This is a genomic window from Citrobacter sp. Cb041 (assembly GCF_030336655.1).
GTDB classification, from domain to species: Bacteria; Pseudomonadota; Gammaproteobacteria; order Enterobacterales; family Enterobacteriaceae; genus Citrobacter; species Citrobacter braakii.
This window is the reverse complement of record NZ_JAOWDD010000038.1, coordinates 230686-288356: the sequence shown is the minus strand read 5'-3', so window position 1 is coordinate 288356 and position 57671 is coordinate 230686. Positions and strand designations below refer to the sequence as shown.

Annotated in this window: 56 protein-coding genes, 3 tRNA genes and 1 other annotated feature (2 of these 60 only partly in view); of the genes, 35 read left to right on the top strand and 24 right to left on the bottom strand. The window is 52.8% G+C overall.

Annotated elements, in window-relative coordinates; translation table 11 throughout:
- A protein-coding gene (gene tsr, locus OGV52_RS12730) for a methyl-accepting chemotaxis protein (RefSeq protein WP_200108369.1) crosses the window boundary here: on the top strand, window positions 1–1216 show its 3' portion. Its footprint begins 446 nt before the window's first position; the window shows 1216 of its 1662 coding nt (coding positions 447–1662); the start codon falls outside the window, past its left edge; its stop codon occupies window positions 1214–1216.
- 64 nt (window positions 1217–1280) lie between these two features.
- Here tsr and OGV52_RS12725 read toward each other — a convergent pair whose 3' ends face one another.
- The 3 genes from OGV52_RS12725 to OGV52_RS12715 form a co-directional block, all read right to left on the bottom strand.
- Complete coding sequence (locus tag OGV52_RS12725; protein ID WP_200108370.1) at window positions 1281–2666, bottom strand: MFS transporter; 1386 nt, start codon at window positions 2664–2666, stop codon at window positions 1281–1283.
- A gap of 128 nt (window positions 2667–2794) precedes the next feature.
- Window positions 2795–4102: an enolase C-terminal domain-like protein gene (locus tag OGV52_RS12720; RefSeq protein WP_200108371.1), complete on the bottom strand. Its 1308-nt coding sequence runs from the start codon at window positions 4100–4102 to the stop codon at window positions 2795–2797.
- A 147-nt stretch (window positions 4103–4249) separates the two neighbouring features.
- Window positions 4250–5161, bottom strand: coding sequence for a GntR family transcriptional regulator (locus OGV52_RS12715; RefSeq protein WP_046275488.1), 912 nt, complete (start codon window positions 5159–5161; stop codon window positions 4250–4252).
- A 137-nt stretch (window positions 5162–5298) separates the two neighbouring features.
- On the opposite strand from OGV52_RS12715, the gene OGV52_RS12710 reads away from it, so the two are divergent.
- Window positions 5299–6321, top strand: coding sequence for a zinc-binding alcohol dehydrogenase family protein (locus OGV52_RS12710; RefSeq protein ID WP_279265299.1), 1023 nt, complete (start codon window positions 5299–5301; stop codon window positions 6319–6321).
- A 13-nt stretch (window positions 6322–6334) separates the two neighbouring features.
- Entirely contained in the window at window positions 6335–7780 is a 1446-nt protein-coding gene (locus tag OGV52_RS12705) for a tagaturonate reductase (RefSeq protein ID WP_287108590.1), read from the top strand.
- Window positions 7781–7885: 105 nt separating this feature from the next.
- On the opposite strand, the gene opgB is transcribed toward OGV52_RS12705, so the two are convergent.
- The 6 genes from opgB to OGV52_RS12675 all read right to left on the bottom strand — a co-directional run bounded on the left by opgB (window position 7886) and on the right by OGV52_RS12675 (window position 13613).
- Window positions 7886–10177, bottom strand: a complete 2292-nt coding sequence (gene opgB / locus OGV52_RS12700) for a phosphatidylglycerol--membrane-oligosaccharide glycerophosphotransferase (protein WP_016155622.1) — start codon at window positions 10175–10177, stop codon at window positions 7886–7888.
- A 230-nt stretch (window positions 10178–10407) separates the two neighbouring features.
- Window positions 10408–10899, bottom strand: a complete 492-nt coding sequence (locus OGV52_RS12695) for a YjjA family protein (RefSeq protein ID WP_287108588.1) — start codon at window positions 10897–10899, stop codon at window positions 10408–10410.
- Between the two features lie 70 nt (window positions 10900–10969).
- On the bottom strand, window positions 10970–11707 hold the full coding sequence (gene dnaC, locus OGV52_RS12690; protein WP_016155623.1) for a replicative helicase loader DnaC: 738 nt from the start codon (window positions 11705–11707) through the stop codon (window positions 10970–10972).
- A gap of 2 nt (window positions 11708–11709) precedes the next feature.
- Window positions 11710–12249 carry a primosomal protein DnaT gene (dnaT, locus tag OGV52_RS12685; RefSeq protein ID WP_016151588.1) on the bottom strand — a complete coding sequence of 180 codons (540 nt, stop codon included), beginning with the start codon at window positions 12247–12249 and terminating at the stop codon, window positions 11710–11712.
- A gap of 123 nt (window positions 12250–12372) precedes the next feature.
- The gene (locus OGV52_RS12680) at window positions 12373–12846 is read right to left on the bottom strand and encodes a threonine/serine exporter (RefSeq protein ID WP_016151589.1); all 474 of its coding nucleotides are present in this window, start codon (window positions 12844–12846) and stop codon (window positions 12373–12375) included.
- Window positions 12837–13613 (bottom strand): threonine/serine exporter family protein, encoded by a 777-nt coding sequence (locus tag OGV52_RS12675; protein WP_016155624.1) that lies wholly within the window; start codon window positions 13611–13613, stop codon window positions 12837–12839. The genes OGV52_RS12680 and OGV52_RS12675 overlap by 10 nt, the downstream gene beginning before the upstream one ends.
- Window positions 13614–14071: 458 nt before the next feature.
- On the opposite strand from OGV52_RS12675, the gene OGV52_RS12670 reads away from it, so the two are divergent.
- Window positions 14072–14797 carry a helix-turn-helix transcriptional regulator gene (locus OGV52_RS12670; protein WP_016151591.1) on the top strand — a complete coding sequence of 242 codons (726 nt, stop codon included), beginning with the start codon at window positions 14072–14074 and terminating at the stop codon, window positions 14795–14797.
- Window positions 14758–15435, top strand: a complete 678-nt coding sequence (gene bglJ, locus OGV52_RS12665; protein WP_029139757.1) for a DNA-binding transcriptional activator BglJ — start codon at window positions 14758–14760, stop codon at window positions 15433–15435. The genes OGV52_RS12670 and bglJ overlap by 40 nt, the downstream gene beginning before the upstream one ends.
- 57 nt (window positions 15436–15492) lie before the next feature.
- Here bglJ and OGV52_RS12660 read toward each other — a convergent pair whose 3' ends face one another.
- Entirely contained in the window at window positions 15493–15951 is a 459-nt protein-coding gene (locus tag OGV52_RS12660; protein WP_101700350.1) for a YbaK/EbsC family protein, read from the bottom strand.
- A gap of 235 nt (window positions 15952–16186) precedes the next feature.
- On the opposite strand from OGV52_RS12660, the gene OGV52_RS12655 reads away from it, so the two are divergent.
- Window positions 16187–16327 carry a hypothetical protein gene (locus OGV52_RS12655; protein WP_016151594.1) on the top strand — a complete coding sequence of 47 codons (141 nt, stop codon included), beginning with the start codon at window positions 16187–16189 and terminating at the stop codon, window positions 16325–16327.
- Window positions 16317–17660 carry a PTS sugar transporter subunit IIC gene (locus OGV52_RS12650; RefSeq protein WP_016151595.1) on the top strand — a complete coding sequence of 448 codons (1344 nt, stop codon included), beginning with the start codon at window positions 16317–16319 and terminating at the stop codon, window positions 17658–17660. The genes OGV52_RS12655 and OGV52_RS12650 overlap by 11 nt, the downstream gene beginning before the upstream one ends.
- A gap of 29 nt (window positions 17661–17689) precedes the next feature.
- Here the strand turns inward: OGV52_RS12650 and fhuF are convergent, their stop codons facing one another.
- Both fhuF and OGV52_RS12640 read right to left on the bottom strand, forming a co-directional pair.
- On the bottom strand, window positions 17690–18478 hold the full coding sequence (gene fhuF, locus OGV52_RS12645) for a siderophore-iron reductase FhuF (RefSeq protein ID WP_287108587.1): 789 nt from the start codon (window positions 18476–18478) through the stop codon (window positions 17690–17692).
- A 108-nt stretch (window positions 18479–18586) separates the two neighbouring features.
- Window positions 18587–19663, bottom strand: coding sequence for a GGDEF domain-containing protein (locus tag OGV52_RS12640; RefSeq protein ID WP_016151597.1), 1077 nt, complete (start codon window positions 19661–19663; stop codon window positions 18587–18589).
- Between the two features lie 216 nt (window positions 19664–19879).
- On the opposite strand from OGV52_RS12640, the gene OGV52_RS12635 reads away from it, so the two are divergent.
- Window positions 19880–20155 carry a DUF1435 domain-containing protein gene (locus OGV52_RS12635; RefSeq protein WP_019078313.1) on the top strand — a complete coding sequence of 92 codons (276 nt, stop codon included), beginning with the start codon at window positions 19880–19882 and terminating at the stop codon, window positions 20153–20155.
- Between the two features lie 39 nt (window positions 20156–20194).
- Here OGV52_RS12635 and OGV52_RS12630 read toward each other — a convergent pair.
- The 4 genes from OGV52_RS12630 to rsmC all read right to left on the bottom strand — a co-directional run bounded on the left by OGV52_RS12630 (window position 20195) and on the right by rsmC (window position 21750).
- A tRNA-Leu gene (locus OGV52_RS12630) sits at window positions 20195–20280 on the bottom strand.
- Between the two features lie 31 nt (window positions 20281–20311).
- A tRNA-Leu gene (locus tag OGV52_RS12625) sits at window positions 20312–20397 on the bottom strand.
- A 28-nt stretch (window positions 20398–20425) separates the two neighbouring features.
- Window positions 20426–20512 (bottom strand) — tRNA-Leu (locus OGV52_RS12620).
- Between the two features lie 209 nt (window positions 20513–20721).
- Window positions 20722–21750, bottom strand: coding sequence for a 16S rRNA (guanine(1207)-N(2))-methyltransferase RsmC (rsmC, locus tag OGV52_RS12615; protein ID WP_200049717.1), 1029 nt, complete (start codon window positions 21748–21750; stop codon window positions 20722–20724).
- 103 nt (window positions 21751–21853) lie between these two features.
- Here rsmC and holD point away from each other — a divergent pair, with 103 nt between their 5' ends.
- The 8 genes from holD to OGV52_RS12575 all read left to right on the top strand — a co-directional run bounded on the left by holD (window position 21854) and on the right by OGV52_RS12575 (window position 28364).
- Window positions 21854–22267: a DNA polymerase III subunit psi gene (gene holD, locus OGV52_RS12610; protein ID WP_003837254.1), complete on the top strand. Its 414-nt coding sequence runs from the start codon at window positions 21854–21856 to the stop codon at window positions 22265–22267.
- A complete protein-coding gene (rimI, locus tag OGV52_RS12605; protein WP_005123887.1) occupies window positions 22236–22682 on the top strand; it encodes a ribosomal protein S18-alanine N-acetyltransferase in 447 nt (148 codons plus the stop codon). The genes holD and rimI overlap by 32 nt, the downstream gene beginning before the upstream one ends.
- A 14-nt stretch (window positions 22683–22696) precedes the next feature.
- On the top strand, window positions 22697–23377 hold the full coding sequence (gene yjjG, locus OGV52_RS12600; RefSeq protein ID WP_016151600.1) for a pyrimidine 5'-nucleotidase: 681 nt from the start codon (window positions 22697–22699) through the stop codon (window positions 23375–23377).
- 92 nt (window positions 23378–23469) lie between these two features.
- On the top strand, window positions 23470–25059 hold the full coding sequence (gene prfC / locus OGV52_RS12595) for a peptide chain release factor 3 (protein WP_016151601.1): 1590 nt from the start codon (window positions 23470–23472) through the stop codon (window positions 25057–25059).
- 306 nt (window positions 25060–25365) lie between these two features.
- Window positions 25366–25983 carry a molecular chaperone OsmY gene (gene osmY, locus OGV52_RS12590; RefSeq protein WP_016151602.1) on the top strand — a complete coding sequence of 206 codons (618 nt, stop codon included), beginning with the start codon at window positions 25366–25368 and terminating at the stop codon, window positions 25981–25983.
- A gap of 127 nt (window positions 25984–26110) precedes the next feature.
- Window positions 26111–26272, top strand: a complete 162-nt coding sequence (locus tag OGV52_RS12585; protein WP_003019081.1) for a DUF1328 domain-containing protein — start codon at window positions 26111–26113, stop codon at window positions 26270–26272.
- Between the two features lie 245 nt (window positions 26273–26517).
- Window positions 26518–27591 carry a patatin-like phospholipase family protein gene (locus OGV52_RS12580; protein ID WP_016151604.1) on the top strand — a complete coding sequence of 358 codons (1074 nt, stop codon included), beginning with the start codon at window positions 26518–26520 and terminating at the stop codon, window positions 27589–27591.
- Window positions 27588–28364 carry a metal-dependent hydrolase gene (locus OGV52_RS12575; protein WP_016155630.1) on the top strand — a complete coding sequence of 259 codons (777 nt, stop codon included), beginning with the start codon at window positions 27588–27590 and terminating at the stop codon, window positions 28362–28364. Before OGV52_RS12580 ends, OGV52_RS12575 begins: the two co-directional genes overlap by 4 nt.
- Before the next feature lie 32 nt (window positions 28365–28396).
- Here OGV52_RS12575 and OGV52_RS12570 read toward each other — a convergent pair whose 3' ends face one another.
- Window positions 28397–29260, bottom strand: a complete 864-nt coding sequence (locus OGV52_RS12570) for a YjjW family glycine radical enzyme activase (protein WP_287108585.1) — start codon at window positions 29258–29260, stop codon at window positions 28397–28399.
- Window positions 29232–30782 (bottom strand): YjjI family glycine radical enzyme, encoded by a 1551-nt coding sequence (locus tag OGV52_RS12565; RefSeq protein ID WP_019078317.1) that lies wholly within the window; start codon window positions 30780–30782, stop codon window positions 29232–29234. Before OGV52_RS12565 ends, OGV52_RS12570 begins: the two co-directional genes overlap by 29 nt.
- Before the next feature lie 261 nt (window positions 30783–31043).
- Between OGV52_RS12565 and deoC the strand changes: the two genes are divergently transcribed.
- From deoC to deoD, 4 genes are all read left to right on the top strand, one after another.
- Window positions 31044–31823 carry a deoxyribose-phosphate aldolase gene (deoC, locus tag OGV52_RS12560; protein ID WP_016155634.1) on the top strand — a complete coding sequence of 260 codons (780 nt, stop codon included), beginning with the start codon at window positions 31044–31046 and terminating at the stop codon, window positions 31821–31823.
- A gap of 179 nt (window positions 31824–32002) precedes the next feature.
- Window positions 32003–33325, top strand: a complete 1323-nt coding sequence (gene deoA, locus OGV52_RS12555) for a thymidine phosphorylase (protein ID WP_287108583.1) — start codon at window positions 32003–32005, stop codon at window positions 33323–33325.
- 50 nt (window positions 33326–33375) lie between these two features.
- Window positions 33376–34599: a phosphopentomutase gene (deoB, locus tag OGV52_RS12550; protein ID WP_016151610.1), complete on the top strand. Its 1224-nt coding sequence runs from the start codon at window positions 33376–33378 to the stop codon at window positions 34597–34599.
- 199 nt (window positions 34600–34798) lie between these two features.
- The gene (gene deoD, locus OGV52_RS12545) at window positions 34799–35518 is read left to right on the top strand and encodes a purine-nucleoside phosphorylase (protein ID WP_000224864.1); all 720 of its coding nucleotides are present in this window, start codon (window positions 34799–34801) and stop codon (window positions 35516–35518) included.
- Window positions 35519–35602: 84 nt separating this feature from the next.
- Here the strand turns inward: deoD and lplA are convergent, their stop codons facing one another.
- Complete coding sequence (gene lplA / locus OGV52_RS12540; protein WP_016151611.1) at window positions 35603–36619, bottom strand: lipoate--protein ligase; 1017 nt, start codon at window positions 36617–36619, stop codon at window positions 35603–35605.
- Between the two features lie 20 nt (window positions 36620–36639).
- Complete coding sequence (locus tag OGV52_RS12535) at window positions 36640–37281, bottom strand: YtjB family periplasmic protein (protein WP_016155636.1); 642 nt, start codon at window positions 37279–37281, stop codon at window positions 36640–36642.
- A gap of 115 nt (window positions 37282–37396) precedes the next feature.
- Between OGV52_RS12535 and serB the strand changes: the two genes are divergently transcribed.
- The 3 genes from serB to nadR all read left to right on the top strand — a co-directional run bounded on the left by serB (window position 37397) and on the right by nadR (window position 41126).
- Window positions 37397–38365, top strand: coding sequence for a phosphoserine phosphatase (gene serB, locus OGV52_RS12530; RefSeq protein WP_003829946.1), 969 nt, complete (start codon window positions 37397–37399; stop codon window positions 38363–38365).
- Between the two features lie 83 nt (window positions 38366–38448).
- Entirely contained in the window at window positions 38449–39831 is a 1383-nt protein-coding gene (gene radA / locus OGV52_RS12525) for a DNA repair protein RadA (protein ID WP_053389006.1), read from the top strand.
- A 65-nt stretch (window positions 39832–39896) separates the two neighbouring features.
- Complete coding sequence (nadR, locus tag OGV52_RS12520) at window positions 39897–41126, top strand: multifunctional transcriptional regulator/nicotinamide-nucleotide adenylyltransferase/ribosylnicotinamide kinase NadR (protein ID WP_016151614.1); 1230 nt, start codon at window positions 39897–39899, stop codon at window positions 41124–41126.
- A 99-nt stretch (window positions 41127–41225) separates the two neighbouring features.
- Here nadR and ettA read toward each other — a convergent pair whose 3' ends face one another.
- Window positions 41226–42893, bottom strand: a complete 1668-nt coding sequence (gene ettA, locus OGV52_RS12515) for an energy-dependent translational throttle protein EttA (RefSeq protein ID WP_003019019.1) — start codon at window positions 42891–42893, stop codon at window positions 41226–41228.
- A 408-nt stretch (window positions 42894–43301) separates the two neighbouring features.
- On the opposite strand from ettA, the gene sltY reads away from it, so the two are divergent.
- On the top strand, window positions 43302–45239 hold the full coding sequence (sltY, locus tag OGV52_RS12510) for a murein transglycosylase (RefSeq protein ID WP_287108581.1): 1938 nt from the start codon (window positions 43302–43304) through the stop codon (window positions 45237–45239).
- A gap of 89 nt (window positions 45240–45328) precedes the next feature.
- Entirely contained in the window at window positions 45329–45655 is a 327-nt protein-coding gene (gene trpR, locus OGV52_RS12505; RefSeq protein ID WP_153689741.1) for a trp operon repressor, read from the top strand.
- A 75-nt stretch (window positions 45656–45730) separates the two neighbouring features.
- Here trpR and yjjX read toward each other — a convergent pair whose 3' ends face one another.
- A complete protein-coding gene (gene yjjX / locus OGV52_RS12500; RefSeq protein ID WP_016151618.1) occupies window positions 45731–46246 on the bottom strand; it encodes an inosine/xanthosine triphosphatase in 516 nt (171 codons plus the stop codon).
- 52 nt (window positions 46247–46298) lie between these two features.
- On the opposite strand from yjjX, the gene gpmB reads away from it, so the two are divergent.
- Entirely contained in the window at window positions 46299–46946 is a 648-nt protein-coding gene (gpmB, locus tag OGV52_RS12495; RefSeq protein WP_016151619.1) for a 2,3-diphosphoglycerate-dependent phosphoglycerate mutase GpmB, read from the top strand.
- Here the strand turns inward: gpmB and robA are convergent.
- Window positions 46943–47812, bottom strand: coding sequence for an MDR efflux pump AcrAB transcriptional activator RobA (robA, locus tag OGV52_RS12490; RefSeq protein ID WP_003837295.1), 870 nt, complete (start codon window positions 47810–47812; stop codon window positions 46943–46945). The two genes, gpmB and robA, sit on opposite strands and share 4 nt — an antisense overlap.
- Before the next feature lie 211 nt (window positions 47813–48023).
- Here robA and creA point away from each other — a divergent pair, with 211 nt between their 5' ends.
- The 4 genes from creA to creD are packed head-to-tail and all read left to right on the top strand — an operon-like array spanning window position 48024 to window position 52048.
- Entirely contained in the window at window positions 48024–48497 is a 474-nt protein-coding gene (gene creA / locus OGV52_RS12485; protein WP_016151621.1) for a protein CreA, read from the top strand.
- Between the two features lie 12 nt (window positions 48498–48509).
- Window positions 48510–49199, top strand: a complete 690-nt coding sequence (gene creB / locus OGV52_RS12480; protein ID WP_049281597.1) for a two-component system response regulator CreB — start codon at window positions 48510–48512, stop codon at window positions 49197–49199.
- Window positions 49199–50623 (top strand): two-component system sensor histidine kinase CreC, encoded by a 1425-nt coding sequence (gene creC, locus OGV52_RS12475; protein WP_103766853.1) that lies wholly within the window; start codon window positions 49199–49201, stop codon window positions 50621–50623. The genes creB and creC overlap by 1 nt, the downstream gene beginning before the upstream one ends.
- A gap of 57 nt (window positions 50624–50680) precedes the next feature.
- On the top strand, window positions 50681–52048 hold the full coding sequence (gene creD, locus OGV52_RS12470) for a cell envelope integrity protein CreD (protein WP_103766852.1): 1368 nt from the start codon (window positions 50681–50683) through the stop codon (window positions 52046–52048).
- Window positions 52049–52109: 61 nt separating this feature from the next.
- Here the strand turns inward: creD and arcA are convergent, their stop codons facing one another.
- The gene (arcA, locus tag OGV52_RS12465) at window positions 52110–52826 is read right to left on the bottom strand and encodes a two-component system response regulator ArcA (RefSeq protein ID WP_001194359.1); all 717 of its coding nucleotides are present in this window, start codon (window positions 52824–52826) and stop codon (window positions 52110–52112) included.
- 95 nt (window positions 52827–52921) lie between these two features.
- Between arcA and yjjY the strand changes: the two genes are divergently transcribed.
- The 5 genes from yjjY to thrB form a co-directional block, all read left to right on the top strand.
- Complete coding sequence (gene yjjY / locus OGV52_RS12460; protein ID WP_042998021.1) at window positions 52922–53062, top strand: YjjY family protein; 141 nt, start codon at window positions 52922–52924, stop codon at window positions 53060–53062.
- 399 nt (window positions 53063–53461) lie between these two features.
- Window positions 53462–54148, top strand: coding sequence for a tRNA/rRNA methyltransferase (locus tag OGV52_RS12455; protein ID WP_049281594.1), 687 nt, complete (start codon window positions 53462–53464; stop codon window positions 54146–54148).
- Between the two features lie 206 nt (window positions 54149–54354).
- Window positions 54355–54481: a sequence feature (Thr leader region), on the top strand.
- On the top strand, window positions 54360–54425 hold the full coding sequence (gene thrL / locus OGV52_RS12450) for a thr operon leader peptide (RefSeq protein WP_032337689.1): 66 nt from the start codon (window positions 54360–54362) through the stop codon (window positions 54423–54425). It overlaps the preceding feature by 66 nt.
- Before the next feature lie 23 nt (window positions 54482–54504).
- A complete protein-coding gene (gene thrA / locus OGV52_RS12445) occupies window positions 54505–56967 on the top strand; it encodes a bifunctional aspartate kinase/homoserine dehydrogenase I (protein WP_047500133.1) in 2463 nt (820 codons plus the stop codon).
- Window position 56968: 1 nt separating this feature from the next.
- On the top strand, window positions 56969–57671 hold the 5' portion of the coding sequence (gene thrB, locus OGV52_RS12440) for a homoserine kinase (RefSeq protein WP_259687835.1). 227 nt of this gene lie beyond the right edge of the window; only the first 703 of its 930 coding nucleotides appear in the window; it begins with the start codon at window positions 56969–56971; the stop codon falls past the right edge of the window.

Below are 57671 nucleotides of genomic sequence, written 5' to 3'. Positions count from 1 at the left end.
TGCGTTCTTTGATCAACCCACGCAGAGCTATCAGGATGGTTTTGAGAAGGCATACATCAACTACATGCAGCAAAACGATCACCTGTATGACATCGCGGTAGCAGATAACAACAGCTCTTACAGCCAGGCGATGTGGGTATTGGTCTGTGTGCTGATTACCGTACTGGCGGCAATTATTGCGGTCTGGTTCGGCATTAAACTGACTCTTATTTCCCCAATGAACCGTCTGATCGACAGCATTCGTCATATCGCCAGCGGCGACCTGGTGAAGCGTATTGAGGTGGAAGGCTCCAACGAGATTGGCCAACTGGCGGAAAGCCTGCGTCATATGCAGGGTGAGCTGATGAACACCGTGGGTGATGTGCGTAACGGTGCCAACGCGATTTATAGCGGGGCCAGCGAGATTGCGATGGGCAACAACGATCTCTCCTCGCGTACCGAGCAGCAGGCTGCATCTCTGGAAGAAACCGCAGCCAGCATGGAACAGCTGACGGCGACCGTGAAGCAGAACGCCGAAAACGCGCGTCAGGCTAGCCATCTGGCCCTGAGCGCTTCTGAAACCGCGCAGAAAGGCGGGAAAGTGGTGGATAACGTGGTGCAAACCATGCGTGACATCGCTTCCAGTTCGCAGAAAATCGCCGACATTATCAGCGTCATCGACGGCATTGCCTTCCAGACCAACATTCTGGCGCTCAACGCCGCGGTAGAAGCTGCGCGTGCGGGCGAGCAGGGCCGTGGTTTTGCGGTGGTTGCGGGTGAAGTTCGTAACCTGGCCCAGCGTAGTGCGCAGGCCGCGCGCGAGATCAAGAGCCTGATTGAAGACTCGGTCAGTCGTGTGGATGTGGGTTCAACGCTGGTAGAAAGCGCTGGTGAAACCATGGATGAGATCGTCAATGCGGTAACCCGCGTGACCGATATCATGGGTGAAATTGCCTCTGCTTCTGATGAACAGAGCCGCGGTATCGACCAGGTTGGTTTGGCCGTTGCTGAGATGGATCGTGTGACGCAGCAGAACGCCTCGTTGGTGGAAGAATCCGCCGCCGCCGCTGCGGCGCTGGAAGAGCAGGCCAGCCGTCTGACCCAGGCCGTTGCCGTGTTCCGTATTCAGCATGACCAACAGCGCGCGCGTGACGTTGCTGCTGCTAAACCAGTTTCAACAGTCCAGCCGCGTAAAGCTGCGGTAACGGATGCCGGGGATAACTGGGAAACGTTCTAAACTATTGCGCCCTCAATTTGAGGGCGCTTTTATGAGATGAACAACAGTATGCACCGCTCGGGCATCATTCTACGGAAGCGGATGTTGCCGTCGTTGTAGAGTCCGGGGTGTCCGTAGCGTGGCTCTTTTCTGGCGCAGGGCCATCCAAATCACGCCGAATACCAATTCGGAATATCCCGGCAAGCATAATGGCGCCGATAATCGCAATTCCACCTAGCAGGTAAAGCCCGGCAATATTCGAATCAAACGCATTCTCAGCCCACACGCGAATGTTGGGGGCCACGAATCCGCCAAGATTACCTAGCGAGTTAATAAGTGCAATACCCGATGCTGCCGCGGCACCACCGAGATAGCTGGTTGGGAACGTCCAGTAAATAGGTTGGACTGCCAGCAAGCCTGCGCAGCCAATGCAAAGTGCGATGAAAGCCCAGATCGGCGAACCGGCAAGCATCCCAGATAATGCAACACCAAGTCCACCGAAGAGCAGTGTAATCGTACTTATCCAGCGACGTTCTTTCAGTTTTGTGGAAAGATGCGGGATATACCACGCAGCGAAAAGTGCGCATAACCACGGAATACCGGATAAAACCCCAACGATGAAACCAACGCCTTGGCCTGATAATGCCGCAACCTGAGAAGGCAGGAAGAATGCAATACCGTAAGAACCAACCTGAATGGTGAAGCAGATCAGACACAGATACAGCACTCTGGGGTCGCACAGTGCTTTCAGGATCCCTTGCGGGCCATGGCTTTTTTTTGTGTGCTCTTCCTTTTCCATAATGGTGCTAAGCGCGCTTTTTTCTTCCGCGGTCAGGAATGTGCAACGTTTATCTGATGGCTTATCATCAAGATAGAAAAATGCTACAACCCCAACAAGTGCAGCGAGTAATCCTTCAACCAAAAACATTAATTGCCAGTTATGTAATCCCCATAAATCATGGATAGTTAATAACCCACCGGATACAGGCCCTCCGAGAATAAACGCGATCGGTGGCCCAAACCAGAAATAACCAGCCACTTTTGCCCTGATATTAAGCGGAAACCAGAACGTCAGATATAACATTACGCCGGGCATAAATCCTGCTTCAGATGCACCGAGAAGAAAACGCAAAATAATAAATGTTTTCTCATCATGGGCAAACATCATCGCAGCAGAAATAAGTCCCCATGTTACCATGATGCGGGAAAGCCATAAGCGCGCACCCACTTTATATAAAAATATATTGCTGGGAACTTCAAATAGCGCATAACCAATAAAAAAGACCCCTGCGCCAAAAGCATATGCTGCATTACTCAATCCCGTATCAACCTGGAATGCCTCTTTTGCAAAACCAATGTTGGCGCGATCCAGATAAGCCATGACATACATGAGTGCCAAAAAGGGCAAAAGCCGTATAATTGACTTTTTAACCGCCGAATTGACAATCTTTTCGTTATCACTTTTACTCATAAATATGCTTCCAATCAAATGGTAGAGAGCTACTTTTATTTCTCATCAGGATAATGGGAAAGTGAGTAGGCAATATTATGGAAGAACTTTTAAACAGGTATTTGATGAAATACCTGTTTGTTTTTATATTAACTTAACCATTCTTGGCCATCGGGCCATGAATAACGTGTTAGCGTATCTGGTTTCATTTTTACACCATAACCTGGTTGCTGCAATGGGTAATATTGTCCACGTTTTATGACCAGCGGCTCTTCGAAATTCTCGTGTAAGTGATCAACATATTCTAAAACTCTATTTTCCAGTGATGCTGATACGGCGATATAGTCAAATAAAACAATATTCAATGAATACTGACACAGACCGACGCCACCACCATGTGGGCATACAGGGACACCAAATTTCGCCGCCATTAGTACGACAGCGAGAACTTCGTTTAAACCACCCAAACGGGCAGGGTCTAACTGGCAAAAATCCATTGCGCCTGACTGGAAGAATTGTTTAAACATTACCCGGTTATGAGCATGTTCACCGGTAGCAATGCCAATATCACCAATTCGCGCTTTTATTGCTGCGTGACCGAGTATATCGTCAGGGCTGGTAGGCTCTTCGATCCAGAGTGGATCAAACTTAGCTAGTTTGCGCATCGCCGTAATGGCCTCATCAACGCCCCATATTTGGTTTGCATCCATCATCAGTTTGCGTTCCCAACCCAGCTCTTCGCGCAGGATCGTCGCCCGGCGAATATCTTGCTCGATATCGGCACCGACTTTTTGCTTCAGATGCGTCCAGCCATCAGCCACGGCCTGACGGGCAAGCTGACGCATTTTTTCTTCTGAATACCCAAGCCAACCTGCGGCCGTTGTGTAACCAGGAAAGCCCGTTTCCAGCATTTCTCGTTCACGCTGCGCTTTACCAGTTTCAACTCTACGTAATAATGTTATGGCTTCTTCAGGCGTCAGAACATCCTTGATGTAGGTGAAATCAATGCAGCGAACAAGCTCTTCCGGCGACATGTCGACCAGCATTTTCCATACGGTTTTATTCTGCGAACGCGCCCAGAGATCCCACAATGCGTTAATAATTGCCGCGGTGGCTAGATGAATAACACCTTTTTCCGGGCCAACCCAGCGTAACTGACAATCACCAGAAACAAGTTCATGCCAGAATTGGCCAAAGTTAGCCGTAATGTCTTCCAGCGTACGGCCAATAACAAATAATTCGGCTAAAGATTTTACTGCGCTTACACATAAATCGTTGCCGCGACCAATAGTAAAAGTCAAACCATACCCTTTTAAATTTTCTGCGTGGTCGGTAATTAATGTGACATACGTCGCGGAGTAGTCGGATATTGCATTCATTGCATCAGAACCATCCAAGTTCTTGGATGTAGGGAAACGGATATCTTTAACACTTATATCCTTGATTGTAATCGCCATGTTGACTCCTGTTGTGATGTTCTTTTGCTAATAAAATAGATAAATTCGTTTAGCAGACACCATGAGTGTAAGAGGGAGTAAATTACTCAATGTGAGTTGATAATAAGATTGTGGGGTATTTTGCAATTTTGTGTTTTTAATCTGCTTTTAATTATATCGGTTGTTTTGCTGGATAGAGCGCAGCATTGATTGTTTTGCCGTTTCAAGGTGGTTGCGAAGAGCAAGGATAGCATCCAGGTCGCTGCGGCAAATCAGTGCGCTGAGGATGGTCATATGCTCATCAATGGCAATGATATTGCGCTGCTTGAGGTCGCTTTCATCCCACTGATAATGAAAGTGGAAAATCACGGAGATGATTTCAAGTGATTGATTAAAAAATATATTATCTGCTGCGGAGAGCAGTAAAGCATGAAACTCACGGTCTAACTGCGAGAACATACGAAAGCTGCTGCCGATGCTGTCGCGCAGGACCCGGTGACGCTCCAGCAGTGTTTTAGCCTGCAGCCAGCGCGGGTCATCGTCGGGCAGATTGAGAAAATGCTGCAGGGAATGGGTTTCCAGCATCTCTCTGAGTTCAAACAGCTGTTCCGCATAGGCCTGATCGAACTGCTTCATGCTCCAATGGCCGCGTTTTTCGTTTTTGATCAGATTGTAACGTTCGAATTTTAAAAGATATTCTCTCACCACCACCGGGCTGACCCCTGCAGCTCTGGCAAGCTGAAGTTCGGAGAAACTCTCCCCTGCGCGTAGCTGACGCTGGTTGATCATGGTGAAAAAAGCCTGCTCAAAAATCCGGTTTTGCTCAGTCATGGAGGCGGTGGTACAGGCAAAACCGTCGTCATGGTCGGGTTTACGTACGATGACATAGTGGCTGCCGACCTGGGTCAGCACGCCGCACTCGCCTAAGTGGCTCAGCATATGGCGCACGGTGGTGCGGCTGATGTTGTACATCTCCGCCAGCGCGCTTTGCGACGGGAGGGGGGAAGGGATATGACCACGCGCCATATCATCGATTATCTGGTTAATCACATTGTGGCGTAAGTTCTGTGAACGGCTCATGGCTTCTCCTTTTTGCGTATTAAAACCCGATTTAAAACATTTTTATGCGCTGGGATTCACAGATTGTGTTTCTGCTTTCTCCGGCTTTTTTATTTTCGTTGATATCTGAGGCAACAAAAAAACAGGAGAACAGAATCATGTCTACGATGAATACGTTGATTTGCCAGGAACCTAAAAAATTAGTCTGGAAAGAGCGTGAAATACCTATTCCGGGTGAGGGTGAAGCATTAATAAAAATTAAATCAGTCGGGATTTGTGGTACCGATATTCATGCCTGGGGCGGCAATCAACCATTTTTCAGCTATCCACGTGTGCTGGGTCATGAAATATGTGGGGAAATTGTCGGGCTGGGCAAAAATATACAGAATTTGAAAAATGGTCAGCAGGTGGCGGTTATTCCTTACGTGGCCTGCCAGCAGTGTCCGGCCTGTCTGAGCGGGCGCACTAACTGCTGCGAGAAGATTTCGGTGATTGGCGTGCATCAGGATGGCGGCTTCAGCGAATACCTGTCCGTACCGGTCACCAACCTGTTGGATGCGCAGGGAATTGATCCGCAGGCGGCGGCGCTGATTGAGCCTTATGCCATTAGTGCGCATGCGGTACGCCGGGCGGCGGTGGCTCCGGGTGAGCAGGTGCTGGTGGTCGGTGCCGGTCCGATTGGTCTGGGCGCGGCGGCGATTGCCAAAGCCGATGGCGCACAGGTGGTGGTCGCCGATACCAGTCCGGCTCGCCGGGAGCATGTGGTTTCCCGGTTGGGGCTCCCGGTTATCGATCCGTCTGCAGAAGATTTTGATGCGCAGTTGTGTGACCAGTTTGGCGGTTCGCTGGCGCAAAAGGTCATTGATGCCACGGGCAATCAGCATGCGATGAACAACACGGTGAATTTGATTCGCCATGGCGGCAGCATTGTTTTCGTTGGGCTATTCAAAGGCGATTTGCAGTTCTCCGATCCTGAGTTCCACAAGAAAGAGACCACCATGATGGGCAGTCGCAACGCCACACCGGAAGATTTCGCCAAAGTGGGCCGCCTGATGTCGGAAGGCAAACTGACCGCCGACATGATGCTCACGCACCGTTACGCGTTTGCCACACTGGCAGAAATCTACGAACGGGATGTGATTAACAACCGTGAGCTGATTAAAGGCGTGATCACGTTCTGAGAGGGTAAATACGATGAAGACATTGAATCGACGTGATTTTCCGGGGGCAAGCTACCCAACGCGCGTGATCCAGTTTGGTGAAGGGAATTTCCTGCGAGCGTTTGTCGACTGGCAACTGGATATCCTCAACGAGCAAACCTTTCTGAACGCTGGCGTGACCATCGTTCGCCCGATCAATACCGATTTTCCACCGTCGCTGAATACCCAGGACGGGTTGTACACCACGCTTATTCGCGGTCTAAACGCGCAGGGCGAAGCGGTGAGTGAGGCGCGGCTTATCCGTTCCGTGAATAACGAAATCAATCCGTATCAGGACTTCGCGGCGTATCTGGCGCTGGCCCACAATGCGGATATTCGCTTTGTGTTTTCGAATACCACCGAAGCTGGAATTAGCTATCACGCGGCAGACCGGGTCGATGATGCGCCGCCGGTAAGCTTTCCGGCTAAACTGACGCGTCTGCTGCTGGAGCGTTTTAATCATTTTGAGGGCGCAGTGGATAAGGGCTGGGTCATTATCCCGTGCGAGCTTATCGACTATAACGGTGAGGCGCTCAAAACGCTGGTACTGCAGTATGCGCAGGAGTGGCAGCTTCCCCCGGCGTTTGCCGACTGGGTGGCGACGGCAAACACCTTCTGTTCCACGCTGGTCGACCGCATTGTCACCGGCTACCCGCGAGAAGAAGCCGCCGTGCTGGAAGCTTCGCTTGGCTATCACGATGCGTTTCTCGATACCGCGGAGCATTTTTACCTGTTTGTGATTCAGGGGCCGCAGTGGCTGGCCGAGGAACTGAAGCTGGCGCAGTGCCCGCTGAACATTCGGGTAGTGAGCGATATTAAACCGTACAAAGAGCGTAAGGTCGCCATTCTCAATGGCGCGCATACGGCGTTGGTGCCGGTGGCCTGGCTGTGTGGTCTGGAGACCGTCGGCGAAGCGATGCAGGATGCCGATGTCCGTCACTTTGTCGAGCGGGCGATTAGCGAGGAAATTATACCGGTATTGGATCTCCCGGCGGATGAACTGCGTGAATTTGCCGACGCGGTGAGCGGGCGTTTTCAAAACCCCTACATTCGTCACCAGTTGCTTTCCATTGCGCTTAACGGGATGACCAAATTCCGTACCCGAATTTTGCCGCAACTGCTGGCGGGCCAGCAAAATGGGCGCTGGCCCGTGCGGTTAACGTTCGCCCTCGCGGCGCTGCTGGCGTTTTATCGCGCAGAGCGGGAGGGAGAACGCTATCCGATACAGGATGATGAGCAGTGGGTTAGCCTGTATGCCAGTCTGTGGCCGCGAGTTGGCAAAGATTTAACGCTGCGTGAACTGGTGGATACTGTGCTCGGCGATGCGGCGCACTGGGGTGAAGATTTGACGTTGCTGCCCGGGCTTGCCGGGCAGGTGACGGCAAACCTGGAAATGATTCTGGTGCAGGGTATGCGCCAGGCAGTGAAAAGTCTGGAATAAGGTTGCCATGCAGCGCCCGGTGTGGTGTTGGGTGCTGTTTTTTTTCAGACAATAAATGCGGCTGGCTGTAAGGCTGATAAGCGAAGCGCCATCAGCCATTTCATGTTACGAGCCCTGAGCGACCACTTTGATTTCAACCATCCCGATCCCCAGCTTACGCGGCGAGTGGCCGAGAATATTGCCCTCGTTGGTGGCGACCGGATCGGGCGGGACAATCACCAGCGTATCGGCATCCGCCGGGTTATCAAAATGCAAGGTAGTGGTAGTGACATCATGGCCTAACACCAGCGTCTGTTCCTCGTGGCCAACGCGCACGGGAATAGGACGATTGGCATTGTCGCCGAAGGCTTTCGCGGTGATGACCAGATCGAATTTCTTCGGCAGCGGGGCCTTGTACTCGATGGTCACCTCTTTGCTGAGCTGCGCATTGGACCAGCGACCCCAGGATTCGGGGCGTGATATGCCGCTAAACTGTTTAACCTCTTCCGGCGCGCCCGCCACGTTGAAGACGAAGCTGTCGGCTTTGTAGCGAATGTCGTTATCGACAATTTTCAGCGTATCAACGTTACCTTTGTAGCGCTCCATGTCGATCACCGTGTCTTTAAACACGGTTTTACTTTTCCATTTGGCTTTGTCGACGTGCTGCACGATTTGCTGTCCGCCTAACTGGCCTTGCGATACGCACCAGTCGGTGGAGAGCGCCAGCTCCGGGGCCCATAGCTGCGCCATTTTGTAGCAGCGATCAACCCAGACAAAGTTATCTCGCGGCGCGAAATCTGCCAGTTGGAAGCGCAGCGGGGCTGAGTATTCGCTTTCCGGCAGCGGCTCGACGCGTTTGTCCGATACGCGCAGCAACAACGGCAGGCGGAAATGGCTGCCGGAGAAAGAGATCATGTTTTTGTCCTGGTCGACGGTGAACTCTTTCATCTCTTTCGGGAAATTCCACAGGCGGATGATATCGGGCTTCCACGCCAGCATTTTTTCTTTGATGTTCAGGAACACTTCAGACACGGATTCGCTCGACAAACTGCTGCGGCCAAGACCGATAAAGTTATCGCCACCGAGAATATCCAGTACCGTTGCCCCGTTATCCATCGTGTTACGCTTCACCGCCAGCGTCTCCTGCTGTGGCTGGTCGCCGCGCAGCACGAAGAACAGGTTGTTGCGATCCTGCTTGTTCAGATACTTCCATGCGGTGTTGTTCATCGCCAGATGATCGGAAGAAACCACGATGACGGTATCTTTGAACCACGGTGAGGCTTTGATCTTATTGATAAATTCGGCAATGTTTTCCTGGCTGCAGCTGACCGCGCTGAAGGATTGGTTGGCCTTCCCGTCAATGTCATAACGTTTACGGTTGCAGCTACGTGAGATAAATCCATCTGGATGATGGGTATCCACAGTCAGCGTAAACAGTGAAAAGCGCTGGCCCGAACGTGAAAGCTCTTCGAATTTTTTCCATGCTTCATCCAGCACGGTATCGTCGTAGAAGCCCCAGTCGTTGCGATAGGCCGGGTCCGCAACCACGCTTTTTAACTCTTCCGCACCGTAGAGATGATCAAAACCGTGAGATTTCAGGAACACGTCTTTGCCGGCAAAGCGCAGGTTGGCTCCCTGCACAAAGTAGTTTTGATAGCCGGAGTTTTTCAGGATATCGCCCAGACAGATATTGTTGGGGAAGAAGCTGGAGACCGACGCCGAGGCGTTGCCTTCAAACGGCGCAAACAGCGGAATACCACACTGTGAGGCGACCATGCCAGCGATGGTGTAATCGGTACCCGGCAGTTGCATGGTATTGCTGAAATCCAGACCTTCGTTTTTCAACGCACCGAGTTCCGGGGTCAGATCCGGGAACGCGTCGTTGTTAAAATAGGTGCGCTCGAGGCTTTCGCCATAGATATAAACCAGATTCAGCTTCGGGTTGGGAATCGTTTTTGACGGCTCTTTATAATAGGTTGGGAAATCCGGATCGCCATCGCGCGACTGCGACTTTACCAGTTCGGTTATCTGGTGAAACGCCGGGCTGGCGTCTACGGAGGCCAACGCCAGCAGCAGGGCCAGCAGACTGTAACCCACATGATGCGGATGATGGCGACGGCGGCGCAGAATCCAGCCGAGAGCGACAAAAACGGTCGTCAGCACCAGCGCAATCCCGACGCCAGGTAAGATATATTTTCCAATTCCCGCGCCGGTCAGGCTGTTGGTCAGCGTGTACAGAACTGCGTCATTGATACCGTCGCCGGTGAAATAGTCACTGGCATACAGCGTGATATTCAAGACAATAAAAATCCCCAGCACCGTTAACGTTGCAGCAAACCACCAGGTGTTGCGACCCGCTTTCCAGGCGTAAATCAGCACTGAAGCGAGAAACAGAGTAATGGAGATGAGTTCTGACAACGATCGATCCTCAGTAAACCGGGCAAACGCCAGGCAGGCTAATGATTTTGGGAAAGCACAATGTAATAGCGATGTTGCATTGCTGCAATTGTAGTGACATTAAATTACGTTGTTATTCAGAATTGGTTTAGATATGCGTGTTTTTTGCGGGGGATTTACTGATTATTTGACGTGTGAATTTTATGGGGAGCAGGTTGATGCCGCGCAGGGTATACGCGGCATGTCGTGCGTCAGGAAATGAAGTTCATACCCTGTTTTAACACCAGATCGCAGGCCTTGGTTTTTACCTGCTTCGCCAGCGAGCTGTTGCCAATTGTGTTCAGGTCCAGTTGTTGACCATCTTTGGCGTTGAGCAGCCCCTGAATGCCATCCATATAGTTGGAGTCTTGTTTCTGCTCCGGAGCACTGAGGCCCAGTTTATCCAGCACCTGGTTTTTGACGTTTTGCGTGTCGGTGACCGAGGCCAGTTTCTGTTTCGCGCAATATTCCAGGATCCCGGCGGCGTTATTCATGCTGCTGGAGGTCAGCGACTGATTGCTGCCATTCAGTAGACTGGTCAGGGAAGAGAGCGACGAGCCGCCCTGCGAGCCGGAGCTTTGTTTGCTCAGTTCGCTGGCCGCGCTGGAGAGCGAATCCTGCCAGGAGGCGGCGAAAACGCTGGTCGAGATGAGCGTGCTGGCGGCAAGCGCACAGCACAGCAGACGTTTGGTTGTTTTCATCATTATATGCAACTCGTGTTATGCCTTTTCAGCGCAGTATAGCGTCGGCAGTCTTAGGAGTGGTCCTAATACGTTAATACTCTTTACCGGTTACCCGACTACGGTAGCTTTCCCAGTTAAAAATCACCCACAGGCTGTTGCCAAGGCGCATACGGTCCATTACCCGCTCACCCAGCAGTTTGTTCATTTCATCCATATTGCTGTTGGTTAACATACCGGTCGGGCGTTTTGAAGACGAGCGGCGATCGACGATCTGGTTGATGATCACTTTTTCATAGCGGGATTCGGTCTGCACGCCGATTTCGTCGATCACCAGCAAATCGACATTGCTGAGATCGTTGAGTAGCTGTTCTTCGCTGGTTTCACGGTTGCTGAAGGTATCTTTCATGGCTGACATAATGTCCGCAACGGTGATAATCAGCACCGACTTGCCGCGCAGCAGCAGTTCGTTGCAGATAGCGGCGGCCAGATGGTTTTTGCCGGTGCCGGGCTTGCCAGAGAAAATAAAGCTGGCGATGTTGCCGTCAAACTCTTCAACGTACTGGCGAGCTTTGCTCAGGGCGTTCATCTGACCTTCGCATTCCACCCGATAGTTATCGAACGAACAGTTCTGATGCAGTGGACGAATACCGGAACGGTTGAATGTGCGCTGCATTTTCATAGCCCGGTTTTCACGGGCCAGCGCTGCGGCGCGAATTTCACCTTGCTCTTTTTGCCATGCCAGCAGCTCCTCGCCCGTTTTAAAGGCTGGCTCGACATTAGCCGGCATCATTTTTTGCAGACGTTTCATCAGGTCGCCAACGTTTTTCATCGTTATCCTCTAAAACCCGGTGGAATATGGTTGTCAGGCTCGCTGACACTGTTCACATCGCGCTTCGGCATTCCGCCATTGCTGGCCCGGCCAATCTGGATGCTGCGTGCCAGTTTTTGCTGCCACTGAATATGGTGAAAGACTTTGCCTTCGGCCTGCCAGTAGGCGACAAATGAGGCCAGTTCCTCGGCGGTGACCGGTTCTCTTAACGCCACGCCCCACAGGGCGGCCTGGCGCTGAAAGTCGGCATCGGGCTGCCAGTCAGCGTACATCGCAAATTTCCCCATTGGCACGACAACAGGAGCGGTTTGCGGCTCTTCATAAAATTGTGCATCCAGCGTCACATCGCTTCCCGGGCGTGACAGCTTCTCTTCAAGCGCTAACAACTCGGCCAGTCGTGCAGGCGTCACCGCGTAAAATGCTGGCGCGTTATTGGCGAATACGGCTACGGCGCCGCCCGCAGACCTGGCCAGCACCGTGTGGTGATCGTGTAGTAAGGCGTCAATGCTAGTGACGTCCGGCGTCAAAATTTTGCTGGGCATAATGTTTCTCAATACTGAACAACAACCGAGAAGGGGACTGCTTTTATAGTAACACAGAGAAGAAGGAGAGCAGCAGATGAGGGGGCGATTCCCCTCTCTGCGAGGAGCTAACAAAGCGTGCCGCTAAACACGCGGGCGTTTGCGATACAGCCATAATCCCGGTACGGATAGCCCGATAGAGAGCGCTCCGACAATCGATGAGGCTTTCAGGAAATTGGTCAACAGCGTGATCATCAGCGCTTCGCTGTAACCAAAATGGCCGATTTTTACCGCCGAGATCATGGCGGTATAGGCCGAGATCCCAGGGAACATGGGGATTACTGCCGCAACGGTGAAGACTTTCGGATGCGCCAGATACCAGCGTGACCACTGGATCCCAATGCAGCCCACCAGTAGCGACGCCATAAAGGTTGACCATTCGATATTAAATCCTGCGCTCATCATCACCATTCGTGAACCGTGGCCGAGTGCGCCGAGTAACGCGCACCAGGGGAGCGCCCGATGTGGTACGTTAAATACCATGGCAAAACCAAGCGCAGGTATTGCCGACAGGATCATGTCCTGCATTAGCGCCAAAATGAAATCGATCACGCCCATCCGCGCAGCCCCCATAAGGTCATCGACATGACTACGCCAATGCAGGTCGCCAGCGTCAGCAGACTGGCAATAGCCCAGCGAGCGAGCCCAGTATTAATGTGTCCCTTAAACATATCCGCGACGGAGTTGATCAACGGAAAACCCGGAACCAACAGCAGCACGCTGGCGGCCATGGCGATGGTTGGAGTGTGGTTAAACGTCGGCAACGTCAGCAGCAGACCAGAAATCGAGGTTGCCACAAACGCAGTAATGCAGAAGTTGATTTGCGGGTGCAAATGCCGGGACGCCAGAATCTGGCGAATATACATTGCCACCATACTGGCGAAAAAGGTGATCACCGCGCCATCCCATCCGCCATTATTGAGTTTACAAAAGCAGGCGCAGGACAAGCCGACCATAAAGGCGACCAACCATCTTGGATAGCGCAGCGGCTTAATCTGGCTAAAGCGTTTCTCAACGCCTTTAACATCCAGCAGTTTGTGTTCCGCCAGAATAACGATGTGCTGCACCTCCGTCACGACGTGCATGTTAATTCCGCGATCCTGATTTTTTCGCGTTGAAGTCAGGCACTGCCCGTCTTTAATAGTGGTCAGGACGATGGCGTTAGAGGAGATAGCGCTTTCAACGCTATCCATGCCAAGCGCCAGCCCGAGGCGGGTGGATAGCTCGTCAACCAGCGCACTTTCTGCCCCATGCTGCAGTAAAAAAAGACCGCATTGAATACATAACCGTGTAACCGTTCGCTGTGACGACTGCTCTGTTTGCATGACTCGCTCTGACTGAAAAGGATCTCTTTGCGTGGCGGATGTCTTCTTTTTATCATGAAGCATGATCCTGTTGGCTCTGGCTAAGATCAATCTTTGCGTCGAAAAAAGATGCAGATTGTACGTCTGATGCGTTTGCATACCTCACTTGCTTATCAATAAAGACAGCGCTTATGAAAATGTAGTGCTATTTATCAGGATGGAAAATACGTAAGCAACGCTAACGATCTATTGTAGTTCTTTTAATTGTACAAAGAGTGTATTTATGAGTAATTATTGGCATGATGGTTCAATAGTTTGATGCTACTGGGATTGTAGCGGTGTAACTTTATTTATAAATAAAAGCCAAGGATAAACAATTCACCTCGTCTATTGTTTAGGGTTTCCTGTTAATTAATGTTTTTAATTTATCAGGGGATTTTTAATACGTGCGAATACGGACTGGTGAATGTGGAGGAGATATGTTGCCAGGACGCTGCAAAAACGCAATTATTATTAGTAAATTACCGATCGTACAAACCGGACTTAAAGGTGTAATGCAGGGGCAGTTCGCTGATTATGAACTTACCTACTGCCGCTCCGTCGAAGAACTGACGTTGCTGCAGCTGCGTTGTGCTGATTTGGTGATTGCTGATTTATCCGGAGACTGTAATCATCCACGTTCAGTCTGCGAACAGTATTATTCTTTATTATCTCAATACCGCGATATTCACTGGGTATTTCTCGTTTCTCGTGTTTTTTATCCGCTGGCCATTGAATTGCTGATGTGCCCTGTCAGTTCGCTGTTATCTGATGCCGAGACGATTGAAAGTTTGGTGAATGTTATTCACGCAGGAAATAGCCGAGCCGAGAGAATTAGCAAGTCGCTGCTCTCTCCGCCCGTGATGCCAGAATTAGCAGACCATAGCGCCCGCTCAATTGTACTTACCCTCTCGGAGAGGAAAGTGCTGAGACTCCTGGGAAAAGGTTGGGGAATTAATCAGATTGCGACATTGCTGAAGAAAAGCAATAAAACGATTAGCGCCCAAAAGAACAGTGCTATGCGCCGCTTGTCGATACATAGCAATGCAGAAATGTACGCCTGGATAAACAGTTCTCAAGGATCGCGAGAATTGAATTTACCTTCAGTTTATGGAGAAACCACGGAATGGAAAGCCGAAGCATCAAAAGAAACGTTGCGCTGGTAGAGAAGTGCGCGATGAGTAGCGTCGGTATTAAGAGCCTGTTTAATACCATGCCGGATAACCAATACGAACTTCATATCTTTTCGAGCCAGCCTGCATTTAGTCAGGTGATGTTAAAAACGTCGTTTTCGGCGGTTATTTTCTCCCTCTCTGCAATCAGAACCGATCGCAGGGCCGGGTTAGCTTATCTGACGGAATTGGCGGTAAATTTTCCGCGTATTCGCCGGGTGGTGATTGCTGATGATGACGCTGAAGCGCGATTAATCGGCTCTTTGTCACCATTGCCGTTAGATGGCGTTGTGAGCAAATCTTCTTCATTAACGGTACTGCAGGACGCGTTATTTACGGTATTGAACGGCCCCAACCGGGGAACCGAAGGTTCTAAAAACCATTGGTATATCAATCAAAGCCGTATGCTCAGTCCAACAGAACGAGAAATACTGCGCTTTATGTCGAATGGCTATTCAATGCCGCAGATCGCTGCTCAGTTAGAGCGGAATATTAAAACCATTCGGGCACATAAATTTAATGTGATGTCCAAGCTGGGCGTGAGCTCAGATGCCGGACTGCTGGATGCTGCAGATATCCTGCTGTACCTGCGTGCAGGTGAACCTGCACCTTTTCTACAGGCGGCTTCTTAGCGGGTAATGTTAGATCGTTTCGTGCCGGGTTTCGTTATCGGCACGGAACGTGAATCATCACTGACACACATCCACCCAGGTGGCGGAAGTCAGCTCAGCCATCCTTTCTGGCGTGATACGAACGGCGCTGTGGATGGCGCCTGCGGCGGGAAGCACTTCAGCGTAATGCTTCAACGAAACGTCGCAGTATACCGAAATCGGCGTTTCCAGTCCGAAAGGGCAAACACCGCCAACGGGATGGCCCGTCGCGTTAACCACTTCATCGCTACTCAACATCCGGGCTTTGGCACCGAAAGTGCTCTTTAGCTTTTTGTTATCCAGTCGGGCATCACCTTTGGCGACGACCAGAATAATGTCGTTCTTGACCTTCAGAGAAAGCGTTTTCGCGATCTGGCCTGGTTCGACGTTATGGGCTTTCGCTGCCAGATCGACGGTAGCTGTGCTCTGATCTAATTCGATAATCTCAATATCTGGTGCATATTGCGCTAAAAATTGGCGTACTGATTGCAAACTCATTCTTCTCTCCAAATCGCCTACAGGCAGCTCCATCCAGCAGAAAATCGCATGGCGTAATTTGTCATAGGGGCAAGCTCGCTGTAAATATTTTAATGTAACAACATGGCAACATTGGCAGTTTTTCGATCGTCTTCACAATCAAAGAAACCGGTTACAGTAACCGGTTGCAGAATGCTCAAATGGCGATTAATACTGAAGTTGTCACTTCCTCTGTATTACATAATAAGAGCCATCTATGAAACTGAACTCAAAATGCAGTAGCGCTGGCGTTCCTCCCGGCACGGTTGCGAAAAGCAGTAATGGGCTTTACGTGGTGGTGTTGATACCAGCACGGTTGCAGGGTTTTGCACAACGGGAGAACGGCTATGTCTACTAATCATGCTGTGTTTAATGTGATTTTCCGCTTCGTTGAAAATTACGTCAGCCCTGTTGCCGGGCGCATCTCTTCACAACGTCATGTGATGGCTATCCGTGATGGGTTTATTTCGGCGATGCCCTTTATGATCGTAGGCTCGTTTCTGCTGGTTTTCGCCTATCCGCCTTTTTCTCCGGATACCACCTGGGGGTTTGCACGTGCGTGGCTGGATATGGCGAAACAGTTTGAAGGCCAAATCCTCACACCGTTTGATATGACGATGGGGATCATGTCAGTCTACATATGTGCGGCTATCGCTTATAACCTGGGCAAGCACTATGTGAAGTCACATCAGCTAGATCCCTTCATGTGCGCGATGCTATCGATCATGGCTTTTTTGCTGATTGCTGCACCGAAAACCAAAGGCACTATGCCGGTTGATAGCCTGGGCGGTACGGGGATTTTCACTGCCATCCTGGTGGCTATTTACTGCGTTGAAATGATGCGCTTCCTGAAGGCGCACAACATCGGCATTCGTTTACCCGATCAGGTGCCGCCGATGATCAAAAACTCCTTCGATCTGCTGATCCCTGTGCTGGTGGTGGTGCTTACGCTGTACCCGCTGAGTCTGGTGATTCAGTCGCAGTTTGACATGCTGATCCCGCAGGCCATCATGGCCATCTTTAAACCACTGGTGTCTGCAGCGGATTCTCTGCCAGCGATACTGCTGGCGGTGCTGATCGGCCATCTGCTGTGGTTTGCCGGTATTCATGGCGCGGCAATTGTGTCGGGAATGCTGCAAATGTTCTGGCTCACCAATCTCGGGATGAACCAGTCGGCGCTGGCGCAGGGCGCGCCTTTACCGCATATCTTTATGGAAGCGTTCTGGACGTTCTTTATTGTGGTTGGAGGTTCCGGCGCGACGATGGGGCTGGTGATTTGCTATCTGCGTAGCCGTTCGGCCCATCTACGATCGATCGGGCGTTTGAGCGTTGTCCCGAGCATTTTTAATATTAACGAACCGGTGATTTTTGGTACGCCGATTGTCATGAACCCGGTGTTCTTCATTCCCTTCCTGCTGGCCCCGATGGTGAACGCGGTGCTGGCCTGGGCGGCGATGAAGCTAGATTTGATTGGGCGGGTGATTTCAGTGGTTCCCTGGACGGCCCCGGCACCGGTTGGCGCGGCGTGGGCGTTAGGCTGGGACTATCGTGCGGCCATTCTGGTTGTCCTGCTGGCACTGGTGTCTGCCGTCATCTACTTCCCATTCTTTAAGGTTTACGAAAAGCAGCTATTAGCGCAGGAAAAAGAAGAAGCACAGCGTATAGAAGAAGAAAATCAGCAGGTTGCATAACTGACGGGCGAGGGGCTACGGCTCCTCGCTTACTTCAGCGTGCAGTCACCGCATTGCTGGACATCGGGCAGGCGATAGCGCTGGCAGCAGGTTCTGCGCACTAACAGTCCCTCGCGCGGAACAACGGTACGCCACAGGGGATTATCCTGACCGCAGGAGAGTTGCTTCTCAAAAAAACAGGTCTGGCGCAGTGTGGTCAGCAGTTCTTCACCTAATAACGGCTTCATTTCCGTTAAATACCAGTGAATTAAATATCCGGTGTTGCTCCAGATAAGCTTCGCATTGATCTCGCCCGTCGCTTCCAGCGCCTGCACAACCGGCGTCAGCGCCGAGAGAATCAGTGTTTCCATGCGTTGCTGAGGAGACTGGGCCGTGACCTGGTGATCCTGATGCACGTCGATCCAGAAGCAGGCAGCACGGCCTGTTTCGTGGAATTCTACGTGCATGTGTTCAGGAGAGACGTCGATGGCCTCTTTTTGCGTCAGCAGGGCCACCATGAGCGGAGGCATCATCAGGCCGATATACCACTGCGCCCAGAGAGAAATCAGCGGCTTATTTTCGCGTGGCAGCGTGGGCTGATTGCGATAAATATGGTCCGAATAGACAGCCAGCAATGAACTTAGCGTCGTTGATTGCGTCCATTCATGTAGCGTCATCGCACCTGGCACGGGTGTTTCGTCAAGACGAATGAAGTCCAGCAGGTGCTCACGGGTGTTGGTTATCGTTGCGCGTACGGCAGCAGCCAGCGAGGGTATCTTTGCAGGCAGAGGGCTACGCCAGATGACATCTTCAACGATCGGTGCGGAACGATAAGCCATGTCGATATAAGGATGTTAATCTTAATGATAATGATTTCTAATCCTATAATTGACATTGAGCGATGGCAAGATCTTTGTCGCCATCCCGGGCGACACCGCACAGATAGCTCAGGCAGAAGGGCAGTTTACTCGCAGGTCATCGCTGACCAGCGTACTGTTGCGCCCAAGGCTCTTGGCCTCATAAAGGGCTTTATCCGCTCGGGCAACAGCGGCATCAATATCCTGCTCGACCAGAGGCGCAATACCAATACTCACGGTTACGTTGGTTGCCACGCTCTCGTTAAACATGTGAGGAATTTTAAGGTCGTACACCTTCTGGCGAATACGTTCGGCGGCAGCCTGGGCCTGCTGGGGATCGACCGCGGTCAGCAAAACCATAAACTCTTCCCCACCAAAGCGCGCCACCACGTCCCGCGAGCGCACGGAGTCACGAATCGCGGCAGAGACGCGGATCAGCGCCTGATCTCCCATCATATGACCGTAGTGATCGTTATAGGCTTTGAAATGGTCGATATCCAGCAGCAAGACGTAGTGCTTCGCGTTGCTCAAGGCCAACAGTGTATCGAGTCGGTGTTGCAGCCCCCGACGATTGTACAAACCGGTTAGCGGGTCGAGCATGCTGAGCCCGTTCAGGGTTTCCCGTTCTTCCAGCAGTTTATACATCAGCTGCTGGGCGAAGCCATCGTAGCGCTTTTGTATCACATGCTGGATGGCGATCCCGGCCATGGGCAGCGCCATAAAATAGATAATTCGCAAACCATGCTCGCTGCCATTCAGCCATAAACAGACGGCGACGGAAGGCAATGAGTGAAGCGTAAACGCGATGATATTATTGGCAAAAGCGATAGATCCAATAAACAGCACGCTGAGAAGCGCGATTAATAGAAAATAATAATCATTATGACCCAGTGCGTTATATTTCAGGAAAATATGTAATGCCCATAGCAAACCAAAAACGATTGAAATAAAAGGAAGATTAATTCTTTTATCCACATATTTCCTATGCCATGCCAGCAACAATGTACTCATCACGAGAATCAGCAACGCCGGTACTGACAACGCTTTGACGGCAAACAGGGGAAAAAAAAGCGTAAACAGTGCGGAGACTGCGTTGAGCAGCAGAAACAATCGTAAAGAGAGTTGGTATTTTTTGGTGCGCAGAGCTCGCCAGGATTGTACTGTCATAGGTAAATATTGTTAGTTATCTGCAATGTACAAAGGTGTGTTGGTAAATAAAACAAATAACGAACGGGGTATCATTCGCAGAGGTTTTTATTGTTTTTAGTTGAAAAGCTAACCGGCGAGCAATTTATCACCTTAAATTATTCATGTCATCAATCGTTAAGTAAAACTCATATAATTGATAGTGCCTCCCAGCTGACAAATGAGAAAATTTATCATATGATATTGGTTATCATTATCAATGTCATAGGTGGTACCATGTTGCAACGTACGCTGGGCAGTGGATGGGGTGTTCTGCTGCCGGGAATACTGATTGCCGGGATGGCATTTAGCGACCTGTCGGTCTACGTATGGAAGGCGATGATTGTATTAGGATTACTGTTGACTTCACTCATGCTGTACCACAAGCGTTTGCGGCATTTTGTCCTGTTGCCTTCATGTGCGGCGCTAATCGGCGGCATTGTTCTGGTGATGATGAACGGGAATCAGGGATGAACAAAACAGGGAAGAAAATCGAGAGGGAAATAAGATAATTGGTGCGAGGGGGGGGACTCGAACCCCCACATCCTAAGGACACTAACACCTGAAGCTAGCGCGTCTACCAATTCCGCCACCTTCGCACAGTCATCTTATTTTTTGATATCGCCTCGTTGGTGCGAGGGGGGGGACTCGAACCCCCACATCCTAAGGACACTAACACCTGAAGCTAGCGCGTCTACCAATTCCGCCACCTTCGCCCAGTGCGAGCAATATCAACGTGGATTATGGTGCGAGGGGGGGGACTTGAACCCCCACGTCCGAAAGGACACTAACACCTGAAGCTAGCGCGTCTACCAATTCCGCCACCTTCGCATACCATCGACACTCAAAAAAGTATCGTTACCACGGAGGCGCATTCTAGTGGTTTTCAACTTTTCGTCAATAGTTAATTGCCCAGGACGCGCTTAATTGATGTAAAAATGGGCGCTAAACGCAGGCCGTGTAAACGAAGTGCCACCCCGCATTTCGCAAACCCTGCCGGATGGCGGTGCAGGCACCTTATCCGGCATGGGATGGCCGTTCTACTTCTTCGCCTGACGCGTCATGATGGTGCGATAGACCTTGAAGCGACCGGTCTGCGCGATAACTTCGTGGAAGCCAAACACTTCATCCAGTACCTTCGGATAAGGCAGGAAGGCGTTCGCCACGATACGCAGTTCACCGCCGCTGTTGAGGTGGCGCACTGCGCCGCGAATCAGCGTTTGCGCGGCATCGAGGCTGGTCTGCATCCCGTCGTGGAACGGTGGGTTGGAGATGATCATATCAAAGCGACCCGTCACGTCAGAAAAGACGTTACTGGCGATTACGTCTCCTTCAATACCGTTGGCAGCAAGCGTTGCGCGGCTGGCTTCAACGGCGGCGGCACTAACATCGCACAGGGTTAAGCGCACTTTTGGCGAGTGGCTGGCTAAGGCGACGGAGAGTACACCTGCACCGCAGCCGACATCCAAAACTTTGCCTTTGGTGTGCGGCGTCAGCGTGGAGAGCAGCAGTTGGCTGCCAACATCCAGGCCGTCACGGCTGAATACGCCCGGCAGCGTTTTGATGGTCAGATTTTCGGTCTGGTATTCATCCCAGTATTTTTCTGCATCAAAGACAGGCTGTTTTTCCAGACGACCATGGTACAGGCCACAGCGACGCGCGCTGTCGACTTTGTTCAGCGGCGCGTATTCGGCCAGCATCTGCTCTGCGCTACGAACGCCGCTGCGGTTCTCACCAACAACAAAAATATCGGTGCCCACCGGTAACAGCGACAGAATGTTCATCAACTGGAACTGGGCTTCCGGCTTATTCTTCGGCCAGTAGTAGATCAGCGTATCGCTATCGGTAACGTCATCAGCCTGGGCGACGAGGCTAAAGCGAACGTTGTCGCCCATCTGGCGGTTAAGCACCTGCCAGTGGTGAAGCTGCTGAGTGTGCGCACGGCTGGCGGCGCATTCAAAATGGGCAGGCAGGTCATCCTGCAAATCACCGGCAAACAGAATACGGCTTTGTTCGAAATCATCACTGTGGCGCAGCAAGACTTCACTTGCCGGGGTAAAAGCAGACATGGAGTGCTCCTTAAATTGTACAGCGGGGGATTATAGTTGTTTGATGGCACGGATTCGACAAATTTGCTATATTTGCGCCCCTGATAGACAGGAGTGTTTCGCTATGACATCCCGACGAGACTGGCAGTTACAGCAACTGGGCATTACGCAGTGGTCATTGCGTCGTCCCGGCGCACTGCAGGGCGAGATCGCGATTTCAATTCCTGCGCACGTCCGTTTGGTGATGGTTGCTGCACAATTACCCGCACTAACCGAACCGTTGATGAGCGATATTTTACGCGCATTAACCGTCAGCCCGGATCAGGTTTTACAACTGACGCCTGACCGTGTCGCCATGCTGCCGCAGGGCAGTCGCTGTAATAGCTGGCGGCTGGGAACCGAAGAGCCGCTGCTGCTGGAGGGCGCTCAGGTCGAGAGTCCTGCGTTTAATGAATTACGGGAAAACCCCGCGGCCCGCGCCGCGTTATGGCAACAAATCTGCGCATATGAACACGATTTCTTCCCTCGAACCGACTGATTTACCTGCAGCATTTCAGATTGAAAAACGCGCCCACGCTTTTCCGTGGAGTGAAAAAACATTTGCCAGCAACCAGGGCGATCGCTACCTCAATTTTCAGTTGAGGGTTGACGACGTAATGGCCGCCTTTGCGATTACACAGGTCGTGCTGGATGAAGCTACGCTGTTCAATATTGCCGTCGATCCTGACTTTCAGCGCCGGGGCCTGGGGCGTGAGCTACTGGAATACCTGATCGATGAGCTGGAAAAGCGTGGCATTTTGACACTGTGGCTTGAAGTGCGCGCCTCAAATGCTGCCGCTATCGCGCTGTACGAAAGCCTGGGCTTTAACGAGGCGACGATCCGGCGCAATTACTATCCGACGGCCGATGGTCATGAAGACGCCATTATAATGGCATTGCCAATCAGCATGTAAGACAAGGTGTAATGATGAAGAAGTGGGACTGGATTTTCTTTGATGCCGACGAAACGCTGTTTACGTTTGACTCGTTTACCGGCTTACAGCGGATGTTTCTCGACTATAGCATTACCTTTACCGCTGAAGATTTTCAGGACTACCAGGCCGTAAATAAACCGCTGTGGGTGGATTATCAAAACGGTGCGATAACCTCATTACAACTCCAGCACGCTCGTTTTCAGAGCTGGGCTGAACGCCTGAAGGTTGAGCCAGGCCAGCTTAATGACGCCTTTATCAATGCGATGGCGGAGATTTGCTCGCCGTTGCCAGGGGCGGTTTCTCTGCTCAATGCGATTCGTGATAAAACAAAAATCGGTATTATTACTAACGGCTTTACGGCGTTGCAGCAAATCCGCCTTGAGCGGACGGGGCTGCGCGACTATTTCGACCTGCTGGTGATTTCTGAGCAGGTTGGCGTGGCAAAACCCGATCCCCGTATTTTTGACCATGCGCTGGAGCAGGCGGGCAATCCTGAGCGTTCTCGCGTACTGATGGTGGGCGACACCGCAGAGTCCGATATTCTTGGCGGCATTAACGCCGGGCTATCCACCTGCTGGCTAAATACGCACCACCGCGAGCAGCCAGCGGGCATTCAGCCGACCTGGACCGTGGCGTCATTAAGTGAACTGGAGCGGCTCCTGTGTAAACACTGATTGCCTCCCCCCCGTTGATGGGTAAAATAGCCGCAATTTTTCGTATTCAACTTGCACGGCCTGTTGCCGTGCTTACCTAAGAAGATTTGACTATGACGTTGTCTCCTTATTTGCAAGAGGTGGCCAAACGCCGCACTTTTGCCATTATTTCTCACCCGGATGCCGGTAAAACGACAATTACTGAAAAGGTACTGTTATTCGGACAGGCGATTCAGACCGCCGGTACGGTAAAAGGCCGTGGCTCCAGCCAGCATGCGAAATCTGACTGGATGGAAATGGAAAAACAGCGTGGTATCTCCATTACCACCTCTGTGATGCAGTTTCCATATCATGACTGCCTGGTAAACCTGCTGGACACCCCAGGGCACGAAGACTTCTCTGAAGATACATACCGTACTCTGACGGCGGTGGACTGCTGCCTGATGGTCATCGACGCCGCAAAAGGTGTTGAAGACCGGACCCGTAAGTTGATGGAAGTTACCCGTCTGCGTGATACCCCGATCCTGACCTTTATGAACAAACTCGACCGTGACATCCGCGATCCGATGGAGCTGCTGGATGAAGTCGAGAATGAACTGAAAATCGGCTGTGCGCCGATCACCTGGCCGATTGGCTGCGGTAAGTTGTTCAAAGGCGTCTATCACCTATATAAAGACGAAACTTACCTGTACCAGACGGGTAAAGGGCACACCATTCAGGAAGTGCGCATTGTTAAAGGTCTGAACAACCCGGAACTCGATGCCGCCGTGGGGGAAGACCTGGCGCAGCAGTTGCGCGACGAGCTGGAGCTGGTGCAGGGCGCGTCTAACGAGTTCGACCATGAGCTGTTCCTCGCGGGCGAAATCACCCCGGTATTCTTCGGTACCGCGCTCGGTAACTTCGGCGTTGATCATATGCTGGATGGCTTAGTGGAGTGGGCGCCTGCGCCGATGCCGCGTAAAACCGACACCCGTGTCGTTGAAGCCTCAGAAGAAAAGTTCACCGGCTTCGTGTTTAAAATTCAGGCCAACATGGACCCGAAACACCGTGACCGCGTGGCGTTTATGCGCGTGGTGTCCGGCAAGTACGAGAAAGGTATGAAAATGCGCCAGGTGCGCATTGGTAAAGATGTGGTTATCTCCGATGCGCTGACTTTTATGGCCGGTGACCGTTCTCACGTGGAAGAAGCGTATCCGGGCGATATTCTGGGTCTGCACAACCACGGCACTATCCAGATTGGCGATACCTTTACCCAAGGCGAAATGATGAAGTTCACCGGTATTCCGAACTTCGCGCCGGAGCTGTTCCGTCGCATTCGTCTGAAGGATCCGTTGAAGCAGAAACAGCTGCTGAAAGGGCTGGTTCAGCTGTCCGAAGAGGGCGCAGTGCAGGTTTTCCGTCCGATCGCTAATAACGATCTGATCGTGGGCGCTGTTGGTGTGCTGCAGTTCGACGTGGTGGTTTCACGCCTGAAGAGCGAATACAACGTTGAAGCGATTTATGAGTCGGTCAACGTAGCGACAGCACGCTGGGTAGAGTGTTCTGACGTGAAGAAATTCGAAGAATTCAAGCGTAAAAACGAAATTCAGCTGGCGCTGGATGGCGGCGATAACCTCACTTATATCGCGCCGACCATGGTTAACCTGAATCTCACCCAGGAACGTTACCCTGACGTTCAGTTCCGCAAAACGCGCGAACACTAATCGACCTTCAGGGCACGGTATCCGCCGTGCCCTACAACTTTTCCTGTCTTTTAAATCCCTTGCGGAATGTTCTTAAAACCTCTCGTTTTTCTTTTGTTTGCACGTTTTTTAGTCAATCTGGACTGCGATCACGAAATCCTGAACTATATTTAACAATGTGATGACATAAATGTCGGCGTTAAATGCTTTTTAGGCTGCCTGTTGCAGCTTCTATTGCTGATATTTATTCCACTTACAAGATTAGTTGCTGGCTCAAGCCGTTTTACGGCAGAGCGCAGCTTTTAGCAAACATACAGGAATACATCGATGACAATGACAGGACTTAAGATTTCTAAAACGCTGCTGGCCGTGATGCTGACCTCCGCTGTTGCAACGGGTTCTGCTTATGCAGAAAACTCCACGACGGATAAAACGCAATCCGGCGTCGAAAGTGCGGGGCAGAAAGTCGATAGCTCCATGAACAAAGTCGGTAATTTCATGGATGACAGCACCATCACTGCGAAAGTAAAAGCCGCGCTGGTGGATCACGATAGCATTAAGAGCACCGACATTTCCGTTAAAACCGACCAGAAGGTGGTGACGCTAAGCGGGTTTGTTGAAAGCCAGGCACAGGCCGAAGAGGCCGTTAAAGTCGCCAAAGGCGTTGAGGGTGTGACCTCCGTTAGCGACAAACTGCACGTACGTGATAGCAAAGACACTTCTGTAAAAGGCTATGCGGGCGATACGGCAATCACCAGTGAGGTAAAAGCCAAGCTGCTGGCCGATGATATTGTCCCTTCCCGCAAAGTGAAAGTTGAAACCACCGATGGCGTGGTACAGCTTTCAGGAACCGTTGAATCACAGGCTCAAAGCGATCGCGCTGAGAGCATCGCCAAAGCGATTGATGGCGTGAAAAGCGTCAAAAACGATCTTAAAACTCACTAATTAGACTTAATTCGTCCTCCCGACGTTTGTCGGGAGGCGTGTTGTGCACCACACTGAAAATATCGCCGATGGGCAGCCTGAGTGCTCATATCAAGCGGTGACATTAACTATGGTAAAGGAGAAGCGCATGTTTCGATGGGGCATCATATTTCTGGTTATCGCGTTAATTGCCGCTGCACTGGGTTTTGGTGGACTGGCGGGTACCGCTGCTGGCGCAGCGAAAATTGTTTTTGTGGTGGGGATCATTCTGTTTCTGGTCAGCCTGTTTACAGGTCGTAAACGGCCCTAGCGACATCCCCTTTATTCTTCAAGTTAAAGGTGCGTTGGCTACGCGTGCTCGCCCGTATCACTTACCAGGGTAAGCAGATCGGGATTCACGCCCTTGCCGCCTTCTTGTGACTCGAATTATTTTGGGGATTAACCGTAAAGATAACTTGCTACTAAGCCAGTCCACCGGACTGGCTTTTACGGTTTTAGCATCAGGCAATTTGCGTTACTTTGTTGTTCTATTACAAAAACAACAGGAAGGCAGAGGTGGGGCAGAGAATACCCGTCACGCTCGGCAATATTGCGCCGTTATCGTTACGTCCGTTTCAACCAGGCAGTATGGCGCTGGTGTGTGAGGGCGGCGGACAAAGAGGCATCTTCACCGCTGGCGTACTGGATGAATTCATGCGCGCGCAGTTCAATCCTTTTGATCTCTTCTACGGGACCTCCGCTGGTGCGCAAAACCTTTCAGCCTATCTTTGTAACCAGCCGGGTTACGGCCGTAAAGTTATCATGCGTTACACTACCCGACGTGAATTTTTTGACCCGGTGCGCTTTGTGCGCGGGGGAAATTTAATCGATCTCGATTGGCTGGTGGATTCGACTGCGTCTCAGATGCCGCTGGCGATGGATAACGCCGAGCGCCTGTTTGCCGCAGGGAAATCGTTTTATATGTGCGCCTGTCGGGGCGATGACTACACGCCTGGCTATTTTTCGCCGAACCGGCAAAACTGGCTCGATCTTATTCGTGCCTCCAGCGCTATTCCCGGGTTCTACCGCGCCGGGGTTGCGCTGGATGGTGTGAATTATCTCGATGGGGGAGTCAGCGACGCCATTCCCGTGCAGGAAGCGGCGAAGCAGGGGGCAAAAACGCTGGTGGTTATCCGCACCGTGCCTTCGCAAATGTATTACACCCCGCAGTGGTTCAAGCGTATGGAACGCTGGCTGGGCGAAAGCAGCCTGCAACCGCTGCTGAATCTGGTCCAGCACCATGAAGCCAGCTATCGCGCGATTCAGAGTTTTATTGAGAAACCGCCGGGCAAGCTGCGTATCTTTGAGATCTACCCGCCCAAACCGCTCCATAGCATGGCATTAGGAAGCCGTATTCCGGCGCTGCGGGAAGATTACAAGACCGGACGCCTGTGTGGTCGTTACTTCCTGGCAACCGTCGGCAAGCTGCTGGCGAAAAATGCGCCGCTGCCTCGTCAGACGCCGAAGATTGTGGTGCCGGGACCGGTCGTGGTTCCACCTGCGCCGGTGGCTAACGACGCTCACGCCCCCGTGGTGACCAATGCGCCTCAGGCTAACGACACGACGTTTAATAATGAGGATTTGGCGTGAGTTATCGTTTTATTGATACGCATTGTCACTTTGATTTTCCGCCGTTTACGGGCGATGAATCTGCCAGTATTCAGGGCGCGGCTGACGTCGGCGTGCAAAGCATTATCGTTCCGGCCACCCAGGCGGCAAATTTTTCCCGTGTACTGGCGTTAGCGGAAAATTACCCTCCATTGTTTGCAGCCCTGGGGCTGCACCCCATTGTTATTGAGCAACATAGCGATGACTGCCTGGAGCAGTTGCAGCAGGCGCTGGATAAGCGTCCGCAAAAGCTGGTGGCGGTAGGTGAGATTGGGCTGGATCTTTATCGGGACGATCCGCAATTCGATAAACAAGAGCGGCTGCTGGAAGCGCAGCTGAAGCTGGCGAAGCGTTACGAACTGCCGGTGATCCTGCATTCGCGGCGCACTCATGACAAGCTGGCGATGCACCTGAAACGCCATGCTTTACCGCGAACCGGCGTGGTGCATGGATTTTCCGGGAGCGTGCAGCAGGCCGAACGTTTTGTGCAACTGGGCTACAAAATTGGCGTGGGCGGCACTATTACCTATCCGCGCGCCAGTAAAACCCGCGAGGTAATGGCGCAACTGCCGCTGGACTCACTGCTGCTGGAAACTGACGCGCCGGATATGCCGCTCAACGGCTTTCAGGGACAGCCCAATCGCCCGGAGCAGGTGGTCAGAGTCTTTGATGTCCTCTGCGAGCTGCGCCCGGAACCTGCGGATGTTATCGCTGATGCGCTGTATCGCAATACGACGGCGTTATTTGATTTTTAATTGCCGGACGACGGATGCGTCACAGCCGGCAATCACAGGTACAGCGCCGGGAAGATCAAATTATCCACCCCGCGCTCGCGCAATCCTTGTGCCAGTTGCTCCACATCCTCAGGCGTGGCGCTCGGCCAGTCCTTCGCTTCGCCGTACACCCCGTGCGCATGAAAGGCATTTAGCCGCACCGGTACATCACCTGAACGTTTGATAAACGCCGCCAGTGCATCGATATGCTGTAGATAATCCACGTGGCCAGGAATAACCAGCAGGCGCAGTTCCGCAAGTTTTCCCTGCCCGGACAAAAAGGTAATGCTTTGTTTAATCAGCGTGTTATCGCGGCCAGTCAACTGTCGATGACACGCGCTATCCCAGGCTTTTAAATCGAGCATTACGCCGTCGCATACCGGCAGCAGTTTTTGCCAGCCGGTTTCGCTCAGTATGCCGTTGCTGTCTACCATGCAGGTCAGGTGTTGCAGCTGCGGATCGGTTTTGATTGCGTTAAACAGCGCCACGATAAACGGCAACTGGGTGGTCGCTTCGCCGCCGCTGACCGTAATTCCTTCAATAAACAGCACCGCCTTGCGAATATGCTGCAGCACTTCATCAATGCTCAGGGTTTGCGCCATCGGCGTGGCCTGCTGTGGGCACATGTGCAGGCAGGTATCGCACTGCTGACATACGTCGGATTGCCATCTCACTTTCCCCGCACTCAGGCTCAGCGCCTCATGCGGGCAATGCAGGACACATTCCCCGCAGTCGTTGCAGCGTCCCATCGTCCACGGATTGTGGCAATTTTTACAGCGCAGGTTACATCCTTGCAGAAACAGAGCCAGGCGACTGCCCGGCCCGTCGACGCAGGAGAAAGGAATGATCTTACTTACTGAAGCGCATCTGCTGTTCATGGCTAATCACGCGAGGTTGTCGTTCCAGAATGCGCGTATTGCGCGCGGCTTCTTCGCCCAGCCAGGTGGTGTTGGTGCGTGAACCTTCGGCGCGATATTTTTCCAGATCCGACAGGCGTACCATATAGCCGGTGACGCGGACCAGATCGTTACCACTCACGTTGGCGGTAAACTCACGCATCCCAGCTTTAAACGCCCCGAGGCACAATTGCACCAGCGCCTGAGGATTGCGCTTGATGGTTTCATCCAGCGTGAGAATGTCGCTGATCCCAGCGTGATAATACGCATGATGCGGCGCGACGGTTTGCAGGTGAGTGATCGGATCCGGCTCATCGCCGTAGGGCAGACGCGCGCCCGGCGTGGTGCCGATGTCAGAACTGATCCCTGACTGTGCGTGCAGCATTGCGCGCTGCTTCCAGCCAAATTTCACCGGGGTACTTTCTACAAACTCCGCCAGTTGGGCGCTGATGCGATAGCCGAGCTGATTGGCGACCTCATCTTTTCCGTAGCGAGCATTCTGCCCCGCCTTATCGCACAGCAGATTCACCGCCTCCGCCAGGCCATACATGCCGAACATAGGGACAAAACGTTCGGGATCAATCAACCCTTCCTGCACCAGGAAGCTATTCTCAAAGAAATGTGATTTTTCATAGAGGAATTCACATCGTGAATCAATGATGGCGATTTGCTGCTGGCAATAGTGCGGTAGGGTACGCGTAAAGAAGTCATCGACAGAGGTGCTGCGCTCTGCGATGGCTTTCAGATTGAGCCTGACCAGCGTGCTTCCACCCCCGGCGAGCGGCAACGAGTTGTAACAGCTGACGACGCCATACTGACCTTTTGTGAAAATTTTATCATTTTCGGGGCCGTTGGAAATGTGCGGCTTACTGCACTCGCAGATATTTTGCGCCACGTTGAGCAGCAGGTCGTCAGGTGTAATTTGCGGATCATAAATGAACGTCAAATTAGGCGAAACCTGCTTTAACTCTGCGTCTGCGCGTAAAATTGCACGGGTGACAGGCGTATCAGCGGGGCCGATATTGGCATGCATAAATGCGTCTGGCAGGGTTCTGTCGAGATAACGCCAGAAACGTTTTATTCGAATATCGATCTCATCTTGTGTTAGAATTCTAACATACGGTTGCAACAGAACGTCGAGCTGGCCGAGATAGACCGGCATCGAGGTGACTGACGGAACGTGGTGATACAGGATGGTGAGTAAGGATAACGCGTCATCAAGATCCCTGGCTCCTTCCAGTTCCAGCCATGAGGAACCGTTGGCCAGAAAACGCGCGTAGTCGGGTAAAACATAGCGCGGTTTGAACGGGGCATGACCTTCATACATATCGCAGATCACCCCGTCATCCAGCGCCTGGCGAGCCTCAGCAGGTAGTTGCGGGTAAGGCAGCGCGTTTTCAGCCTCCAGCGCCAGGAAGTGGCGTTTCTGCTCAGGGCTGAGCACCGGACTGGTCACGATTTGTTGGCAACGCTGTTGCAGCGCGAGTTCGCTTGAAGTGGGCATCGTTGATTCCTTTTTATCCCGAAGGTGTAACGCCATTGTAGAAAGCAACGCCGCCACAACCTTTGATCCGGATGCGCCTGATGCCACCGCATCCCTTCTTGAAAGGTGATTTATTTGAAGTAGATCTCATTAGAGTAATGCAAATCTGTATGTGGTTTTCATTAACTGTGATGTATATCGAAGTGTAATAGCGAGCGGATGTTAGAATACTAACAAACTCGCAAGGTGAAATTTTATACGGCGATGCCGTTGGAGAATGTTATGACCGATTTAACAGCAAGCAGCCTGCGTGCACTGAAACTGATGGACCTGACCACCCTGAATGACGACGACACCAATGAAAAAGTGATCGCGCTGTGTCATCAGGCGAAGACCCCGGTAGGCAACACTGCCGCTATTTGCATCTATCCGCGTTTCATTCCTATCGCGCGTAAGACGCTGAAAGAGCAAGGCACTCCGGACATCCGTATTGCAACCGTGACCAACTTCCCGCACGGCAACGACGACATCGAGATTGCGCTGGCTGAAACCCGCGCGGCGATTGCCTACGGCGCGGATGAAGTTGACGTGGTGTTCCCTTACCGTGCCCTGATCGCCGGTAACGAGCAGGTTGGTTTTGATCTGGTTAAAGCATGTAAAGATGCGTGTGCGGCGGCAAACGTGCTGCTGAAAGTGATCATCGAAACCGGTGAGCTGAAAGAAGAGAGTCTTATCCGTAAAGCGTCTGAAATCTCCATCAAAGCGGGTGCTGATTTCATCAAAACCTCTACCGGTAAAGTGCCGGTAAATGCGACGCCGGAAAGCGCACGCATCATGATGGAAGTGATCCGCGACATGGGCGTTTCTAAAACTGTAGGTTTCAAACCGGCAGGCGGCGTGCGTACTGCAGAAGATGCACAGCAGTTCCTGGCGATTGCTGACGAACTGTTTGGCGCTGACTGGGCCGATTCCCGTCACTATCGTTTTGGCGCATCCAGCCTGCTGGCGAGCCTGCTGAAAGCGCTGGGTCACGGCGACGGTAAGAGCGCAAGCAGCTACTAATTACTCGTCATACTGCAAGCCGCAGGTGCGTTAGCTGCACTCCCTCACCCCAGTCACTTACTGTAGTAAGCGCCTGGGGATGAGCTTCCTTGCCGCTTCCTGCGACTCGAATTGTTTAGAGTAATCATTCATTGCAGTGGGTTTTCCGCTGCATTTAACCTGATTTATCGGGGGTTACCATGTTTCTCGCACAAGAAATTATTCGTAAAAAACGTGATGGTCATGCGCTGAGCGATGAAGAGATTCGCTTCTTTATCAATGGGATTCGCGACAACACCATCTCTGAAGGGCAAATCGCCGCCCTGGCGATGACCATTTTCTTCCACGATATGACAATGCCTGAGCGTGTTTCGCTGACCATGGCAATGCGTGATTCAGGAACCGTGCTGGACTGGAAAAGCCTGCAGCTGAACGGCCCGATTGTGGATAAACACTCTACCGGCGGCGTGGGTGACGTAACGTCACTGATGTTAGGCCCGATGGTCGCTGCATGTGGCGGCTATATTCCGATGATCTCCGGACGTGGTCTGGGTCATACCGGCGGTACGCTCGATAAACTGGAAGCCATCCCAGGGTTTGACATCTTCCCGGACGATGCGCGTTTCCGTGAAATTATTAAAGACGTGGGTGTGGCGATTATTGGGCAAACCAGCTCGCTCGCACCGGCGGATAAACGTTTTTATGCCACCCGCGATATTACCGCGACGGTGGATTCCATCCCGCTGATTACCGGCTCTATCCTGGCGAAAAAGCTGGCGGAAGGGCTGGATGCGCTGGTGATGGATGTGAAAGTCGGCAGCGGCGCCTTTATGCCGACCTATGAGCTTTCTGAAGCGCTTGCCGAAGCGATTGTCGGCGTGGCGAACGGGGCGGGTGTACGTACCACCGCGCTGTTAACCGATATGAACCAGGTACTGGCATCCAGCGCAGGTAACGCGGTTGAAGTCCGCGAAGCGGTGCAGTTCCTGACAGGTGAATACTGCAATCCACGTCTGTTAGACGTCACGATGGCGCTGTGCGTGGAAATGCTGATCTCCGGCAATCTGGCGAAAGACGATGTCGAAGCCCGTGCGAAATTGCAGGCGGTGCTGGATAACGGCAAAGCGGCAGAGATTTTTGGTCGCATGGTTGCGGCGCAGAAAGGCCCGACCGATTTCGTCGAAAATTATGCGAAGTACCTGCCGACGGCAATGCTCAGCAAAGCGGTATATGCTGATACCGAAGGTTTTGTCAGCGCTATGGATACCCGTGCGCTGGGAATGGCGGTTGTTTCCATGGGCGGCGGTCGTCGTCAGGCTTCGGACACCATTGATTACAGCGTTGGCTTTAGCGACATGGCGCGTCTGGGCGACAGCGTAGACGGACAGCGTCCGCTGGCGGTGATCCACGCCAAAGACGAAGCCAGCTGGCAGGAAGCGGCGAAAGCGGTCAAAGCGGCAATTAGCCTTGACGATAAAGCGCCAGAAATTACACCGACAGTCTATCGTCGTATTACCGAATAACTGTATACTGATCTGATCGCTTTTTTGCGGCGCAGATGTTGGAGAACAAGATGAAACGTGCATTTATTATGGTGCTGGACTCCTTTGGTATTGGTGCGACTGAAGATGCGGATCGCTTTGGCGACGTAGGCTCAGACACTATGGGACACATTGCAGAAGCCTGTGCGAAAGGCGAAGCTGACAAGGGTCGCAAAGGTCCACTGAATCTGCCTAACCTGACCCGTCTGGGCCTGGTGAAAGCTCACGAAGGTTCTACCGGTAAAATTGCTGCTGGTATGGACGGTAACGCGGAAGTGATTGGTGCCTACGCCTGGGCGCATGAACTCTCTTCCGGGAAAGACACGCCGTCTGGCCACTGGGAAATCGCGGGTGTTCCGGTTCTGTTTGACTGGGGTTATTTCTCCGATCATGACAACAGCTTCCCGCAGGAACTGCTGGATAAACTGGTCAAACGTGCCAACCTGCCGGGCTACCTCGGCAACTGCCACTCTTCCGGTACCGTGATCCTGGATCAACTGGGTGAAGAGCATATGAAAACCGGCAAGCCGATTTTCTATACTTCTGCAGATTCCGTGTTCCAGATTGCCTGTCACGAAGAGACTTTTGGCCTGGATAAACTCTACGAACTGTGTGAAATCGCTCGTGAAGAACTGACCGAAGGTGGTTACAACATCGGTCGTGTTATCGCGCGTCCGTTTATCGGTGATAAAGCGGGTAATTTCCAGCGTACCGGTAACCGTCACGATCTGGCCGTTGAGCCGCCAGCACCGACCGTGCTGCAGAAACTGGTCGACGAGAAAGACGGTCACGTGGTTTCCGTCGGTAAAATCGCGGATATCTACGCTAACTGCGGCATCACCAAAAAAGTGAAAGCTACCGGCCTGGACGCGCTGTTCGACGCCACCATCAAAGAGATGAAAGAAGCGGGTGATAAGACCATTGTCTTCACTAACTTCGTTGATTTCGACTCTTCCTGGGGACATCGTCGCGATATCGCTGGTTACGCTGCAGGTCTGGAACTGTTCGACCGCCGTTTACCTGAACTGATGGAACTGGTGGGTGAAGATGACATTCTGATCCTGACTGCTGACCACGGCTGTGACCCGAGCTGGACCGGCACTGACCACACCCGTGAGCACATTCCGGTGCTGGTTTACGGCCCGAAAGTGAAACCAGGTTCTTTAGGTCACCGTGAAACTTTCGCGGATATTGGCCAGACGCTGGCGAGCTACTTTGGTACATCGCCGATGGACTACGGTAAAAACATGCTGTGATACCCGTTGTCTTTCGCGCTGTAGATGCGTTGACTTCATTCGCTCACCCCGGTCACATAGGTAATCTATGTTCCCGGGGGTTCCGAATTCGTCGCCTTCCTACAACGCGAAATCCTTAGGGTATTTGAATTCGTTTTGTCGGTTGGGTAAGGCATTGCTACCCCCTCGACAAAAACAATAAATCAAAAGGGAACTGAAGATGGCAACTCCACATATTAATGCAGAAATGGGTGATTTCGCTGACGTCGTATTGATGCCGGGCGACCCGCTGCGCGCAAAGCATATTGCTGAAACTTTCCTCGAAGATGTTCGTGAAGTGAACAACGTTCGCGGCATGTTAGGTTTCACCGGTACTTACAAAGGCCGTAAGATCTCCGTTATGGGTCACGGGATGGGTATCCCGTCCTGCTCTATCTACACCAAAGAGCTGATCACCGATTTTGGCGTGAAGAAAATCATTCGCGTAGGCTCCTGCGGCGCTGTGCGTATGGACGTTAAACTGCGTGACGTGGTTATCGGTATGGGCGCCTGCACCGACTCCAAAGTAAACCGTATCCGTTTTAAAGATCATGACTTCGCAGCTATCGCTGACTTCGACATGGTGCGTAACGCAGTTGATGCGGCAAAAGCGCTGGGCGTAGACGCGCGCGTGGGCAACCTGTTCTCCGCTGACCTGTTCTACTCTCCGGACGGCGAAATGTTCGACGTAATGGAAAAATACGGCGTGCTGGGCGTGGAAATGGAAGCGGCGGGTATCTATGGCGTTGCGGCTGAGTTTGGTGCGAAAGCGCTGACCATCTGCACCGTGTCCGACCATATCCGTACTCACGAGCAGACCACTGCCGCTGAACGTCAGACGACCTTCAACGACATGATCAAAATCGCACTGGAATCCGTTCTGCTGGGCGATAAAGAGTAAGTGTTGTGATGCCCGGTAGCGCTGCGCTTACCGGGCTACAATCGATGTATGCCGGACCGCCATCCGGCATTTTCAGGCCAGCGTTTAGCTCACTGCACTGGCAATCCACGCTGACAGCTCGCGTAACTCTTTCTCCTGCTGTGGGAAATCAACCAGCAGCGCTTCGCACTCCTGTTGCAGCATATCCGCACGGTACAAACACCCCTGCAGACGACCCGCCAGCGCTTCTAACGGCGCGGGATTGAGGCTGTCGGTAAAGACCTGCGTACGGGTGATATGACCTTTTTCCACGTCGAAATGCAGCTCAACGCCGCCCCAGGTGAAACGCTCGTCCAGAAGGTGCGAGAACGCAGGCGCCTGACCAAAATTCCACTCCCAACTGCTCTGACGGGCAAAGGTTTCGGCAAAGTTCGGCAGATCCGGGGTTTTGTCCGGCGAGATAATTTCCGCTTCGACACGTTCGCCGTAGTGGGCAAAAAAGGCTTCCGTGATGGCCTGACAGACCTGTTGATGGGTGATGCCCGGCAACAGCTCCGTTAGATTCGCTACGCGTGAGCGAACCGAGGTGATGCCTTTGGCGGCGAGTTTCTTTTTATCCGGATTGAGATAGTTTGCCAGGCGGCTGAGATCGGCGTTCAACAACAGCGTGCCGTGGTGGAATCCGCGGTCTTTCGTTTCCCGATAAGCAGAGCCGGAAACTTTGCGATCGCCGTCTGGCGTTTTCACGACCAGATCGTTACGCCCGGAGGCGTCGGCGTCTACGCCCAGCGCGTTCAGGGCATGGAGGACAATAGCGGTAGAGATGGTTTTGTCGTACTCCGGTTTACCGGCCATAAAGGTAAAGCAGGTATTGCCTAAGTCATGGAACACCGCGCCGCCGCCGCTGCTGCGACGGGCGAGCCGCACGTTGTCTTCTTCCATACGGCGGGTATTACACTCTTTCCACGGGTTTTGCGCCCGGCCAATCACCACCGTATCGGCGTTACGCCACAAGAACAGGACGCGCTGCGTGGCGGGCATCTGGCGAAAAATGCACTCTTCGACCGCGAGGTTAAACCACGGATCGTAAGAGTCTGAGATAAGCAGGCGTAGTGTCGTCATGGTCGATTTCCTTTCTGTTATTACTCTTTCTTCTCGTTGTCTTCTTCCTGTACCGGTTTGTTGGCGGTCAGCAGGAAAGGGGATTGCTGCCAGCGGGTGCGCTTGCCTTGCAATAAGGTACGGGTGAGCACCACGCCAATTGCCAGTGACAGAAGCAGCATTAGGCGTAAGATGTTGGTGGTGTTATCCACCTGCTTGGCTTCGGTGGCGAGCGTGTGGGTATCCAGCGTCAGGCGTAGATAGCCCAGCGGACCATTTCTTCCCTGAATGGGCTCGACAATCTGCTGGTTAAAATAGCCCCCGGCTTTTTTGCCGTCCAACGCCAGTCGGTCTCGAACGTTGACGCTCTCACCGGTGCGTGTAATCAGGTCTCCCTTTTCATCGTAGACGCCCGCATCCAGAATACGGCTACTTTCCGTGAGCTGCGAGAGTACCGCTTTAATGCGCTTTTCATCCGGCGTTTCGGTACGCATCAGCGGGGCGACGTTCAAGGAGACCTGGCGAGCCAGCGTGCGCGCCAGCTCTTCGAGCTGCGGATTACGCTGCTGTTGGTGGCTTTGACTAAACCAGGACGCGCCCTGCATCAGAGCAACGAGCAGCGCAAGGCAGGACAATACAATCACTGCACGATGAAGTCGGAATTTCAGTTTTGTGCGAGCCATATTCCACCTGCTGAAAATTTGAGACTTAATGTTGCCAGAAGCGCTGGTTACAGGGTAGCCTCATGCGTTATTTTCCCCTGATGATTCCGACCCGAACGATTTTACAGGAGCTTTAATGCCTAACATTACCTGGTGCGATCTACCTGAAGATGTTTCTCTGTGGCCAGGTCTGCCTCTCTCTTTAAGCGGTGATGAAGTCATGCCGCTGGATTACCACGCGGGCCGCAGTGGCTGGCTGCTGTACGGTCGTGGGCTGGATAAACAACGGTTAACGCAATACCAGAGCAAACTGGGTGCGGCGATGGTGATCGTGGCGGCGTGGTGCGTTGAGGATTATCAGGTGATTCGTCTGGCGGGCTCGTTAACGCCGCGTGCGGCAAAACTGGCGCATGATGCCAAACTGGATGTTGCGCCACTGGGTAAAATTCCGCATTTGCGCACGCCGGGTTTGCTGGTGATGGACATGGATTCAACGGCTATCCAGATCGAGTGTATCGATGAAATTGCCAAACTGGCGGGAACCGGCGAAATGGTAGCCGAAGTTACCGAACGCGCGATGCGCGGCGAGCTGGACTTTACCGCCAGCTTGCGCAGCCGCGTGGCGACGTTGAAGGGCGCTGATGCCAATATTTTGCACCAGGTGCGCGAAACGCTACCACTGATGCCTGGCCTGACTCAGCTGGTGTTAAAACTGGAAACGCTCGGCTGGAAAGTGGCAATTGCCTCCGGCGGTTTTACCTTCTTTGCCGATTATCTGCGTAACAAACTACGTCTGACGGCGGCTGTGGCAAACGAGCTGGAGATCATGGACGGTAAATTCACCGGCAACGTGATTGGCGATATCGTCGATGCCCAGTACAAAGCCAACACCCTGACCCGCCTGGCGCAGGAGTATGAGATCCCGATGGCGCAGACGGTGGCGATCGGCGATGGCGCCAACGATCTGCCGATGATCAAAACGGCTGGACTGGGTATAGCGTATCATGCCAAACCCAAAGTGAATGAAAAGACGGAGATTACGATCCGTCACGCTGACCTGATGGGCGTGTTCTGCATTCTCTCTGGCAGCATGAACCAGAAATGATTTAATTGCCTGATGGCAAAGTGACCGTAGGCCGGATAAGCGCCCACGCTGTCCGGTAAACGCGCTAACGAAAGAGGTAAAACGTGGCCAAAGCTCCAAAACGCGCCTTTGTTTGTAACGAATGCGGGGCCGATTACCCGCGCTGGCAAGGGCAATGCAGCGCCTGTCAGGCCTGGAACACCATTACCGAGGTACGCCTTGCCGCGTCACCAACGGTGGCGCGTAACGAGCGGCTCAGCGGCTATGCCGGGAATGCGGGCGTCGCAAAAGTGCAGAAGCTGTCTGATATCAGCCTTGAAGAGTTGCCGCGTTTTTCCACCGGATTTAAAGAGTTTGACCGCGTGCTGGGCGGCGGTGTGGTGCCCGGCAGCGCCATCCTGATTGGCGGTAACCCCGGCGCAGGGAAATCAACGTTGCTGCTGCAAACGCTGTGCAAGCTCGCTGAGCAGATGAAAACCCTGTACGTCACCGGCGAAGAGTCTTTGCAACAGGTGGCGATGCGCGCGCATCGACTCGGTCTGCCGACGGCGAATCTGAACATGCTGTCGGAAACCAGTATCGAACAAATTTGCCTGATTGCCGAAGAAGAACAGCCGAGGCTGATGGTTATCGACTCCATTCAGGTGATGCACATGGCGGATATTCAGTCTTCGCCGGGCAGCGTGGCACAGGTGCGCGAAACCGCGGCTTACCTGACCCGCTTTGCCAAAACGCGCGGCGTGGCGATTGTCATGGTCGGCCACGTCACCAAAGACGGCTCGCTGGCCGGTCCAAAGGTGCTGGAGCACTGTATTGACTGCTCGGTGCTGCTCGACGGCGACGCCGATTCTCGTTTTCGTACTCTGCGTAGCCATAAAAACCGCTTTGGCGCGGTGAATGAGCTGGGCGTCTTTGCCATGACCGAACAGGGGCTGCGTGAAGTTAGCAACCCTTCCGCTATCTTCTTAAGCCGTGGCGATGAAGTCACCTCCGGCAGTTCGGTGATGGTGGTCTGGGAAGGCACGCGCCCGTTGCTGGTGGAGATTCAGGCGCTGGTCGACCATTCGATGATGGCGAATCCGCGTCGTGTTGCGGTCGGCCTGGAGCAGAACCGTCTGGCGATTCTGCTGGCCGTGCTGCATCGTCACGGCGGCTTGCAGATGGCGGATCAGGACGTGTTCGTCAACGTGGTCGGCGGCGTGAAGGTTACCGAAACCAGCGCCGATCTGGCACTGCTACTGGCAATGGTTTCCAGCCTGCGCGACCGACCGCTGCCGCAGGACTTAGTGGTCTTTGGCGAAGTGGGACTGGCGGGCGAAATTCGTCCGGTACCCAGCGGCCAGGAGCGTATTTCGGAAGCGGCGAAGCACGGCTTTCGTCGGGCGATTGTTCCTGCCGCCAACGTGCCGAAAAAAGTGCCGGAAGGGATGCAGGTCTTTGGCGTTAAGAAGCTTACGGATGCTTTAAGCGTGTTTGACGACCTATAATAAAATACCCGCCGTCTTTCCGGCGGTATTGGGTATTACGTTTATTTTTACAGCAGGAGGCTCTTGTGTCATTTGATTATCTGAAAACTGCCATTAAGCAAAAGGGCTGTACCCTGCAACAGGTGGCAGATGCCAGTGGCATGACCAAGGGATATTTAAGTCAACTGCTGAATGCCAAAATTAAAAGCCCCAGCGCGCAAAAGCTGGAGGCGTTGCACCGGTTTCTCGGGCTGGAGTTTCCGCGCCAGCAGAAGAATATCGGTGTGGTATTCGGTAAGTTTTATCCGCTGCATACCGGCCATATCTATCTTATCCAGCGCGCGTGTAGTCAGGTCGATGAACTGCATATCATCATGGGATATGACGACACGCGCGATCGCAGCCTGTTTGAAGACAGCGCTATGTCGCAACAGCCCACGGTGCCCGATCGTCTACGCTGGCTGCTGCAAACCTTTAAGTATCAGAAAAACATCCGTATTCATGCCTTCAACGAAGAGGGTATGGAGCCGTATCCACACGGTTGGGATGTGTGGAGCAACGGGATCAAAACGTTTATGCAGGAGAAAGGGATCCAACCTAACTGGATTTACACCTCTGAAGAGTCAGATGCCCCGCAGTATCTGGAACATCTGGGGATCGAAACCGTGCTGGTAGATCCCAAACGGACGTTTATGAACATCAGCGGCGGGCAAATCCGTGAGAACCCGTTTCGCTACTGGGAGTATATTCCTACAGAAGTGAAGCCGTTTTTCGTGCGCACTGTGGCGATCCTCGGCGGAGAGTCGAGCGGAAAATCGACGCTGGTGAACAAGCTCGCCAATATCTTTAACACTACCAGTGCGTGGGAATATGGGCGTGATTACGTCTTCTCCCATTTGGGCGGTGATGAGATGGCGTTGCAGTATTCCGACTACGATAAAATCGCCCTGGGACAAGCCCAATACATTGATTTTGCTGTCAAGTATGCCAATAAAGTGGCGTTTATCGACACCGATTTCGTTACCACTCAGGCCTTCTGCAAAAAGTATGAAGGGCGTGAACACCCGTTTGTGCAGGCCCTGATTGACGAGTATCGCTTTGACCTGGTGATCCTGCTGGAGAACAATACTCCATGGGTGGCGGATGGCTTACGCAGTCTCGGTAGTTCGGTTGACAGAAAAGCGTTTCAGTCGCTGCTGGTCGAGATGCTGCAGGAAAACAATATCAATTTTGTGCACGTTCAGGAGCCCGACTATGACGGTCGATTTCTGCGCTGCGTGGAGTTGGTGAAAGAGTTGATGGGCGAGCAGAGATAGCGTAAATGCCGGATGGCGTTGCGCTTATCCGGCCTACAAGTCGCACTAACCTCGTAGGCCGGATGAGGCGTAACGCCGCCATCCGGCGCTTAACGGTAATTACTTCGAAATACGCTTGTACTTAATACGCTTCGGCTCCAGCGCATCTGCGCCCAGCGTGCGTTTCTTGTACTCTTCGTATTCGGTAAAGTTACCTTCGAAGAACTCAACCTTACCTTCATCCTGGTAATCCAGAATGTGGGTTGCGATACGGTCGAGGAACCAACGGTCGTGCGAGATAACCATCGCGCAGCCCGGGAACTCCAGCAGGGCGTTTTCCAGCGCGCGCAGGGTTTCGATATCCAGGTCGTTGGTTGGTTCATCAAGCAGCAGCATGTTGCCGCCAACCTGCAGCAGCTTCGCCAGGTGCAGACGACCGCGCTCACCGCCGGAGAGTTCGCCTACGCGTTTACCCTGATCAACACCTTTAAAGTTGAAGCGGCCTACGTAGGCGCGGCTTGGCATCTCGGTGTTGCCGATCTTCATGATATCCAGCCCGCCGGAAACTTCTTCCCACACGGTTTTGCTGTTGTCCATGGCGTCACGGAACTGGTCAACGGAAGCCAGCTTGACGGTTTCACCCAGTGTGATGGTGCCGCTGTCTGGCTGTTCCTGACCGGACATCATACGGAACAGGGTAGATTTACCCGCGCCGTTCGGACCGATGATGCCGACGATGGCGCCTTTCGGTACGGAGAAGCTCAGGTCGTCAATCAGAACGCGATCGCCGTAGGATTTACGCAGATTGGTGACTTCAACGACTTTATCACCCAGACGTGCACCAGGTGGGATAAACAGTTCGTTGGTTTCGTTACGCTTCTGGTATTCGGTGTTGTTCAGCTCTTCAAAGCGTGCCAGACGGGCTTTACCCTTAGACTGACGGCCTTTAGCGCCCTGACGCACCCACTCCAGCTCTTTCTCAATGGATTTACGGCGAGCCGCTTCCTGAGACGCTTCCTGCGCCAGACGCTGATCTTTCTGCTCCAGCCAGGAGGAGTAGTTGCCTTCCCATGGAATACCTTCGCCGCGGTCAAGCTCCAGAATCCAGCCCGCAACGTTGTCGAGGAAGTAACGGTCGTGGGTAATCGCCACCACGGTGCCTTCGAAGTCGTGCAGGAAGCGTTCCAGCCACGCAACGGATTCGGCATCCAGGTGGTTAGTCGGTTCGTCGAGCAGCAGCATGTCTGGTTTTTCCAGCAGCAGGCGGCACAGCGCGACGCGGCGGCGTTCACCACCGGAGAGGTTCTCAATTTTAGCGTCCCAGTCCGGCAGACGCAGGGCGTCAGCGGCACGCTCAAGCTGCACGTTCAGGTTATGACCGTCGTGCGCCTGAATGATCTCTTCAAACTTGCCCTGTTGCGCAGCGAGTTTATCGAAGTCGGCGTCCGGCTCGGCGTACTTTGCGTACACTTCATCCAGACCTTTCAGCGCGTTAACCACTTCGGCAACCGCTTCTTCCACGGATTCACGAACGGTATGTTCCGGGTTTAGTTTCGGTTCCTGCGGCAGGTAACCGATTTTAATGCCAGGCTGTGGGCGAGCTTCACCTTCGATATCGGTATCAATGCCGGCCATGATGCGCAGCAGGGTCGATTTACCCGCGCCGTTCAGACCAAGTACACCGATTTTGGCGCCAGGGAAGAAGCTCAGTGAGATGTTTTTAAGAATATGACGTTTCGGCGGAACGACTTTGCCGACACGATGCATGGTATAAACAAATTGGGCCACGTTGGACTCGCCTCTTTATTTATCCCGTCATACTTCAAGCCGCAGATGCGTTGGCTGTGAGTTACTCGGCTCATCCATGAGCCTCGCCCTTGCGGGCCGCTGCTCCGCAGCGTTCAAATCTGTTCCTGACAGATTTGTCGTTCCCCCCAGTCACGCACTATGTACGCTCAGGGGATTTACTCCCTCGCCGCCTTGCTGCAACTTGAATTATTTAGGGCTAATTATTGGTAAATAGTTATCAAAGGCGAAGTGTAGCCTTTTTCATTGCCCAATCCCAGCCAGCAGATCTCACTCGCAACAAAAGTAAAAAAGTGTCCGTGACGTGGCGCATTCTGCAATGTCTGGTTAGCATGAACTAATTAAGCGGCATGATGCTGCACAGACGTAACATGAGAAGAGGAAGAGCTTGTGGACAAAGCCAATCAATTTACCTGGCGCCTGCTGGCGGCCAGCGTATGTCTGCTGACGGTCAGTCAAGTGGCGCGAGCCGATTCCCTGGATGAGCAGCGCAGTCGCTATGCGCAAATTAAACAGGCCTGGGATAACCGACAGATGGATGTCGTAGAGCAGATGATGCCCGGCCTGAAGAATTATCCTCTGTATCCTTATCTGGAATATCGTCAGATTACTGACGATCTGATGAATCAGCCCACCATTACCGTTACCAATTTTGTGCGCGCCAACCCGACGCTGCCCCCCGCGCGTACTCTGCAATCACGTTTCGTGAATGAACTGGCGCGACGGGAGGACTGGCGTGGACTACTGGCGTTCAGCCCAGAAAAACCGGGTACCACGGAAGCGCAATGCAACTATTACTTTGCGAAATGGAGCACCGGGCAAACCGAAGAGGCCTGGCAGGGCGCGAAAGAACTGTGGTTGAGCGGGAAAAGCCAGCCGAACGCCTGTGACAAATTATTCGGCGTATGGCGCGCCTCAGGAACTCAGGATCCGCTGGCGTATCTGGAGCGTATTCGTCTGGCGATGAAAGCCGGGAATACCGGTCTGGTCACGGCGTTGGCTGGACAAATGCCCGCGCAATACCAAACTATCGCTTCGGCGATCATCGCGCTGGCCAACGATCCGAATTCGGTGATGACCTTTGCACGCACCACTGGCGCGACGGATTTCACCCGACAGATGGCGGCGGTGGCTTTTTCCAGCGTGGCGCGTCAGGATGCGGAAAACGCCCGCCTGATGATCCCGTCTCTGGCGCAGGCGCAACAGCTGAATGACGAGCAAACCCAGGAGCTGCGCGACATCGTCGCCTGGCGTCTGATGGGCAATGACGTTACCGATGAGCAGGCCAAATGGCGCGATGACGCCATTATGCGCTCGAATTCCACCTCGCTTGTGGAGCGACGTGTACGCATGGCGCTGGGAACCGGCGATCGTCGTGGTCTGAATACCTGGCTGGCGCGTCTGCCAATGGAAGCAAAAGAGAAAGATGAGTGGCGTTACTGGCAGGCGGATCTGCTGCTTGAGCGCGGGCGTGAGGCGGAAGCCAAAGAGATCCTGCACCAGCTCATGCAGCAGCGCGGTTTCTATCCGATGGTGGCGGCACAGCGTCTGGGTGAAGAGTACGAGCTGAAAGTGGATAAAGCCCCGACAAACGTTGACTCTGCGCTGACTCAGGGACCGGAAATGGCACGTGTGCGCGAGCTAATGTACTGGAACCTGGACAATACCGCGCGCAGTGAATGGGCGAATCTGGTCACCAGTCGCACGAAGTCTGAGCAGGCTCAGCTGGCGCGTTACGCGTTCAACAATCACTGGTGGGATCTGAGCGTACAAGCGACGATCGCCGGTAAGCTGTGGGATCATCTGGAAGAGCGTTTCCCACTGGCCTACAAGGATCTGTTTACACGCTACACCAGCGGCAAGGATATTCCGCCAAGCTATGCGATGGCGATAGCGCGTCAGGAAAGCGCCTGGAACCCGAAAGTAAAATCGCCGGTTGGTGCCAGCGGGCTGATGCAGATTATGCCGGGCACGGCGACGCATACGGTGAAAATGTTCTCGATTCCAGGTTACAGCAGCCCGAGCCAACTACTGGATCCTGATACCAACATCAACATTGGTACCAGCTATTTACAGTATGTCTATCAGCAATTCGGTAATAACCGCATTTTCGCGTCGGCGGCCTATAACGCCGGACCGGGGCGCGTTCGCACCTGGCTTGGCAATAGCGCGGGTCGTATCGATGCTGTCGCGTTTGTCGAAAGCATTCCATTCTCTGAGACGCGTGGCTACGTGAAGAACGTGCTGGCTTACGATGCGTACTATCGCTATTTCCTCGGTGACAAACCGGAGTTGATGAGCGACGCAGAATGGCAACGTCGTTACTGATCGTGTCGGTTGTGTTATGCTATCGTACTCGTTAAAGAGTACAAAAGGGGGAGGCAAGCACGCTTCCCCCGCAACGATGGCGATAACTTATGACTCAGCAATCACCCTATTCGGCAGAGATGGCAGAACAGCGTCACCAGGAGTGGTTACGTTTTGTCGAGCTGCTTAAACACGCCTATGAACAAGACTTACACCTGCCCCTGCTCAATTTGATGTTAACGCCGGATGAGCGCGAAGCGCTGGGCACGCGCGTGCGTATCATTGAAGAGTTGCTGCGCGGCGAGATGAGTCAGCGCGAGCTTAAAAACGAGCTCGGGGCGGGGATCGCCACCATTACACGGGGGTCGAACAGCCTCAAATCTGCACCGGTGGATCTGCGTCACTGGCTGGAGCAGGTGCTGCTAAAAAATGCCTGATGGCGCTTCGCTTTCAGGCCTAATTATGTGGAGCGGTTGTGGCCGGATAAGGCGAAGCCGCCATCCGGCACAACGCTATAAATACACTGCGTTATGAAACGGGCTGAGCGCCAGAATCACCGCCTGGTGGTAGACGCTTGAGCGCGTCAGCTTGCCCGCGGTAAAGACGCCGATAGCGCCCTCTTTACGGCCAATCTCATCAATACCCGTGTAGTCCGACATCACCGGACCGAGCGCTTCGCCCTGACGGACTCTGTCGAGAATGACAGCAGGCAATGGCAGCGTGGCTGAACGGGCTTCGCCGCGCTGGACGCCATTATCAATCACCACCCAACTGAAGGTCGCATCGTCGTCAATTCCCGCTTCAATAGCGACCCAAAAATCAGCCTGCGGGTGCAGACGGCGCGCATTATCAACGCGATTTCGTGCGCCAGTGCGCGTTTCCTGGTTTCCGAAAGGTTGTTCCGGCACGCCACTCTCGACGGCGACGGGTTCAATATGGCAGGATCCTTCCCCGAAAATCTCTTCAAATGCCCGCAGAATTGCCTGAATTTTGGCAGGATTGGTGGTCGCAGAGATAACCTTGTGCATAATTAAGCTCAGTTTGAAAATTCATCGCATCGCAGTATAACGGAAAAAAAGCATGTTACAGGTATACCTTGTTCGCCATGGCGAAACGCAGTGGAACGCCGAGCGACGTATTCAAGGCCAGTCAGACAGCCCACTGACCGCTAAAGGTGAACAGCAAGCCATGCAGGTGGGCGAACGCGCCCGCACTTTTGGTATTACGCATGTCATCAGCAGCGATTTAGGTCGTACACGACGCACCGCAGAAATCATCGCCCAGGCCTGTGGCTGTGATATCACCTATGACTCACGTTTGCGCGAGCTGAATATGGGCGTGCTAGAGCAACGCCATATCGATACGCTGACGTCGGAAGAAGAGGGCTGGCGTCGCCAGTTGGTGAACGGTACGGTGGAGGGGCGTATTCCTGAAGGGGAATCGATGCAGGAACTGAGCGATCGCGTCCACGCGGCGCTGGCATCCTGTCTGGAGTTGCCGCCGGGGAGTCGTCCGCTGCTGGTCAGTCACGGTATTGCACTGGGTTGCCTGGTGAGTACGATTCTGGGATTACCGGCATGGGCTGAACGTCGCCTGCGTCTGCGCAACTGTTCTATTTCTCGCGTCGATTACCAGGAAAGTTTGTGGCTGGCGCCGGGATGGGTAGTTGAAACGGCAGGGGACATCTCACATCTGGACGCCCCTGCGTTAGACGAACTGCAGCGCTAGCGGCGAATCGGAATCAGGAATTCGCAGCGCAGGTTGATCGGGCGATCTCCCGCTTTGGCATCTTCTGCCGGGTAGTATCGCTCGATATCCTGCCCTTTACGGCGCGTCAGGTTCAGCATTGGCATGCATGTGCCGTAAACCGTCAGGATAAACTCCTGTACACCGGTCCCCAGCCCTTCATAGGTAAACATCACATACTCGCCGCCCTGTAGCAGGATAGGCTGTGCCGACGGCACATAACCATTGGCCTGTTCCGGCGTCAGTGCTGTGGTGTAAAACACTTCCTGCTCATCATCTTTTTCAATGCTCGGACGCGTTTCGTTCAGCCCGTACAGCACCGGTGGGATCGCAGGAGCCTGGCTAAGGAAGTCGCGCCAGAACTGAATTCGCATTTCATGACGGAAATCTGAAATCTGCTCCAGCGAGCAGGAATAGCTTTGCGTGGTGCCAAGCAGTTGCGTATCTTCCAGCGTGACAAACTCGTGCGCAGGCATGGCAAATTCACCCAGTCGCATAGGCGGGCGAATACCAAACGCGCTCCATTCCGGCGAACGGCGATACAGCGCAGGCGTCTGGGAAAACTGTTTCTTGAACGCGCGGGTAAAGGTTTGTTGAGAGTCAAAGCGATATTGCAGCGCAATATCCAGAATTGGGCGTGCAGTCAGGCGCAGCGCCACTGCGGATTTCGATAAACGACGGGCGCGGATATAGGCGCCAATAGCATGGCCCGTCACGTCCTTAAACATTCTCTGCAGGTGCCACTTGGAATAGCCTGCTTTTGCCGCCACATTGTCAAGCGACAAAGGCTGATCCAGATGACCTTCCAGCCAGATTAATAGGTCGCGAATAATGCCAGCCTGATCCATAAAATATCCTCATCCTTTCAACAACGAGTACCTGACGTCAGGTATGAGGATAATAGCATTTTTTGCTGTTTTAGCATTCAGTGTTTTTTTTGCTCATAAATGCTTTTTTCGATCATTCGAAAGCGTGATTATTGTAATCCTGTGATCTGTATACGTTTTATCTTAGAATGTCGAATAATTACACAGAGTAACTTTTAAAAATGGTAACAATATGAAATATAAGAGCTTAATCATTTCCTCAATTCTGCTGATGTTAGCGCAGGTCGCCCATGCGGAGCAGATTGGATCTGTCGATACAGTGTTCAAAATGTTTGGGCCGGATCATAAAATTGTGGTCGAAGCGTTTGACGATCCTGATGTTACCAACGTGACCTGCTACGTGAGCCGGGCGAAGACCGGCGGCATCAAAGGTGGGCTGGGGCTGGCGGAAGATACCTCCGATGCCGCCATTTCCTGTCAGCAGGTGGGGCCGGTAGAACTGAGCGACAGAATCAAGAACGGCAAAGCGCAGGGCGAAGTGGTATTTAAAAAACGTACCTCGCTGGTGTTTAAATCCTTACAGGTCGTGCGTTTTTACGACGCGAAACGTAATGCACTGGCCTATCTGGCCTATTCAGATAAAGTGGTCGATGGATCGCCCAAAAATGCCATCAGCGCGGTGCCCATCATGCCGTGGCGGGAATAACAAGGAAGCAAAATGCAACAACCGTTGATCTGGTTGGTTGAGGATGAGCAGGGCATTGCCGATACGCTCATCTACATGCTGCAGCAGGAAGGTTTTAGCGTGGAAGCGTTTGAGCGCGGATTACCTGCGCTGGAGAAATCTCGCCAGCGTTGTCCTGATGCGATCATTCTGGATGTCGGACTACCGGATATCAGCGGTTTTGAACTGTGTCGACGCCTGCTGGAGCGGCATCCAGCGTTGCCGATCCTGTTTCTGACCGCGCGTAGCGATGAGGTGGATCGCCTGCTGGGGCTGGAAATTGGCGCGGATGACTATGTTGCCAAGCCTTTCTCACCGCGCGAGGTGTGCGCCCGTGTGCGTACGCTGCTGCGGCGGGTGCAGAAATTCTCTGCTCCTTCATCGACGACGCGTTGCGGCGATTTTGAACTTAATGAGCTGGCCGCGCAGATTACCTGGTTCGGCAGGCCGTTAAACCTGACGCGCTATGAATTTCTGTTGCTGAAAACGCTGCTGTTGTCGCCGGGGCGCATTTACTCACGCCAGCAGTTGATGGATTTAGTTTGGGCCGATGCACAGGACACCTTTGACAGAACGGTCGATACCCACATTAAAACGCTGCGCGCCAAGCTGCGGGCTATCAACCCTGAGCTTTCCCCCATCAATACGCATCGCGGTATGGGATATAGCCTGAGGAGCGTCTGATGCGCATTGGCATGCGTTTGTTGCTCGGCTATTTTCTGATTGTTGCCGTCGCCGCCTGGTTCGTTTTGTCGATCTTTGTGCAGGAAATTAAACCAGGCGTCCGCCGGGCGACCGAAGGCACTTTGATTGATACCGCCACGCTGCTGGCTGCGCTGGCGCGCGATGACTTGCTCTCTGACTCTCCAGCCAACGGCAAGCTGGCGCAGGCATTTTCGCAACTGCATAACCGCCCATTCAGCGCCAATATCAGCGGCATTAACAAAGTCCGTAATGAATACCATGTCTACATGACGGACGCGCAGGGTAAAGTGTTGTTTGATTCCGCAAACCAGGTTGTCGGTCAGGACTATTCTCGCTGGAACGACGTGTGGTTAACCTTGCGTGGGCAATATGGCGCCCGCAGTACGCCGCAAAACCCGAACGATCCGGAAAGTTCAGTGATGTACGTGGCCGCGCCGATCGTAGACGGCGGACGTATTATCGGAGTGCTTAGTGTCGGTAAACCGAACGCGGCGATGGCGCCGGTGATTAAACGCAGTGAACGGCGGATGCTGTGGGCCAGCGCCGTATTGCTGGGCATTGCCTTAGTGATTGGCATCGGGATGGTATGGTGGATAAACCGCTCCATCGCCCGGCTGGCGCGCTATGCCGACTCCGTTACCGAGAATCGCCCCGTCCCACTGCCTGATTTAGGCAGCAGCGAGCTACGTAAACTGGCGCAGGCGCTGGAAAGTATGCGACTGAAGCTGGAGGGCAAAAACTACATTGAGCAGTATGTTTATGCATTAACGCATGAACTGAAAAGTCCGCTGGCGGCCATTCGCGGCGCGGCTGAGATTTTGCGCGAAGGTCCGCCGCCGAACGTGGTTGCGCGCTTTACTGATAATATTCTGACGCAAAATACGCGTATGCAGGCGCTGGTCGAAACCCTGTTACGCCAGGCGCGACTGGAGAATCGACAGGACATTACGTTGACGGCAGTGGCGGTAGATGCGCTGTTTGCTCAGCTCAAAGAGGCGCGTAGCGTGCAACTGGCGGCAAAAAACATCACGCTTACCATTATGCCTTCATCGCTTAGCGTCGCCGCCGATCCTGCGTTACTGGAGCAGGCAGTGGGGAATTTGCTCGACAACGCTATCGACTTCACGCCACAGGACGGGACGATTACGCTGAGCGCGCATCAGCAGGATGAACTGGTCACGTTGCAGATAATCGACAGCGGCAGCGGGATCCCCGACTTCGCGTTGCCGCGTATTTTTGAGCGTTTCTATTCGCTGCCCCGTGAAAATGGACATAAGAGCAGCGGTTTAGGGCTGGCGTTTGTCAGTGAGGTTGCGCGACTGCACGAGGGGACGGTGACATTGTGCAACCGACCACAAGGCGGCGCACAGGCCTCGTTTACGCTTCACGCTCACTTCACATAACTTCAAATTCTCCGCACATAGCTGTTCTACCTTGCTGATATTGCAAAGGAGAACGCTATGTTTAAATCACCCCTGTTTTGGAAAATAGTCACCTTAGGTGGCGCAATACTGCTGCTGTTAATCCCGCTGACGATGGTCAGGCAGATCATCGTGGAGCGATCGGATTACCGCGATGAAGTCGAAGATGCTATCCGACAGAGCACCAGCGGGCCGCAAAAGATGGTAGGACCGCTGATAGCCATTCCGGTAACGGAACTTTACACCTCACTGGAGGATGGCAAAGAAATCCAGCGTAAGCGTAGCTATATCCATTTCTGGCTGCCGGAGTCGTTGGTAGTTGAGGGGAATCAGAACGTTGAAGCGCGTAAAATCGGTATTTATGAGGGCCAGGTCTGGCACAATGATGTTTCGGTGAAGGCTGAGTTTAACGCCGAACGGTTGAGTGATTTAAATCATCCAAATATCAGCATCGGCAAACCGTTTATTGTGGTTGGCGTGGGGGACGCGCGTGGGATTGGCGTGGTAAAAGCGCCGCAGGTCAATGGAACGTCGCTGGCCGTTGAGCCTGGGACGGGGCTGGATGGACGTGCGCAGGGGATCCACATTCCGCTACCCGATGCGAGCTGGGCTGAGCAAAATCTGAGCATGGCGTTGTCGCTTAATTTGAGCGGAACCGGCGATTTCTCCGTCGTTCCGGTTGGACGTAACAGTGAAATGACCTTAACCAGCAACTGGCCGCATCCCAACTTTCTTGGGGACTTCCTCCCGGCGAAGCGCGAAATTAGCGAATCAGGATTCAAGGCTCAGTGGCAAAGCAGCTGGTTTGCGAACAACCTCGGCGAGCGCTTTAACGACGAAAAGATTGGTTGGCTGGGCATGCCAGCGTTTAGCGTCGCCGTCGCCACGCCAGCAGATCAGTATCAGTTAACGGACAGGGCGACAAAGTATGCCATCCTGCTGATTGTGCTGACCTTTATGTCTTTCTTCGTCCTTGAAAGTATGACCAATCTGCGCCTGCACCCGATGCAGTATCTGCTGGTGGGGCTATCGCTGGTAATGTTTTATCTGCTGCTGCTGGCACTGTCGGAACACATTGGTTTTACGGCGGCGTGGATTACGGCAAGTCTGGTGGGGGCGTTGATGAACGGTGTGTATCTGCAGGCGATATTGCAGGGCTGGCGGAACAGTATTTTGTTCACCGTGGCGCTGCTGGGGTTGGATGGTGTGATGTGGGTGCTGCTACGTTCACAGGATAGCTCTTTACTGCTGGGAACCGGCGTGCTGTTGTTCGCGCTGTGTGGGGTCATGTTCCTGACGCGTCATCTTGACTGGCACTCGCTGGCACAGCCAAAAACAAAGCCAAAATCTACAGAACTTCCAGAGCTTCAGCCTGCGCAGAGCGAGGAATTTCGCTTGTGGAAATAGGGCAGTAGGGGAAATGAAAAACGGCGCATAAAGCGCCGTTTTTATACCAGTGAGGATTGAATTAATCCTGCAGGTCGCCGCAGAAACGGTAGCCTTCACCGTGAATGGTGGCGATGATTTCTGGCGTATCCGGCGTTGATTCGAAATGCTTACGAATGCGGCGGATCGTCACGTCAACGGTACGGTCATGCGGCTTCAGTTCGCGACCGGTCATTTTTTTCAACAGTTCTGCGCGAGACTGGATTTTGCCCGGATTCTCACAGAAGTGAAGCATGGCGCGGAATTCGCTGCGTGGCAGTTTATACTGCTCACCGTCAGGACCAATCAGAGAGCGGCTGTTGATGTCCAGCTCCCAGCCATTGAACTTGTAGCTTTCGACGCTACGGCGTTCTTCGCTGACAGTACCCAGGTTCATGGTACGGGACAGCAGGTTACGAGCACGGATAGTCAGTTCGCGCGGGTTAAACGGCTTGGTGATGTAATCGTCTGCGCCGATTTCGAGGCCGAGAATTTTATCGACTTCGTTATCACGGCCCGTCAGGAACATCAGCGCAACGTTAGCTTGTTCGCGAAGTTCGCGCGCTAACAGCAGGCCATTTTTCCCAGGCAGATTGATATCCATAATCACAAGGTTGATATCATATTCAGAGAGAATCTGATGCATTTCCGCGCCATCTGTCGCTTCGAATACATCATAGCCTTCTGCTTCGAAAATGCTTTTCAACGTGTTGCGTGTTACTAACTCGTCTTCAACGATAAGAATGTGCGGGGTCTGCATGTTTGCTACCTAAATTGCCAACTAAATCGAAACAGGAAGTACAAAAGTCCCTGACCTGCCTGATGCATGCCGTAAATTAACATGATCGGCGTAACATGACTAAAGTACGTAATTGCGTTCTTGATGCACTTTCCATCAACGTCAACAACATCATTAGCTTGGTCGTGGGTAGTTTCCCTCTGGACCCGACAGTGTCAAAAACGGCTGTCATCCTAACCATTTTAACAGCAACATAACAGGCTAAGACATGCCGGACACCCAATAAAACTACGCTTCGTTGACATATATCAAGTTCAATTGTAGCACGTTAACAGTTTGATGAAATCAACGTATCCAAATGTTTGCTTTCATCACAAAATTGCAATATTACAACTAGTTGCACGAGCAAATTAATAAATGTAATGAATCCAACCGGTGCGATCCATTTTAAATTAAATTATCATGGATAAACAGAGGGATATGCAACTTTTGTTAACATAAAAAGCAATAGTACACCCGGGAAATAGTTTAGCATTTTTTAATGGATGCGAAATGCTTTTTCAGTGATTTCTGTTAAAAATATGTAAATTCGCACTGCGTAATATGTTGAAGCACGTCACATTTTTCCTTGCAGACTGGCCAAAAAGAGTATCGAAATGCGTTTAACAATTATTCTGGTTGCCCCCGCCAGAGCGGAAAATATTGGTGCGGCTGCCCGCGCTATGAAGACCATGGGGTTCACCCAATTACGCATCGTTGACAGCGAAGCCCACCTGGAACCCGCCACGCGATGGGTCGCGCATGGTTCTGGCGATATTATTGATAATATTAGCGTTTTTTCAACGTTAGCGGAGGCGCTGCACGACGTAGATTTTACCGTCGCGACCACTGCGCGTAGTCGGGCGAAGTTCCATTACTACGCTACGCCGGTCGAACTGGTTCCTCTGCTGCAGGAAAAATCAATGTGGATGGATCATGCCGCGCTGGTTTTTGGTCGTGAAGATTCAGGGCTGACCAACGAAGAATTGGCCCTGGCGGATGTACTCACCGGTGTACCTATGGTGGCTGACTATCCTTCACTCAATTTGGGGCAGGCGGTGATGGTGTATTGCTATCAATTAGCAGGTTTAATACAACAACCCGTCAAAAACATTGAGGTGACGGATGAGCTTCAGCTACAGGCATTGCGCGCGCGCGTTTTGCGTTTATTAGCCACGCTGAACGTTTCTGACGACATCAAGTTGACGGACTGGCTGCAACAGCGAATGGGTCTGTTAGGGCAGCGAGATACGGCAATGTTGCACCGTTTTTTACATGATATAGAAAAAAGCATCACGAAATAAAATATCGACCTGCATTTGTTGTGTGGTGTTTTGCTCTGGATTCAAGTAGGGGTGACATACTGTATTGGTCGAAACTAAAAGGGCAAGCAGTCGCTCGTGAACAAGTTTCGGAATGTGACCAATTTAAAAATTTATTGACTTAGATCAGCAGATACTTTAACCCTAAAAGAATACAGGACAGATAATAAATAATTACAGAGCACACAACATCATGAAACGCATCAGCATCACCATTACCACAACCATCACCATTACCACAGGTAACGGTGCGGGCTGACGCGTACAGGAAACACAAGAAAAAGCCCGCACCTAAACAGTGCGGGCTTTTTTTTCGACCAAAGGCAATGAGGTAAACCATGCGAGTGTTGAAGTTCGGCGGTACATCAGTGGCAAATGCAGAGCGCTTTCTGCGGGTTGCCGATATTCTGGAAAGCAATGCCAGACAGGGGCAGGTCGCGACCGTTCTTTCTGCCCCCGCAAAAATTACCAACCATCTGGTGGCGATGATTGAGAAGACCATCGGTGGTCAGGATGCTTTAGCCAATATCAGCGACGCCGAACGCATTTTCTCTGAGCTGTTGGTGGGTCTTGCCGCCGCGCAACCGGGTTTCCCGCAGGCTCCGCTCAAAGCCTTTGTTGAACAAGAGTTTGCACAGATTAAGCACGTCCTGCACGGTATCAGCCTGCTGGGTCAGTGCCCGGACAGCATCAATGCTGCGCTTATTTGCCGTGGTGAAAAAATGTCGATCGCCATCATGGCTGGCCTGCTGGAAGCGCGCGGGCACAACGTGACGGTCATCGACCCGGTAGAGAAATTGCTAGCGGTAGGCCATTACCTCGAATCTACCGTTGATATCGCCGAATCTACGCGCCGCATTGCCGCCAGCCGTATTCCTGCGGACCATATGGTTCTGATGGCAGGATTTACCGCCGGGAATGAGAAAGGAGAGTTAGTGGTGCTGGGGCGTAATGGCTCTGACTACTCTGCCGCCGTACTGGCCGCCTGTTTGCGCGCCGATTGTTGTGAGATCTGGACCGATGTCGATGGCGTATATACCTGCGATCCGCGCCAGGTACCCGACGCCCGACTGCTGAAGTCGATGTCTTATCAGGAAGCGATGGAGCTTTCTTACTTCGGCGCTAAAGTGCTGCATCCGCGCACTATTACCCCTATTGCCCAGTTCCAGATCCCGTGCCTGATTAAAAATACCGGCAATCCACAAGCGCCCGGCACGCTTATCGGTGCCAGCAGTGATGATGACGATTTGCCGGTAAAAGGGATTTCTAACCTCAATAACATGGCGATGTTTAGCGTCTCCGGCCCTGGGATGAAAGGCATGGTGGGGATGGCGGCGCGTGTTTTTGCCGTAATGTCGCGCGCGGGCATCTCGGTGGTGCTGATCACCCAATCCTCTTCTGAATATAGCATCAGCTTCTGCGTCCCGCAGGGCGACTGCGCGCGTGCGCAACGCGCCATGCAGGATGAATTCTATCTCGAACTGAAAGAAGGCTTGCTTGAGCCGCTGGCGGTGACTGAGCGTCTGGCGATCATCTCGGTCGTTGGCGATGGTATGCGCACGTTGCGTGGCATCTCGGCGAAATTTTTTGCCGCGCTGGCTCGCGCGAACATTAATATCGTGGCAATCGCCCAGGGCTCGTCTGAGCGTTCCATTTCGGTAGTGGTGAATAACGACGACGCGACCACTGGCGTGCGTGTGACCCATCAGATGCTGTTCAACACCGACCAGGTGATTGAAGTATTTGTCATTGGCGTTGGCGGCGTGGGCGGTGCGCTGCTGGAGCAGCTTAAACGTCAGCAAACCTGGCTTAAAAAGAAGCATATTGATCTGCGTGTGTGCGGTGTGGCGAACTCGAAGGCCCTGCTGACCAACGTCCATGGTCTGAATCTGGAAAACTGGCAATCGGAGCTGGAAAGCGCGAAAGAGCCTTTCAACCTGGGGCGCTTAATTCGTCTGGTGAAAGAATATCATCTGCTCAATCCGGTGATTGTCGACTGTACGTCAAGTCAGGCGGTCGCGGATCAGTATGCGGATTTCCTGCGCGAAGGCTTCCATGTGGTTACGCCGAATAAAAAGGCCAACACGTCGTCGATGGATTACTACCATCAGCTGCGTTTTGCTGCGGCGAAGTCTCGTCGTAAATTCCTGTACGACACCAACGTAGGCGCGGGCTTGCCGGTAATTGAGAACCTGCAAAATCTGCTCAGCGCGGGCGATGAACTGCAACGTTTCTCCGGCATTCTTTCTGGTTCGCTGTCGTTTATTTTCGGCAAGCTGGATGAAGGCATGAGCTTCTCCGAGGCCACCACCATGGCGCGTGAGCTGGGCTATACCGAACCCGATCCGCGTGACGATCTATCCGGTACGGACGTGGCGCGTAAGCTGTTGATCCTGGCCCGTGAAACCGGTCGTGAGCTGGAGCTTTCTGACATTGTCATTGAGCCGGTCCTGCCAAAAGAGTTTGATGATTCCGGTGATGTTTCCGCGTTTATGGCGAAATTGTCGCAGCTGGATGACGCCTTTGCCGCGCGTGTGGCGAAAGCCCGTGATGAGGGGAAAGTATTACGCTATGTTGGCAATATTGAAGAGGATGGCGTCTGTCGCGTGAAAATAGAGGCAGTAGACGGCAACGATCCGCTGTTCAAAGTGAAAAACGGTGAAAACGCGTTGGCGTTTTACAGCCACTATTATCAGCCGCTACCGTTAGTTCTGCGCGGATACGGCGCGGGTAACGACGTGACGGCGGCGGGCGTATTTGCTGACCTGCTACGCACCCTTTCATGGAAGTTAGGAGTCTGACATGGTGAGAGTTTATGCCCCGGCCTCCAGCGCCAATATGAGCGTCGGGTTTGATGTGCTCGGAGCGGCGGTAACCCCGGTGGACGGTTCGCTGTTAGGCGATGTGGTATCCGTTGAGGCGGCTGACAATTTCAGCCTCAACAACCTCGGTCGCTTTGCCAATAAGCTGCCGCCTGAGCCGCGAGAAAATATTGTCTACCAGTGCTGGGAGCGATTCTGTCAGGAGCTGGGTAAAAGCGTTCCGGTGGCGATGACGCTGGAAAAAAATATGCCGATTGGTTCCGGGTTAGGCTCCAGCGCGTGTTCCGTTGTGGCGGCGCTGGTCGCCATGAACGAGCATTGCGGTAAACCGCTCAACGATATGCGCCTGTTGGCGATAATGGGTGAGCTGGAAGGGCGTATCTCCGGCAGTATTCATTACGATAACGTCGCCCCGTGCTTTTTGGGCGGTATGCAGTTAATGATCGAAGAAAACGGCATTATCAGCCAGCAGGTGCCAGGCTTTGATGAGTGGCTGTGGGTCCTCGCGTATCCGGGGATTAAAGTGTCGACGGCAGAAGCGCGGGCGATTTTACCTGCGCAGTATCGCCGTCAGGACTGTATCGCCCACGGGCGGCATCTGGCTGGGTTTATCCATGCCTGCTATTCCCGTCAGCCAGGGCTTGCCGCGAAGCTGATGAAAGATGTCATTGCTGAGCCGTACC

Coding starts and splice junctions, on each gene's coding strand:
- OGV52_RS12725 (WP_200108370.1), bottom strand. CDS start 2,666: ATGAGTAAAAGTGATAACGAAAAGATTGTCAATTCGGCGGTTAAAAAG.
- OGV52_RS12720 (WP_200108371.1), bottom strand. CDS start 4,102: ATGGCGATTACAATCAAGGATATAAGTGTTAAAGATATCCGTTTCCCT.
- OGV52_RS12715 (WP_046275488.1), bottom strand. CDS start 5,161: ATGAGCCGTTCACAGAACTTACGCCACAATGTGATTAACCAGATAATC.
- OGV52_RS12710 (WP_279265299.1), top strand. CDS start 5,299: ATGTCTACGATGAATACGTTGATTTGCCAGGAACCTAAAAAATTAGTC.
- OGV52_RS12705 (WP_287108590.1), top strand. CDS start 6,335: ATGAAGACATTGAATCGACGTGATTTTCCGGGGGCAAGCTACCCAACG.
- OGV52_RS12695 (WP_287108588.1), bottom strand. CDS start 10,899: ATGATGAAAACAACCAAACGTCTGCTGTGCTGTGCGCTTGCCGCCAGC.
- dnaC (WP_016155623.1), bottom strand. CDS start 11,707: ATGAAAAACGTTGGCGACCTGATGAAACGTCTGCAAAAAATGATGCCG.
- dnaT (WP_016151588.1), bottom strand. CDS start 12,249: ATGCCCAGCAAAATTTTGACGCCGGACGTCACTAGCATTGACGCCTTA.
- OGV52_RS12680 (WP_016151589.1), bottom strand. CDS start 12,846: ATGGGCGTGATCGATTTCATTTTGGCGCTAATGCAGGACATGATCCTG.
- OGV52_RS12675 (WP_016155624.1), bottom strand. CDS start 13,613: ATGCAAACAGAGCAGTCGTCACAGCGAACGGTTACACGGTTATGTATT.
- OGV52_RS12670 (WP_016151591.1), top strand. CDS start 14,072: ATGTTGCCAGGACGCTGCAAAAACGCAATTATTATTAGTAAATTACCG.
- bglJ (WP_029139757.1), top strand. CDS start 14,758: ATGGAAAGCCGAAGCATCAAAAGAAACGTTGCGCTGGTAGAGAAGTGC.
- OGV52_RS12660 (WP_101700350.1), bottom strand. CDS start 15,951: ATGAGTTTGCAATCAGTACGCCAATTTTTAGCGCAATATGCACCAGAT.
- OGV52_RS12655 (WP_016151594.1), top strand. CDS start 16,187: ATGAAACTGAACTCAAAATGCAGTAGCGCTGGCGTTCCTCCCGGCACG.
- OGV52_RS12650 (WP_016151595.1), top strand. CDS start 16,317: ATGTCTACTAATCATGCTGTGTTTAATGTGATTTTCCGCTTCGTTGAA.
- fhuF (WP_287108587.1), bottom strand. CDS start 18,478: ATGGCTTATCGTTCCGCACCGATCGTTGAAGATGTCATCTGGCGTAGC.
- OGV52_RS12640 (WP_016151597.1), bottom strand. CDS start 19,663: ATGACAGTACAATCCTGGCGAGCTCTGCGCACCAAAAAATACCAACTC.
- OGV52_RS12635 (WP_019078313.1), top strand. CDS start 19,880: ATGATATTGGTTATCATTATCAATGTCATAGGTGGTACCATGTTGCAA.
- rsmC (WP_200049717.1), bottom strand. CDS start 21,750: ATGTCTGCTTTTACCCCGGCAAGTGAAGTCTTGCTGCGCCACAGTGAT.
- holD (WP_003837254.1), top strand. CDS start 21,854: ATGACATCCCGACGAGACTGGCAGTTACAGCAACTGGGCATTACGCAG.
- rimI (WP_005123887.1), top strand. CDS start 22,236: ATGAACACGATTTCTTCCCTCGAACCGACTGATTTACCTGCAGCATTT.
- yjjG (WP_016151600.1), top strand. CDS start 22,697: ATGAAGAAGTGGGACTGGATTTTCTTTGATGCCGACGAAACGCTGTTT.
- prfC (WP_016151601.1), top strand. CDS start 23,470: ATGACGTTGTCTCCTTATTTGCAAGAGGTGGCCAAACGCCGCACTTTT.
- osmY (WP_016151602.1), top strand. CDS start 25,366: ATGACAATGACAGGACTTAAGATTTCTAAAACGCTGCTGGCCGTGATG.
- OGV52_RS12585 (WP_003019081.1), top strand. CDS start 26,111: ATGTTTCGATGGGGCATCATATTTCTGGTTATCGCGTTAATTGCCGCT.
- OGV52_RS12570 (WP_287108585.1), bottom strand. CDS start 29,260: ATGAACAGCAGATGCGCTTCAGTAAGTAAGATCATTCCTTTCTCCTGC.
- OGV52_RS12565 (WP_019078317.1), bottom strand. CDS start 30,782: ATGCCCACTTCAAGCGAACTCGCGCTGCAACAGCGTTGCCAACAAATC.
- deoC (WP_016155634.1), top strand. CDS start 31,044: ATGACCGATTTAACAGCAAGCAGCCTGCGTGCACTGAAACTGATGGAC.
- deoA (WP_287108583.1), top strand. CDS start 32,003: ATGTTTCTCGCACAAGAAATTATTCGTAAAAAACGTGATGGTCATGCG.
- deoB (WP_016151610.1), top strand. CDS start 33,376: ATGAAACGTGCATTTATTATGGTGCTGGACTCCTTTGGTATTGGTGCG.
- deoD (WP_000224864.1), top strand. CDS start 34,799: ATGGCAACTCCACATATTAATGCAGAAATGGGTGATTTCGCTGACGTC.
- lplA (WP_016151611.1), bottom strand. CDS start 36,619: ATGACGACACTACGCCTGCTTATCTCAGACTCTTACGATCCGTGGTTT.
- OGV52_RS12535 (WP_016155636.1), bottom strand. CDS start 37,281: ATGGCTCGCACAAAACTGAAATTCCGACTTCATCGTGCAGTGATTGTA.
- serB (WP_003829946.1), top strand. CDS start 37,397: ATGCCTAACATTACCTGGTGCGATCTACCTGAAGATGTTTCTCTGTGG.
- trpR (WP_153689741.1), top strand. CDS start 45,329: ATGACTCAGCAATCACCCTATTCGGCAGAGATGGCAGAACAGCGTCAC.
- yjjX (WP_016151618.1), bottom strand. CDS start 46,246: ATGCACAAGGTTATCTCTGCGACCACCAATCCTGCCAAAATTCAGGCA.
- gpmB (WP_016151619.1), top strand. CDS start 46,299: ATGTTACAGGTATACCTTGTTCGCCATGGCGAAACGCAGTGGAACGCC.
- robA (WP_003837295.1), bottom strand. CDS start 47,812: ATGGATCAGGCTGGCATTATTCGCGACCTATTAATCTGGCTGGAAGGT.
- creA (WP_016151621.1), top strand. CDS start 48,024: ATGAAATATAAGAGCTTAATCATTTCCTCAATTCTGCTGATGTTAGCG.
- creB (WP_049281597.1), top strand. CDS start 48,510: ATGCAACAACCGTTGATCTGGTTGGTTGAGGATGAGCAGGGCATTGCC.
- creC (WP_103766853.1), top strand. CDS start 49,199: ATGCGCATTGGCATGCGTTTGTTGCTCGGCTATTTTCTGATTGTTGCC.
- creD (WP_103766852.1), top strand. CDS start 50,681: ATGTTTAAATCACCCCTGTTTTGGAAAATAGTCACCTTAGGTGGCGCA.
- arcA (WP_001194359.1), bottom strand. CDS start 52,826: ATGCAGACCCCGCACATTCTTATCGTTGAAGACGAGTTAGTAACACGC.
- yjjY (WP_042998021.1), top strand. CDS start 52,922: ATGACTAAAGTACGTAATTGCGTTCTTGATGCACTTTCCATCAACGTC.
- OGV52_RS12455 (WP_049281594.1), top strand. CDS start 53,462: ATGCGTTTAACAATTATTCTGGTTGCCCCCGCCAGAGCGGAAAATATT.
- thrA (WP_047500133.1), top strand. CDS start 54,505: ATGCGAGTGTTGAAGTTCGGCGGTACATCAGTGGCAAATGCAGAGCGC.